This window comes from Nitrospirillum pindoramense, assembly GCF_007827955.1.
GTDB classification, from domain to species: Bacteria; Pseudomonadota; Alphaproteobacteria; order Azospirillales; family Azospirillaceae; genus Nitrospirillum; species Nitrospirillum amazonense_B.
The window spans coordinates 114,110-171,780 of the sequence record NZ_VITR01000001.1 but is presented as its reverse complement, the minus strand read 5'-3'; the positions used below and the strand labels follow the sequence as shown (position 1 = coordinate 171,780).

Genomic DNA, 57,671 nt, shown 5'->3' with positions numbered 1-57,671 from the left:
TGGTCGATCATGGCGCGCACGTCCGCCGCCACCCGTTCCGTCAGGGTCCGCAACTCGGTATCGAAGGCGACGGCCATACGGCGCCGTTTTTCGCCATAGAACAGGGCGCCTTCCATGACCGGTTGGCCGAACATCTCTTCCAAGCATAGGGCCTGGGCGCAGAGCTGCACCTCGTCCGCCCGGTGCGCCTTGGGCCGTCCCCGCTTGAATTCAACCGGGTAGGGACGGTGATCGGGCGGCTGGAACTCCACCACGTCAGCAACGCCGATCAGGTTCAGCCGGCGACAGCGCAAGGGCAACGATCGCACCGTGCGGACACGATCCCGGTGTGAGCGCCCGGGCTGATCCACCCGTTCGTGCAGAACCCGCCCCTCGGCGGTGCTGGCGTTTTCCGCCCACTGCCGTTCCACATGGATAAGGGCGCACTGGCGGGGGCAGAACAGGTGATGCTGAAGGGCCGACAGGGGAATGGGATCCTCATCCTCCATAATGCCGGCCCCTTGATGCGTCAAAGTCGTTCGATGATCTCGACCCCGGAGGGAAGCCCATCCCGATTCACGGAAACGCTGTAGTCGGCGAAACTGCGGGCAGGCGGCAGGTTGTCCAACCCGTCCCCGTCCAAGGCATACTCCTCGCCCTTGAAGCGGCGGCGGACCGTCACCCGCCCGAATAGGGCCGGCGCGGCGGCGTTGCCCAGGGCGCTGGCGTGACGGAAGACGATCAATTTCCGGCTGCCCATCTCCCCCCGCGCCGCGGAGCGGTCATGGTCGAACATCTGCTCCAGCGCCTGCCAGAGGTGCTCCAAGTCGGCCTCGCCGAAGCCGGTGCGTTCCGCCAGCTTGGCCGAGATGTAGCCGTGGGCGCGATAGAGGCCGTAGGGGATGATGTGTTTACGGCCCATCGTGCGGTTGTCGCGCCGCCCGTCCTCGCCATCATCGCCCTTCTTGGCTTCACCCTCGGCGGTGGCGGCCATGCGGGTGATGGAGATTTCCAGCGGAAGGACGGGTTCCACCGACTGAGCGAAGGCCAATTGCACCGGTCCACGGACCTGCCCGCAATTGATGCCCGTGCCCATCACGGCCCCGAAGGTGCGGACATCGTAGAAGTTCTGGCACATGAAGCTGCGGACGGCCGTTTCCTCCTCGGCGTTCTTGGGCGACAGCTTCTTGGCGGTCGCCACCGCGTCGTCATTCGGCCGCACCGCCTTGTAGGCCTCGCGGTGCTTCTCGTTCAGGATGGCCCCTTCCTGGACATAGATGCCGAAGCCCGGTTCGCCGTCCTGGACCAGGTTGATGAAATTGCGGATCTTGCGCTTCAGGCAGACGTCTGTGACCAGGCCGCGGTTGGTTTCCGGATCCAGTCGCGGCAGGTTGCCGGCATCGGGGTCCCCGTTGGGGTTGCCGTTGGTGACGTCGAACAGGAAGACGAATTCATAGCGATTGGCGAGCGCGGTCATGGGTCAAGGCTCCTGGTCGGCGGCAAGGTCGGTCGCGTCTTCGGTGGCGGGCTTGGCGCGGTCGCTGCGCTGGTGGTAGTAGCCGACGACGAACCGGCCCTGGCTCTCAAGGCCCAGATGCCGTGGCAGGTCGGGCGCCAATTCGTTGACAATCTCGCCGATCTGGCCCTCGAACCAATTCGCCAAACCCCGGGTCGCCGGCCTCTTGCGAAGAACCGAGAGGTGGTGGTTGCTGCCGCGCAGCAACAGCGGGAACACGGCGGCAGGCGTCGCCGAGGCGGCGCCGAAATAGCGGTCGCGGATACCGGCATTGATGGAGCCCAGGGCCTTGAACTGGATGCCCTCCAGCACGGCGAACAGACGGCCCAGGCGATAGGCCGGGTCTTTTTCAGCGCGGTCCAGACTCACGAGGAAATCCTCCTGACGACGGTCGGGGTGGGCAAGACGACGATGGCGGGCCAGCCAGGCCTTGCAGAGGGCGGCACGGGCGGCGAACACCCGGGGCATGTTGTTCTGGTCCCCGGCGCGGATGCGTTGCAGCACGGCGGACAGCAGCGTGCGCGGATAATCCTGGTTGGGGTTCAACACGGCGCGCATCAGCTCGCCGCCCAACAGCGGCGGGATGTTGTCGGCCTTCCCCTGCACCGCCGTCGGAAACAACAAGGCCTGCAGTTTCGGTGGGCCCTTCCAGGCGGGCGGGTCGATGCGCAGGTCGTGCCAATGGGCCGACAGCGCCTCCATGAAGGGACCGAAGGTGGTCTCATGCCAGAAGCGGACGGACAGCCGCGCGGCGTTGGGAGCCAGCCCCAGCAGATAGAAACGCGTATCGGGGTCGACATCGGCGACCAGACGTGCACGGGGGCGCCCGTGGGACACGTCCTCCAGCCGATCCCGGACCTCGACAGCCTCCTCGGCATCCGTGGGGCCGACATCGTCGTCCTCTTCGTCCTCAAAACGGGGGATCAGCAGGTCGGCGGCGGCTTCCTCGGCCCGTCGCGCGGCATCAGTCCCCACACCGGATGCATCGGCCCAGAACGCCACGGAGGTGTCGCCCACCTGGATGCGATTACGGCTGCCTTTTTCCAGGAGCGCGTTCAAGGCCGCGCCATAGCCGGCGGCGGCAGCCTCCGACACCGGGGCGTTGGCCCCCTGGTCCTTTCCGTAGGAAGTGAAGGCGTCCAGGTTGAAGGAAACCAGGGAGGCGCCGGAGCTTTGTGCGCCCCAGACGCCCTTGATGGCCGGGTGCAGGCGCGCCGGCGCCGCCATCTCGCCCGTGACAAGGCACATCTGCGGACTGCCAGCCTCCACCGCCAATTCCCGTGCCCAGAGCGCCCGGGCGGCCGGACGGTCATGCAGGAAGCGATGCTGGTCGCGATAGTCGCTGTCCAGGGCGAAGACGATGTTGGCGTTCAGGATGTCGGGGGGCAAACCGCTGTCGGCGAACCCCTCCGGCGACCAGTTCCGCAGGAAGATCAGCAGGGCCACCAGGCCGGCATCGTTGCTGTCAGCCAGAGCCCGCTCATGCCGGTCCCGGAATGCCGCCTGATGGGCCGGGAACGACAGGATAGTCTGGCCGTCCTTGTCGCGGATCAGGCCCAGCACGTACTTACTGTTGTCCCAGAGGAAGGCCGGGCTGATGCCACTGGTGCGTTTGGGGGGCTTGGGCACCGGCGTGGGCCGCTCCACCAGCTTGCGGCCTTCGGTGGCGCGCAGGTCAACGGCTCGGACCAGCGTGCCATCAGCCCCCAGAAGCAGGCAGAAGCCGATCTTCTCGGTGGTGTAGCCGAAGGGCGGCGCCAGCCCCAGGTCGGCCAGGCGGTCATAGTGCCGGTTCAGCGCCGCCAGGATGGTCACGACCGCACCTCCGCAGCGTCCAGACGCGGAACCGTCAGGACACCGTCCTTGAGCCGGGCGGGGAAGAAATGGGGCACGCAGCCGTCATCACAGACATGGCCCCCACCCCTCGTCGGCGTGTGGTGGATATCCAGCAGCATCCAGCCCAGGTCCTTGTTCGCCTGGTCGCCGGGCAAGACGTGGGCGGGGATGGGATCGGTCCACAGCTGAAAGTCGGCGGGAAATTCGCGGTTGCCAAAACAGGGCTGATGGAAGCACTGACCGTTGGCCGCACGCCGGCTGAACATCTCATGATGCTTGGCGGGCGTATCATCGGGGCCGGCCCGGTCGGTCAGGTCGAAATGGGCCTCGATGACGTAATCCACATCCACCAAAATGGTGGCGGCCCGTTGCTGGCGGGCGTCGTTGACCACCAGGCGCAGGTCATGCACCGCCCCGGCCTTCATGGCGGCGCGCACGTTGCTGACCGGGATCTTGCCCCCCACCTCGTTACGACGGATGGACTGGAAGCGGATGGGCTTCAGCACATGGATGCGATCAATGGTCCAACGGATGGCCGGCTTCCAGTGGATGGCTTCCAGGATGCCCCGCGCCGCCGACGGCGTGATGACATCGTAGGACACACGCTCCGTCTTCATTTCCGGTCGGGAAAAGCAGGCGTGGCGCCCGCTGACGCGTATCCGCACTCCGAAAGGCATGCCGGTTCCCATATTTCGGGTGGATTATCGTGATCCACAGCCTAACATCTCTTTAGTAGTATATCATTTCTTATAATCATCAGAAAATTGCTTCATCGCACAAATGCACAATCCCCCGAACATGCCGGTCAGAACAGGCCGCTATCTATCCGGCGAAAGGTGGGGTCTGCCCAGCGCAGGCCGTGCAGCGCGTCGTAAAGGTCTTCGTTCTCCAGCAGGACGAATTGGTCGCCATAAAGGTCCGGCCTAATGGGCTGGGCGGCGCGCCAGGCCACCAGCTCGGCCCGCGCGCGGTGCGGAATCTGAACCAGGAAAGGCTGCAGGGCGCGGCCGGCGGCACCGGGCGATGCCCCCCACCCCAGGCGTTCGACCTGTTCCATGACCCGGTCCCGCTCCGGACCATAGGGAATGATGACGGGTACCTGGTTATCTTCGATCAGGCGCACGGCGGCGGCGATATCAGCGAAGGGGAAGTCCAGGCTGCGGGCCCGTTCCTCCACGGCGGGCAGCACACCCCGCCGCCCGCCCACCAGCGCACCGTCCAGCCCGCCGGTCCCGTCGCGGCGCCAATATACCTCGCGGAAATAGGCTTCGATGGTGTCCAGGGACAGAGGATCGCCAGCCCCCATGAGGAAGGCGGCGGCGGCATCCACATACTCGCGCAAGGACGGCGGCGGCTTGTGGTCCGGGTGGTCGGCCGGCATGAAGACCACGACTCGTCCCCCGTCTATCCCCAGTTCCCCATGCCGGTTGCAGCGCCCGGCGGCCTGGGCCACGCTGTCCAACCCGGCGACAGCGCGCCAGACAGTGGGGAAACTGACATCCACCCCGGCCTCGATCAGGGAGGTGGCCACCAGCCGAATGGGGCGGCCCTGGGCCAGGTCATCCCGGATCTCCGCCAGCACCCGGCGCCGGTGTGCGGCGCACAGGCCGGTGGTCAAGAGACGGACGGTGGCCCCATCCCCCGTCGCCTGCCGCAAGGTTTCGAACAGGTCCAGCGCGTGGCGGCGGTTGTTGACGATGCACAACACCTGCGGTTCAGCCGCCATGTGTCCCGCCAGCGCTTCCACCTCCAGGGGGTGGGTTTCCACGCGCACGCGCACCCGTTTCAACGCCCGGTACAGGGTTGGCGGGTCGGGAGCCAGTTCCCGGACGTTTTCCAGCCCCCGGGGGAAATCGGAACGCCGGCCGACAGCCGGCTGCGTGGCGGTGCACAGCACCACTGAACAGCGATAATGGTCGGCCAGTTCCCGGATGACCTCAAGGCAGGGCAGCAGGAACTTGACCGGCAGGGTCTGGGCCTCATCCAGCACGATGACGGAGCCCGCGATGTTGTGCAGCTTGCGGCAGCGGCCGGGCCGGTTGGAGAACAGGCTTTCGAAAAACTGTACGGCGGTGGTGACGACCACGGGCCGGTCCCAATTCTCCGCCGCCAATCGAACCTTGCGCGCGCCATCCCGCGCCTCATCGTCCGTCCCCCCGCCCACCGGACCGCCATCCTTGGCGCCACGCCCAACATCCGGGTCATAGGCGCTGTGATGCTCTAGCACCGCGTCGGCGTCACCCAAGGCCTCACGGAACACGTCGGCCACCTGCTCGACGACCGAAGTGAAGGGGATGACATGGATGACCCGCCGTAGCCCATAGACCATGGCGTGGTCAAGGGCGAACGCCAGGGAGGTAAGGGTCTTGCCGCCACCGGTGGGCACCGTCAGGGAGAACAGGCCGGGCGGCAGGCTGGCGCGATCCCGGGCGGTGGCCAGAACGTCCGCGCGCAGCCGGTCAACCTCGGTCAGGCCGCCCCTCTCCCGCACCGCCGCCATCTTCGCCGCCAGATGGTTTTCCAGATTATCCCGCAAGGTTGCCGGGGACGTGGCGCATCCACGCTCCACCGGCTGCTTATGCAATCGGGCATAGAATCCTTCGGTGGCCAGACGATCGGCATCCACCAGGCAGGAAAACAGCATGCGCGCCAACAGCGCCTGGCCGAAGGCGCTGAAAGGCTTCAAGCTGCGCCGCACCAAAGCGGGATCGGGCAGGTCCACGCCATCCGGCAAGCCCGGTGGCTCCCTGAAGTTCTCCAGCCGCTGAACCAAAGGCGTCAGGACGCCCTCGGCGGCACCGTTGGCCAAGCCGGCATGATGGCCGGCAATGCCGAACGCCATCAGCTTGCCCCAGCGCTCGCCATAAGCCCGTAGGGCGGCGACGGCACCCGCCGTGGAATGGTCGGGACTGGAGCCCCGGCCCCGGATATAAAGTTGGAACCCCGCGTCGGCTTTGCCCAGGTCATGCAGGCATCCCATGGCCCGGGCAGCAGCCCCCATGCCAAAGACGTCGGCGTAACCACCGGCGCGGTCGCCGACTTCGGACAGGTGATGGATCAGTGGCTCGCCATCGGCGCCGTCGGACCGTAGCCCGGAATGGGCGAGCAGCGGACCATTGAACGGAACAGCCGGCATGTCGGTGACCTTGAGGCGATACACCGCTTAAAAGTGTTCAGACGACCGGCCGCCTGTCAACGGATGCTCCGTGACGCGGGGAAAGGTCACCGGCGAAAGAGTGGAACCAGGCCCCATAGGTGAAGGGATCACCTCACCTTCGCTCTGGCCGGCCCTTCCCTCGGTGGGGGCGGCAGGTTATCGTCGTGTCGCTCTTCTGTTCGTCGTCGTTTCAACCCATGCCCGGTACTAAGCCATCTTTCGCCGCTCCTGAGGCTTGCCTCAGTACGGGCGATTTGAGCCGTATTTGGACTTTGGCCCTTCACACGAGGCTGATTTCAGGCTTGACCCAGCAGAGGGACGGCGACATATCCTATAGGTTGCAATTTGGCCCTTTACCCTCGTTGGCGGCTTTCCTGAATTTTAGACGTGCTCCCCCCGTAACAGGGAAAGTTTGAAGAGAAAATAAAAGGAACTGGAACGGACATTTTGCAACTTATGAATGATTTTCTCTGGCTGGAGGCGGGCTCCGCTTCCAAATTTTCGAAAAATGCTGTGTCCTGCTTTTTTATCAACCCCTCTTGAGAAAATACCAACTGAGCGCCAGTTTTACCCCATGCTGACTCCCGAGCAAATTCGAAGCGCCCGCGGCATGATGGGCTGGACACAGGCTGAATTGGCGTCCCGTTGTAGGTTGTCCACCACCAGCCTGAACAACATTGAACGCGGCTTGACCACGCCCAAGGACATCACGGTCAACGCCATCCGACGAGCGTTTGAGGAGGAAGGCCTGGCGTTCATCCCCGCCAGCGGCACCTTAGGACCAGGCGTAAGATTATGCTTCGCCTCCCGACCGGCTGTCATCGGCGGCCACCCCGTGATCCGCCCCGAAGGACTGAGCAGCGATAGAGTCTGCCGCCTCTTGGGCGAGGCGGTACAGGAACCGGGCTGCCAATCGCTGAGGCTATTCCTGTTGCCGAATAGCGTACCCGGAGCCCATTACAAATATACCCTTAATGCGTTGCTCGAATTTGACGACCGGTGTTTGTTGACCGATCGCTCGACATGGTACCTTGCGCTGGACAGTTTAAGACGCATGGCGGAGGTCCTAGCGGTCTATGATGCGGCCCTTAAGGGCCGGCAGTTGACGGAGTTCGTCCGCGCCCCCTTACCTCAGGATACCGAACCCTTGGAGGCGGCCGAAGCTCTGGACCTTATTCGCAAGCAGTCGGCCGATAAGCTTGTTGATTTCGAACAGCTGGAAGCCCTAGGTCGCGCATATCCTGCCCTTGTCACCACCGATGCGGAATGTTTCTGAACAGCCATTTCTTCATTAGCGCCCCAAGCATGACCACGCTGTTGAGCTTTACCCTCACGCCAGCCGCTGAGCCAGTTCCTCCGCATCGGCGTGGTAGTACCGGCTCAGCATCGACAGCGTCTTGTGCCCGGTGACCCGCATTAGCTCCAAGGGATTGGTGTAAACCTTGGCGAGCCGGCTGGTCGCCTCGTGCCGAAGGTCGTGGAAGGTCAGGTCGGGGATCTTCTTCCCCACTGTACGGGCGAAGGTGATTTTGAGCGCGTTCTGGTCGACCGGGAAAAGCCGGCCGGCCTTGGCCCCGAACCCGGGGAGAGAACGAATGGCCTCCACCGCGGCGCTGGAAAGGGGCACCCGACGCACGTCGCCGCTCTTGGAGCCTACGCCGCTCAAGCCACGGATGGTCATGACCCGCTTCTCCAGGTCCACGTCCTTCCAGTCGAGCGAGCACAGTTCGCCCTGCCGCGCGGCGGTCTCGATGGCCAGCCGGGCTAGTGGCACCGTCAGAGCCGCGTGACGGCCCGCCGCAAGCGCCTTGAACAGGATTTCCTCCTCCGCGGGACACTCCTCCTGTCCCGCGACGACGCGGGCGGGCTGCAACCGGCGTTCCCGCTTCCGGTCAGCCCCCTTCGGGCGCGCTGTGAGCTTGGCCGACGCCATATTGTCGACCACATGGACACCCCATTCAGACCGGGCGTGGTTGATGACGGTCGCGATAAGGTTCAGCCGGCGGACGATGGTCGCCGGAGCGTAAGCGGCGGCGGCCATCCGATCACGGAAGGCGCCCACATCCTTCGACGCCAGCATGGTCATCCGCATGAGGCTGATCTGGTCGTCCAGGATCACGGCCAAGTGGCCCTTCTCCTTGTCGCCACCGAGCTTGGTGGGTGTGATGTCCGTCTGATACCGGCGTATCAAGTCGCCCAGGGTGTTGCGCTCCGCCTCGCTGCGATCGACGAAGACGCCACGGGAGATTTCCGATTCCATCTCGGCGGCCCAGCGCTTCGCGTCGGTCTTGGTCTCGAAGGTTTTGGATTGGGTGGGGAAGCCGGTACGCCGGATCTTCACCTGGTAGCCAATGACCTGGCCGTCCCGGTTTTTCCGTGGGGCGATAGTAGCCATGGGAAAGCTGTCTCCGCTGGATGTCCCGCGGATCCATTTGTCCCCAGATTGTCCCGCAAAATCCAGCCGAAACGCTGGAAGCGTGGCGTCCCCTACGGGATTCGAACCCGTGTCGCCGCCGTGAAAGGGCGGTGTCCTAGGCCTCTAGACGAAGGGGACAGGAGGCGGATGGAGGGTGGTCCATCCTATGTGCGGCCATCCGGAGGATGGCGTCCCCTACGGGATTCGAACCCGTGTCGCCGCCGTGAAAGGGCGGTGTCCTAGGCCTCTAGACGAAGGGGACGGCGGGGTGGATACATAATGATCCGGCCCCGATATGGCAAGCGGATAAAAAGACCCGCCCACCGGTTTTCGCGCATAGGGGGTCTGCCTGGTCGCGCGGCCGGATGGGCGGGAAAACGGTTGCCACCTCCCTCTAGCGGAAGCGCTCGATCGCGCGTTCCGCCTTCAGGATCAGGTCCAGCATCGGCTCGGTCTTGGGCATGGAGCGCAAGACCTTTTCCAGCGCCTGCAACTGGGCGGACACGGCCTTGTTCTTGCCGCGCGCCCGCAGGTATTCGAAGCGGAAGGTGATGGCGGTGTGGAAGGTCGCCTCCAGATCCGCCTCCTTGGCGCGGATGGAGCGGTCGAACCCCTCCTTCTCCGCGACCTTGCGGCAGGCGGTGAACAGGGTGGCGGCCGCCTGGGCCACCGACACCTCGTCATCCGTGGGGCTGTGGTCCATGTCCGGCACCAGCCGGACCTCCAGCTTCTCGCGCACCTGCCTCTGGGGCAGGACCACGCCGGCGTCGCGCACCGCCACGCTGGCGAACTGGTCGGCGGCCTGTGTCACCTTCTGGCGGGCCTCGACCATCATGGTCTCCCACCCGGCGTTGCCGAATTCCTTCACCTCGTCCGCCATGCCCTGCACCATGGCGCCGGCATCGGAGATGAGCCGGGCACAGGTCATGAGCCACACCCGCCGGGTCATGCCCCGGTCACCCGCCGCCGTGCGGCCGATCTCCGCCAGGGTGCGCGTCAGGTCACTGAACAACCGGGCCGGGATCATCTGCAGGCCGGCGCTGTCGGCACCGGCGCGCAACAGGTCGGCCGACAACAGCCGCACCAGGCGCAGCGACTGCCACGGCTGGGCCAACAGGCGCAGCAGCCCATGGAAATAATAGTCCACCACCTCGCGGTCGGCCGCGTGCAGGTGCATGTAGCCGTTCTTGGCGATGACCGTGCCCTGGGGGTTGAAGTCATGCACCCGGCCGTCCGCCGTGCGCGGGCATGCCGCGCGGATCTGGTCGAACCAGGGGGTCAGCAGCGGATCCAGGCCCAGGATGCGGGCGATCTCCGCCGCGTCCTCGAACGCGCGCTCACTGCCCAGCAACACCGCCACTTCCCGCTTACGCACCGCCGATTGCCCGGCTTCCGCCAGCAGGGTTTCGGTGGCCTCCGCCGCGATGCTGCGCCCGAACTGGATGACGGCGTCGATCTCGTCCTGCCGCTCGGACGCGACGGCGTTGCGGTACTCCGCCGTGGCCGCCGCCAGACGCGGGCGGTAAGTGGACCCCATGAGCAGGCGCCACCAGGGCGCCAGGCTGGACCGCGCCACCACCGCCCGCCGATTGGCGGCGGCGGCCAGGGGATCGGCATCCACCAGGTAAGGCTCAAGGCAAACGCACAGCGCCCGCTGGAACGTCGGCACCCGCACGGGCCGCAGGCTGCGCAGCATCGGGCGCAGGCATGTCAGGATTTGTTCGTCGGAGGCGGCACCGGTTTCGGTCGCCCGGGCCTTTTCGACCGCCGTGGCGACACGGACCAGGGAGCCCTCGTCCAAGGTACGGAAATGGGATTCAAGACGGCTGAGAGTCGATTCTGGCGCAGCGGCATCAGCCGGGGCTTCCGGTCCGGCCGCCGCCGCCCGTTTCGTTCCAGGCTGTCCCGACATCAATACCCCCTCATCCCCCCCAAGCACCCTTCGCGGCTGCCCAGGCGGAGCCTTGGAACCTTCTTGCGTTGTAATGACCAGCCCTTTGACTTTATGGCGCCACCCACTTGACCCGCCCCGAACGGATTAAGGCTCGCGGAGAGTAACGGTTAAGTGCGCCTGCCCTCTGGGTGCAAGGATCGTCCAATGCAGGGCCGCTGTCAATCTGGCCTGATCCGCAATTTGAAAATGATAATTGGATGACGGGCGCGTTACGGTCAAACACAGACCAATATAAGCCGACACGGCTATTGCCGGATGGCTCTAATAAATTCATTAATATTGCGCCAGATACCCCAATGTAGACCAGCCGCCAGCCCCTGCCACGCCGCTTGGTGAAAGACGATCCGGGTGGAACCGGCCAGGACGCGCAAAAAAGCCGCCGTTAAAGCGACGGCGGCAGATATTTGCGCTTGAAGGGTCAATGGTCCGGGCGCCGACATACATCAGCACCGATAAGGATTGGCGGGGTTCTGCCGTTACCGCGCGCCACAAGACCCATAACGGACGATTTATTACTTTCGGGTAGAACCGACGCCCCGCCGTATCAGGCGCCGCCCGGCACAGCCGCGTCATCAATGGTCAATTGCACCCCCTCCGCCCCGTTCCAGCGGTCGGCGCGCAGGGTACCGGCCAGATGCAGGGGCCGGCCGCCATGGTTCAGCAACGCGGGGCCCAGGTCCTCATCCATGGCGCGGAAGGCGATGGCCTTCAGCCGGGCGCCGTCGGGGGAAGACAGCAAACACCGCACATGGTTGCCACCCACCACGTCGGCCCGCACGATGCGGGCGTCGGCCACCGCCAGGCGCGGTTCGGAATTGCCCGTGCCGAAGGGCCCCAGGCGGGTGATATGGCCCAGCAGGTCGGTCGACGCCCCGCGTACCGAAACCACCCCGTCCAGGTGCAGCGTGGGCACCAGCGGCCCCTGCCCCGCCGTCTGCTGCGCGATTCGGTCAGCCAGGAAGGCGCGCAGATCGGCCAGCTTGGCCTCCGCAACGGTAAAGCCCGCCGCCATGGCATGGCCGCCGCCGGCCATCAGCAGGCCGGCCTGGCGCGCGGCGATGACAGCGGCCCCCAGGTCGACGCCCCGCACAGAACGGCCGGAAGCCTTGCCGATGCCGCCCTCCAGCGCCACCACGCAAGCGGGCACGCCATAGCGCTCCTTGAGGCGGGAGGCGACGATGCCGATGACGCCCGGATGCCAGCCCGCCCCCGCGATCACCAGCGCCCCGGCACCGGCAAGCGGATTGGTGGCGGCCTGCGCCTCCACCATGGCGATGGCCTCCTCCAGCACCAGGGCCTCGATGGCCCGGCGCTCGGCATTCAGGGCATGCAGTTGGGCCGCCAAGTCGCGCGCCTCCACCGGGTCTTCGGTGGACAGCAGGCGGGTGCCCAGGTCGGCCCGGCCCACCCGGCCCCCGGCGTTGACGCGGGGCCCCAGGATGTAGCCGGCATGGTAGGCGTCCATGCGTTCATTGATGCCGGCCACGTCGGCCAGCGCCGACAGGCCGGGATTGTTGCGCCGGCCCATGACCTTCAAGCCCTGGGCCACCAAGGCCCGATTCAGGCCCACCAGCGGCACCACATCGCACACCGTGCCCAGGGCCACCAGGTCCAGCCAGCCCATCAGGTCCGGCTCCGCCCGGTTGGCGTACCAGCCGGCCTGGCGCAGGACGCGATTGACCGCCACCACCAGCAGGAAGCTGACGCCCACCGCCGCCAGGGTGCCCAGGCGGTCGGTCATGGCCTCGTCCAGCCGGTTGGGGTTCACCACCGCGTGGGCCTTGGGCAGCGCCGGCTCCGCCTTGTGGTGGTCGACGACGATGACCTCCAGCCCCGCCTGGGCGGCAGCCGCCAGCGGTTCGAACGAGGTGACGCCGCAATCGACGGTGATGACCAGGTCCACCCCCGCCTCACGCAGGCGCAACAGCGCCGGGGCGTTGGGGCCATAGCCTTCGGCGATGCGGTCGGGGATGTAGGCCTGGATGTCGGCGCCCACGGCCCGGAAAAAGCGCACCAGCAGGGCGGAGGAGGTGGCGCCATCCACGTCGTAATCGCCGAAGACGGCCAGGCGCCGCCCCCGGCGCACCGCGTCGGCCAGGTGCTCCGCCGCCGCCTGCATGTCCAGCAGGGCGTGGGGATCGGGCAGGAAGCGCTTCAGGGTGGGACCCAGGAAATCCTCAGCCTCTTCCAGGCTGACACCCCGCGCGGCCAGGACCCGTCCCACCAGTTCCGGCAGGCCACCGCGCTGGGCATGGGCCAGGGCCAGCCGCTCATCATGCGGGCGGGCCAACCAGCGCCGACCAGTCGCGGAGCGCGCCACCCCCAGAAGGGGGCGAGGCTCGCCGGCTGGGATGTCCCCCGCCGGCGAGCCCACAAACGTTATATTATTCTGCATCCGGAACGAATTTGGTCTTGGTGCGGAGGTTGTGGTGCGCCTCAACATAGCGCACCGTGCCGCTCTTCGACCGCATAATCACCGAATGGGTGTACGCCCCGCCGGGGAAGCGGCGGACGCCGCGCAGCATGGTGCCGGTGGTCACGCCGGTGGCGGCGAACATGACGTTGCCGCTGGCGAGGTCCGTCAGGCCATACTTGCGGTCCAGGTCGGTGACGCCCCAGCGCTTGGCGCGGGCGCGCTCATCGTCGTTGCGGAACAGCAGGCGGCCCTGCATCTGGCCGCCAATGCAGCGCAGGGCGGCGGCGGCCAGCACGCCTTCCGGCGCGCCGCCGGAACCGACATACAGGTCGATGCCGCTGTCGGGCTGCGCGGTGGAGATGACGCCGGACACGTCGCCGTCGCCGATCAGCATGATGCGGGCGCCGGCGGCGCGCACACGGGCGATCAGCTCGCGGTGACGGGGGCGGTCCAGGATGCAGACCACCAGCTCCTCCACCGTGGCATGCTTGGCCAGGGCCAGGTTCTTCAGGTTGGTCTCGATCTTCTCGTCGATGTCGACCACGCCCTCGGGCAGGCCGGCGCCCACGGCGATCTTGTCCATGTAGACGTCGGGGGCGTTCAGGAAGCCGCCCGACTCCGCCATGGCGATGACCGCCAGGGCGTTGGGGCCGCCGGTGGCGGTGATGGTGGTGCCCTCCAGCGGGTCCAGCGCGATGTCAATCTTGGGACCATGGCCGCTGCCGACCTTCTCACCGATGTACAGCATCGGCGCCTCGTCGCGCTCGCCCTCGCCGATCACCACGGTGCCATCAATGGCCAGGCTGTTCAGGGCCTTGCGCATGGCATCCACGGCGGCCTGGTCGGCGGCCTTTTCGTCGCCGCGGCCCATCAGCAGCGAGGCGGACAAGGCCGCGGCCTCGGTCACGCGCACCGCTTCCAGGGCCAGGTTGCGGTCCATCACCAGGCTGATGTCGCCCTTCGGATCGACGGGCGCCTCGATAGCCTTGCTCATAGTCATCTTCCCCTGAGTCTGTTTGCCGTCGGACCCCTTATTATAAGGACGGGGTCCGTGACGGTGGTGTGTCAATAATCCTCGATACGGATCATGCGCGGGGTTTCCTGAACCGCGTCCAGGCCGCCTATGACTGCCAGGGCGCGCAACATCGCCACCTCTTCCGTATCGTGGGTGGTCAGCACCACCGGAACAGCCTCACCCGGCGCCCGCCCCCGCTGCAGGAACGACTCCATGGAGACGTTCTGGTCGCGCAGGGCCGCGGCGACATCGGCGATGACACCCGGACGGTCGACCACCATGAGGCGCACATAATACCGTCCGCGCCGCGCCGACAAGGGGGCAGGAGTAAGGGGTGCCAGCTGGCTGGCGGGTACGGCGAAGGTCGGGGTGCGCCGGCCGATGGCGATATCCACCAGGTCGGCGACCACGGCGGAGGCCGTCGGCCCGGCACCGGCACCGCGCCCGACCAGCGCCACCTTGTCGGCGAAATCGCTGTCGGCGACCACGGCGTTGAACACGCCATCGGTGGCGGCGATGAGGGAACCGACCGGCACCATGCAGGGGTTCACGCGCTGCTCGATGCCCGTGTCGGTGCGCCGGGCGATGCCCAGCAACTTGATGCGGTAGCCCAGCTGCCCGGCATAGTCGATGTCCAGGGCGGAGATGTGGCGGATGCCCTCCACATGCACATTGGCGAAGTCCACCCGCGTGCCGAAGGCGACGGAGGTGAGGATGGCCAGCTTGTGCGCCGCGTCCACGCCGTCGATGTCGAAGCTGGGGTCGGCCTCGGCATAGCCCTTGGCCTGGGCCTCGGCCAGCACGTCGCCGAAGTCGCGGCCCGTGGTCCGCATCTCCGTCAGGATGTAATTGCAGGTGCCGTTCAGGATGCCGTGCACCTCGCGCACCTGGTTGGCGGCGAGGCCCTCGCGCAGGCCCTTGATGACGGGGATGCCGCCGGCCACCGCCGCCTCGAACGCCAGGGTCAGGCCCTGGGCCTCGGCCTGGGTGGCCAGCGCCGTACCGTGGTGGGCCAGCAGCGCCTTGTTGGCGGTGACGACGTGCTTGCCGTGGGCCAGCGCCGCCTCGACCGTGCGGGCGGCGATGCCGTCCGACCCACCGATCAGTTCCACCACCACGTCAACCTGGTCGTCCGCCGCCAGGTCGACGGCGTTGTCGTACCAACGCACGGACGAGAGGTCGACGCCCCGGTCGCGGCCGCGGTCGCGGGCGCTGACGGCCGTGACCACCAACGGCCGGCCGCAACGCCGGGCCAGCAGGTCGGCCTGGGTGGCCAGCACCGTCAGGACCCCGGCGCCGACGGTGCCAAGACCGGCGATGCCCACGCGCAACGGTGCCGTACCCATGCTTTCCCCCTTATCGACCGCAACCATCAGACTCAGATCACTTTTTTGGAGGCGGCTTCGCCACCGTTGCCGGTCCGGTGCAGGAAGCCACGGATGTTGCGGCAGGCCTGGCGGATGCGCTGGACGTTTTCCACCAGGCCGAAACGGACGTGCTCGTCGCCATATTCGCCGAAGCCGATGCCGGGGGAGACGGCCACCTGCGCCTCCTGCAGCAGCAGCTTGGAGAATTCCAGCGAGCCCATGGCGCGGAAGGGCTCGGGAATGCGGGCCCAGACGAACATGGTGGCGTTGGGGGCCGGCACGTCCCAGCCGGCGGCGTCCAGCCCCTCGATCAGGGCGTCGCGCCGCGCCTTGTACATCTGGCGGATTTCCTCCACGCAGTCCTGCGGCCCGTTCAGCGCGGCGGTGGCCGCCACCTGGATGGGGGTGAAGGCGCCATAATCGACGTAGGACTTGAACTTGGCGAGCGCGCCGATGAGCTTCTTGGAGCCCACGCCGAAGCCCACGCGCCAGCCCGGCATGTTGTAGGTCTTGCTCAGGCTGTTGAATTCCACCGTGATGTCGCGCGCCTCAGGAATCTGCAGCACCGACGGCGGCGGGTTGCCGTCAAAGTAGATCTCGGCGTAGGCGATGTCCGACAGGATGTAGATGCCGTGCTTCAGGCACAGCTCGACGATGGGCTTGTAGAAGTCCAGGGTCACCGTCTGGGCCGTGGGGTTGGCCGGGAAGCTGACGATGACGGCGATGGGCTTGGGCACGGAATGGCGGATGGCGCGTTCCAGCGTCTCCACGAAATTGTCCACGCCGTCGACCACCGGGATATGGCGCAGCGCGGCGCCGGCCAGCATGAAGCCGAAGGGATGGATGGGGTAGGAGGGGTTGGGCACCAGGATGACGTCACCCGGGCTGGTGATGGCCTGGGCCAGGTTGGCCAATCCTTCCTTGGAGCCGATGGTGACGCAGGCCTCCGTCTCCGGATCGATGTCGACGTCGAATCGGCGCTTGTAATAGGCGGAGATCGCCTTGCGCAGGCCGGGGATGCCGCGCGACATGGAATAGCGGTGCGTCTTGGGATTGCGCACCGCCTCCACCAGCTTTTCCACGATGTGGGGCGGGGTCGGCTGGTCGGGGTTGCCCATGCCGAGGTCGATGATGTCCTCACCGGCCGCGCGAGCTCGCGCCTTCATCGCGTTCACTTCGGCGAACACATAGGGCGGCAGGCGCTTAATGCGGTGGAACTCTTCGTTCATGGGAGGATCTGTATCGATTCGGGGTGGAGGGGCGGCGAGGATCGCCGAAGGGTTTTTATCGCCCCGGCCGGGGCCGGGCGACAGCAATTTCCACAGGGCGGGCATCCCGTTTCAAGACATTTGCTTACAAGAACACCCGCGCCGGCCTAATTTTCCGCCCCGATCCGGTGTGCCGGATCAGTTCTGGGGGGTCTGGCTGGTGCCGTTGGCGGCGGGGGCACCAGCCTGGCTAGCGGCGGCCCCAGCGGCCGCCCCCTGGGGCGCGGTGACCTGTGGGGCGGCGAACGGCACGGCGGGTACAGAATCGGGCACGCGCCCGGGGACGGCTGGCGGCGCGCTGGGCACCACCGGCATCTTGCTCTGGCTGGGTGCGGCCGCGCCCGACGAGGAGCCGCCCGAGGAGGAACCGCCGAACAGGGCGTTGGACGAGGAGGTGGCGCGCTGCACCGACTGCTGGTCCGGGGAACTCTGGTACTTGGTCAAATCCGTGGCGATGGAACCCGCGGCTGTACGGTCGGCCAGCAGGGCGTCCATGTCCTTCTGCCGGGTGGCCGGGTCGGGCACGTCCTTGGGCCGTTCGGGCACGGAGGCCAGGTTGGGCCATACGTCGGGCGGCGGCCCGACACGCCGCACCGGCCGCTCACCCATCAGCAGCGCCTTGGAGCTGGCGTCGTTGGCCAAGGGCTCCGGATCCTCCGGCCCATCATGGAACAGGGCCTGGGGCACCAGCTTTCCGGCGCATCCCCCCAAGCTCAACACCACCCCCGCCAGGACCAACGCCCGCAGGCCACGCCCGACCGTGGCGCGGGGGCGACAGGCTGCCACCGGCGCGCTGGAGTCGGCGGTGGGGCGGTTGGAGCGACCATCCTGGGTGCTTGCACCCGCGGGCCGTGCGTTAGCGTCGGTGAAAATCATGGCCGGATCGTGTATGAAATCCCCACGGGCCGCAAGCGCCGTCACCAGCCGTAACCCAGCCTTCTTACGGCGACGGAACGGCCGGGCGGGATGCAGGCGCCCAGCCTGCCGAACGGGCGGTTCCCCGCGGAACAGATTGCGCGGCGCCGGCTTCCGTCCTGGAATAGGTTCTCTGGTAATCGAGGCGAAGGAACAAGAAAGCATGGCCGATACCCCGCCCAAGCGTACCCGGTCCCCGCGTGTTTCCCCCCGCGTTTCCAAGACTGCCCCTCAGACGACCGCCGCTGAAACGCCCCCTTCCCCCCCGCCCTCACCGGCCAAGGCGGCCCCCCGAAGCGCGGCGCCAAAGGCCGCTGCGGCCAAAGCGGCTCCGGCCAAGCCGGCCGCCGCCGCCAAGACAGCGCCCCCGAAGGCGGCCCCAAAGACAGCCGCCCCGAGGGGCAAGGTGGTCCGCGCCGCGCCCATCGCCCCGCCGGTGCCGGGCGCGCCGCATCTGAAGGCCCACAAGAACGACTCCCGGGAACCGCTGGCGCCGGTCCCGGTGGCCGGGGCGACGGCGGAGAAGGCCAAGGCCGTGCCCACGGCGGTGAAGAAGCCGGCCAAGGCCGCGGCCGCCCCCGCCGTGGCCGCCAAGGCACCCCGCCGGAAGGCCGCCCCGCCGCCCCCCACCGTGGTGATGCCCCCCATGGTGATGCCCAGCGCGGCGGTATCCACCGTCGCGGCACCGGAAGCGCCCAAGCCGCCGCCCTTCACCCCCGCCGCCAAGGCGGAGGCAGCCCCCAAGCCCGCGACGAAGGACGCGCCGGCCAAGGAGGGGTCCAAGGATGGCCCCAAGGATGGAGAGGTCCGCCTGCCCGATCCGGTGGAAATGACCCTGGCCATGAACCGGATCGCGGAACAGGCGCAGCGCCTGGTGGCCGATTTCGTGGCCCGCCAGGCACAGACGCCGGCGGACGGCACCGCCGCGGCCGACCCCATGTCCATCGCCGCCCCCTTTGGCGCCGCCTCCTTCAGCAGCCTGCCGGCCAACCTGTCCAGCCTGGACCCGTTCAACCTGGGCGGCGCCTTCATGGAGATGACCGCCCGGCTGATGGCCGATCCCAACCGCCTGTTCGAAGCGCAACTGGGCCTGTGGCAGGACTACATGGCGCTGTGGCAGCGCACCGCCCAGCGCCTGCTGGGGGAGGAGGCGGAGCCGGTGATCAGCCCGGCCAAGGAGGACAAGCGCTTTCGGGACAAATCCTGGGATGAAAGCGCCGTCTTCGACTTCATCAAGCAGTCCTACCTGCTGACCGCCAAGTACGTGCAGACCGCCGTGCGCGGGGTGGAAGGGCTGGAGGGCAAGACCGCCAAGAAGCTGGACTTCTTCACCCGCCAGTTCGTGGACGCCCTATCGCCCACCAACTTCCCCCTGACCAATCCCGAGGTGTTGCGCGTCACGCTGGAAACGGGCGGCGACAACCTGCTGAAGGGCCTGGAAAACCTGCTGGGCGACCTGGAACGCGGCCGGGGGCAGCTGGCCATCTCCATGACCGACTATTCCGCGTTCGAGGTGGGGCGCAATATCGCCGTCACCCCGGGCAAGGTGGTGTTCCAGAACGACCTGATGCAGCTGATCCAGTACGCGCCGCTGACTGAGACGGTGCACAAGACGCCGCTGCTGATCATCCCGCCCTGGATCAACAAGTTCTATATCCTGGACCTGAAGCCGGCCAACTCCCTGATCCGCTGGCTGACGGAGCAGGGGCACACCGTCTTCGTCATCTCCTGGGTCAATCCCAACGAGAAGCTGGCCGCCAAGGATTTCGAGGACTACATGGCCGACGGGCCGCTGGCCGCCCTGGACGCCATCAAGGACGCCACCGGTGAGGAGGGCGTGAACGCCATCGGTTACTGCATCGGCGGCACCCTGCTGGCGGGCACCCTGGCCTATATGGCGGCCAAGAAGGACACGCGCATCAAGAGCGCCATGTACCTGGTGACCCTGACCGACTTCACCGACGTGGGCGAGCTGTCGGTGTTCATTGATGAGGAACAGCTGGGCGCGCTGGAGTCCCGCATGAAAAGCCGGGGCTACCTGGACGGCCAGTCCATGGCCACCACCTTCAACATGCTGCGGTCGAACGACCTGATCTGGTCCTTCGTGGTCAACAACTACCTGCTGGGCAAGGACCCCTTCCCCTTCGACCTGCTGTATTGGAATTCCGACAGCACCCGCATGCCGCCGGCCATGCACAGCTTCTATCTGCGCAACATGTACCAGAAGAACCTGCTGGTCCGGCCGGGCGGCATCACCCTGAAGGGCGTGCCCATTGACCTGCGCACCATCAAGACGCCCACCTTCATGCTGTCCACGCGCGAGGACCACATCGCGCCGTGGAAAAGCACCTACGCCGCCACCCAGCTCTATGGCGGGCCGGTGAAGTTCGTGCTGGCGGCCTCCGGCCATATCGCCGGCGTGGTCAACCCGCCGGCGGCCAACAAGTACAGCCATTTCCTGAACGACGCGCTGCCCGCCTCACCTGACGACTGGCTGGCGGGCACCACCCAGGTGCCAGGCAGCTGGTGGCCCGTCTACGCCGACTGGCTGAAGCAATACGCCGGGCCGCAGGTACCGGCCCGCACACCGGGCGACGGCAAGCTGAAGCCTATCGAGGATGCCCCTGGCAGCTATGTGAAGGTGCGGGTGGTGGAGTAAGCGAGACCGCCGTCGAGCAGGGGATTTTCAGTCCGCTGCTCGACGGCCCTTTAAGCCCCCTCCCGCTTGCGTCGCCGGAACTCCGCCACCTTGGCCTTGGTGCCGCAGCCTTTCATGGAGCACCAGCGGCGGTCGCCGGCGCGGGACGTGTCGACGAAGAACAGGGTACAAGCGGGCGATTGGCATTGCCGGATGGGTGCCCCGCTGCCGAACAGGTGCACCGCGTCGCGCGCCACCGTGGCGATGAAGGCCGTCATGGGGCCTGAGAGGCGCACGCCGCCCGCCTGGGAGAGGGCGGGTGTCGCCGCCGGCAGGGCGGCCACCTGGTTCACCACATCCAACGCCGAATCGAGGCTGCCACCGGGCGGGCCGCTGCCGCCATGCCGATGGACGGCCAGATCGTAAATGGCCTCGCGCAGGCGCAGCACCAGCGCCAAATCCCCCTCATCCGCCGGCGGTGCCGTGTCCGTCAGGCCCGCCGCCACCATCCAGCGCCGCACATCCTCCGGCGTCGCCAGCAGTTCGCGCGGCGCGGGCTTCAGCCGCGCCTGCAAGGTGGCCGGCAGATCGATGGCCGGGCAGCCACCCCGGAAACGGAAGCCGTCGCGTTCCTCCGCCAAGGGAGGGGCCCCCGCTGAAGGAACAGAGTGATGGTCGTCGTGTCGCATGTAACCGTATTGACAGGTTTCATGGATCAGGGCAACCATCACCCCGCTGAAACCGCATAAACTGGTTACATGAGAGAGGAAGCGACCATGCGTTTCGACAAGACACTGTCCGCCCTGGCCATGCTGGCGGCCCTGGGCACGTCCACCGCCGCCCGCGCTGCCGACCTGCCCTCGCTGGAGGGCACCTGGGTGATGGACGCGGCGTATGAGATCCATGCCGACGGCAGCCGCACGACCAACTACGGCGAACACCCGATGGGCCTGCTGACCGTCGATTCGGCCGGACGCTACAACATGCAGATCTTCCGGGTGGGCCGGCCCGCCTTCGCCAGCGGCGTGAAGGCCCAGGGCACGGCGGAGGAGTACCGGCAGGCCGTCCTGGGCTCCAGCACCCACTTCGGCACCGTCCAGATCGACCGGGAGCATCACCAGCTGGTGTTCAACGTGCAGGCGGCCAGCTTCCCCAATTGGGAGGGCAGGCGCCAGGTGCGGGACTACACCTATGACGGCACCCTGCTGAGCTATGGCGTGCCGGCCAGCGCCTCGGGCGACGGCACGGTGGCCTATTCGGTGTGGCGCAAGGCGCCGTGACCGCTGGCCGCATGGCAGGACGTCAACCGCGCCCGGCCTTGTGAAGCCACCCCCGGTGGCTTACAAGAGTCGCCCATGTCCATCCTGACGCCCTTCCTTTGCCTGTTCCTGCCCTTCCTGTTGGCGCTTGGCCTGACGGGGGGTGCCACCTGGTGGCTGAAGCGCCGCCAGGTCATGGACCGGCCCAATGAACGCTCCAGCCACAGCCTGCCCACGCCACGCGGTGGCGGACTGGGTGTCGTGCCGGCGCTGCTGGGCGCCTGGGCGGTGACCGGCCTGATGGCGGGGGACATGGACACGCTGTGGCCCACCATCGCCGCCGCCCTGGCCCTGGCCGTCATTTCCTGGGCCGATGATTTGGGCGGCGTCCCGCCCGGCTGGCGCCTGCTGGCCCAGGTTCTGGCGGTGGCCGTCGGCCTGTCCGCCCTGCCGTCGGAGTCCCTGGTGTTCCAGGGCTGGTTGCCGCACTGGCTGGACCGGTTGGTGGCCGGCCTGGCCTGGGTGTGGTTCGTCAACCTGTTCAATTTCATGGACGGCATCGACGGCATCAGCGCGGTCGAAACCCTGTGCCTGGGCCTGGGTCTGGCGGCGGCCTACTTCGCCGCCGGCCTGATGGGCTTCATGAGTTCCTACGCCCTGGCCCTGGCCGGCGTGGCCCTGGGCTTCATCGCCTGGAACTGGCACCCCGCCCGCGTGTTCCTGGGCGATGTCGGCAGCGTACCCCTGGGCTTCCTGTCCGGCTGGCTGCTGCTGCGCGCGGCCGGGGACGGGTTGTGGCTGCCGGCCCTGATCCTGCCCCTCTATTACCTGAGCGATGCCACCCTGACCCTGGCCAAGCGCCTGTGGCGGCGGGAGCCGGTGTGGCAGGCCCATCGCCAGCATTTCTACCAGCAGGCGGTGCGCCGGCTGGGCCGGCACGACCTGGTGGCCCTGGCCATCCTGGCGGCCAACGCCGCCCTGGCCGCCAGCGCCATCCTGTCCTACGGCGACCCCCGCTGGGTGGCCCTGGCCCCCGTCGCCGTGATCGGCCTGCTGGCCTGGATGGCCCACACCAAAACGGGCGATATCAAGACGGAGCCGAAGGCCCCGGTGGAGAGCGGCGGCGTTCCCTGACAGGGGACCGTCTTAACAAGTTCCGAATCCAGCCCTGAGGTGAGCGGGGAGCCGACCTTCAAAAATTTAAGTTTGCTTAGGCGCGTAAATCGCCTAAATACAAATTTCGCGACGCACCCGCACGTGCCCCTGGCCCCTGGGTTCCGGTCATCGCCCGATGACCCCGTACCCTTGGATGGTTAAGCAACGACGTTAGGCGTCCTTTTTGAGCAGATCCGGCCGATGTGACTGGGCCGGGCCTTGAGAGGGAACCAACATCATGCTTTCCACCATAAAACGGGCGGTGAAGCGGTAAGCCCCTTCTGGTCCTGATGCGTCAGTTGACGCTTTGAGGTCTCAAGGTCGACAGATCGACCCGATGGCCCGGCAATCACGGCGCTAGACCAGATCATTCCCCTTCCCACCGATCGCTGCTGTTGAAACGGCCCTGGCCCTTGGCCTCGCCGTCAGCCTTCGCGGTCCCTGGATCAGCCGAATGATGCCGGCCCCCGTACGCCCGAGAGCGACGGGACGCGCCGGATAGGGGTTTAGCCATGGCCTATCGTTTCCGTTCCGCCGTTTCCCCCCTGCGCCGCGTGCGCGCCCAGTCCCTGCCCTCCGCCCTGCCGGCGGCGGCGCCCACCGTGGACAGCCTGGTCGCCAGCCTGGCCCCGGCGGAGCCCATGCATTGCCTGCGTCCGCGCCAGGTGGCGGCCAACGCCCGCGCCTTCATCGCCGCCTTCCACGGCGCCGTGGCCCAGGCCCTGGGCGACGGCGATCGCGGCACCGTCATGTACGCGGTGAAGTGCAACCCGGACCCGACCATGCTGCGCGCCCTGACCGAGGGCGGCCTGCGCCACTTCGACTGCGCCTCCCCCGCCGAGATCCGCCTGGCCCGCCAGATGTACCCGTCGGCGGCGGTGCACTACATGCATCCGGTGAAGAACCGGGCCGCCATCCGCGCCGCCTATTTCGAGCAGTCGGTGCGCGACTTCTCCCTCGATTCGGCCGATGAGCTGGCCAAGATCGTCGAGGTGGTGGCCGAGGGCGTGCCCGGCGGTGAGGGCGTGGACGCTCGCCTGGACCCGGCAGCGGCGGATTTGGGCCTGGTGATTCGCCTGGCCATGCCCAAGGGCCAGGCCGCCTATGACCTGTCGGCCAAGTTCGGCGCCGATTTCGATGACGCGGTGGCCCTGCTGCGCACGGCCCGGCCGCTGGCCATGCGGGTGGGTGTCTGCTTCCACGTCGGTTCCCAGTGCATGGACCCGCAGGCCTATACCCGCGCGCTGGCCATCGCCGACGCCGTGGTGAAGGCCGCCGGCGTCGCCATCGACGTGGTGGACGTGGGCGGCGGCTTCCCCGCCCGCTATCCGGATATGGACCCGCCCCCGCTGGCCGATTACATGGCCGCCATCCGCGACGGCCTGGTGGCCATGGACCTGGCGCCCAACGTGCAGGTGTGGTGCGAGCCGGGCCGCGCCCTGGTCGCCACCGGCGCCTCGGTCGTCGTCCAGGTGGAACGCCGCCGCGGGTCGGAGCTTTTCATCAATGACGGCGCCTATGGCAGCCTGGCCGACGCTGGCGCCCTGGGCATGCGCTTCCCCGTGCGCCTGATTCGCCAGAGCGGGGCCGAGACGCTGCAGGAGTTCAGCTTCTGGGGCCCGACCTGCGACAGCGCCGATTACATGCGCGGTCCCTTCCTGTTGCCCGCGGACATCCGCGAGGGCGACTGGATCGAGATCGGTCAGTTGGGCGCCTACGGCGCCGCCTTGCGCACGGCCTTCAACGGCTTCGACCAGGCCCGCCTGGTGGAAGTCCGCGATGCCCCGCTGGTGGCGACCGCAGGCCTGGTCTCCGCCCCGGTTCGGCGGAATTCGCGATACGGCATATTGCGTCGCCGCATCGCTTGAGGCAAACACGGCGCTCTTAATTCAACAGAGGGGCCGGCGCCCGTGAAGGAACGCCGGCGAATTCGCGACAGCAACAGACGGTCGGTCAACCGTTGGTAAAGCCCGGAGAGTTAACTATGTCCCATTCCGTGAAACATGCCGCCATCCCCGGGCGACTTTATATCATCGGTTTCGGCAGTATCGGCCAAGGCGTGCTTCCCCTGGTGCTGAAGCACCTGGACATCACCGCCGACCGCATCACCATCATCACGGCCGACGCGCGCGGCCGGGACGAGGCGGCGCACTATCAGGTGGATTTCCAGATCCGTCCGCTGACCCGCGACAACCACCGCGACATCCTGGTGCCGCTGCTGCGCAAGGGCGACTTCGTCCTGAACCTGTCGGTCGACGTCTCCTCCCTGGCGCTGGTGGAACTGTGCCAGGAGGCCGGCGCCTTCTACCTCGACACCTGCATCGAACCCTGGGTGGGCGGCTACACCGACCCCAGCCTGTCGCCGTCGCTGCGCAGCAACTACGCCTTGCGCGAAGCGGCGCTGGAGCTGAAGACCCGCTACCCGGGCGGCCCCACCGCCGTGCTGACCCACGGCGCGAACCCGGGGCTGGTGTCGCACTTCATGAAGCAGGCGCTGCTGAACATCGCCCAGGACAATGGCCTGGACGTGGCCGTGCCCACCACGCGTGACGGCTGGGCCCGCCTGGCGCAGCGCCTGAACATCAAAACCGTGCATGTGGCCGAGCGCGACACCCAGGTGGCCGACCGCCCGCGCGAGCGGGGCGAGTTCGTCAACACCTGGTCCATCGACGGCTTCGTCAGCGAGGGTTGCCAGCCGGCGGAACTGGGCTGGGGCACGCATGAGCGCCACTTCCCCGTGGACGGCCAGCACCATGACTTCGGCAGCCAGGCCGCCATCTTCCTGAACCGCCCCGGCATCAGCACCAAGGTGCGCACCTGGACGCCCATGGAAGGGCCCTTCCATGGCTTCCTGGTGACGCATAACGAGGCCATTTCCATCGCCGACTATTTCACGGCGCGGAACGAGGACGGCAGCGTCGCCTATCGCCCGACCTGCCACTACGCCTATCACCCCTGCGACGACGCCATCACCTCCATCCACGAGTTCGTGGGCAAGGGCTATGTGCAGCAGGAGCGGCAGCGCCTGCTGATGACCGAGATCGTCGACGGCATCGACGAGCTGGGCGTGCTGCTGTGCGGCCACGAGAAGGGCGCCTACTGGTACGGCTCGCAGCTGACCGTGGCCGAGGCGCGGGAGCTGGTGCCCTACAACAACGCCACCAGCCTGCAGGTCTGCGCCACCGTCCTGGGTGGCATGGTCTGGGCCCTGGAGAACCCTACCCAAGGCCCGGTTGAGGCCGACGAGGTTTCGTTCGAGCGGGTCATGGAAATCGCCACGCCCTACCTGGGCCCCGTGGTCGGCGTCTACACCGACTGGTCCCCCCTGGACGGCCGCGAAACCCTGTTCCCCGAGGACCTGGACCGCGACGACGCCTGGCAGTTCAAGAACGTGCGGGTTTGCTGAATTAATGGTCTTGAGACTCCCCGGAGCGTAGCGACCAGGACGCGACCGCGTCTGCCGCAGCATTCCGGGGAGCGTCAGCGGACTGGAATGCGAGGAAGCCAAGGGGCCGGATGGCCCCGCTGGCGCCTGAAGCAAACATCACACATGCCCCCTCCCCGGCGGGCGCGGGGCTTAAACAATTGCGTGCGCGCCGGCCAGCGATTAAAGACCCGTAACGGGCACTGTCGCCCTTTCGACGCCCGGGACCCTTCTGCATTATGACTGACAGCGCCGACGAGGCCATTGCGGCCAAGGCCCTGCTGCCGGCCGGCTTGCGCGATCTTCTGCCGCCCGCCGCCCAGCACGAGGCCCGCATCGTGGAACAGCTGATGGCGGATTTCGGCCGCCATGGGTATGACCGGGTGAAGCCGCCGCTGATCGAGTTCGAGGAGGGCCTGCTGGCCGGCCCGGGCGCCAAGCTGGCGCACCAGACCTTCCGCCTGATGGACCCGGTGTCCCAGCGCATGATGGGCCTGCGCGCCGACATGACGCTGCAGGTCGCCCGCATCGCCCAGACCCGCCTGGCCAATGCCCCGCGCCCCCTGCGCCTGTCCTATGCCGGGCAGGTGCTGCGCGTGAAGGGGTCGCAGTTGCGCCACGAGCGCCAGTTCGGCCAGGTGGGCGTGGAGCTGGTCGGCAGCCTGCGCGCCGAGGCCGATGCCGAGATCGTGCTGCTGGCCATGGAGGCCCTGACCAACCTTGGGGCCGAGGGCCTGACCGTGGACCTGACGGTGCCCACCCTGGTGCCGGCACTGTTCCGCTCCCTGAACCTGGATGACGCCACGCAGCGCGCCGCGCGCGAGGCCCTGGACCACCGCGACGCCGCCGGCCTGGCCGCCATCGGCGGGGCCGCCGCCGAGCTGCTTGGCCGCGTCATGGCCTGCTGTGGCAACGCCCCCGCCGCCGTGGAGGCCCTGGCCGCCGTCGAACTGCCGGCGGAGGCGGAGCCGGAGCGCCAGCGCCTGGCCACGGTGGTGGACCTGATCGTCAGCGCCGCCCCCCATGTGCAGATCACCATCGACCCGGTGGAACAGCGCGGGTTCGAGTACCAGACCGGGGTCAGCTTCACCGTCTTCGCCCGCGGCGTGCGCGGTGAGATCGGGCGCGGCGGCCGCTATCGCACCCTGGCGGGTGAGCCCGCCACCGGCTTCACCCTGTTCACCGACACGGTCATCGAGTCCGTGCCCGGCCCGGCGCCGGCCCGGCGCCTGCTGCTGCCCCATGGCACGCCGGCGACCCAGGCCCAGCGCCTGCGCGAGAAGGGCTGGGACACGGTGGCGGCGCTGGAGCCGCTGGCGGATGACGCGGCGGAAGCCAAGCGCCTGGGCTGCAGCCACCTGCTGCGGGACGGCTGGACCGTCGAGGTCTGAGCGTCCACCTGTTTGAAAATCCTGCGGGGTGCGTGGCACGCCCCCCGCGTCTGCTATTGAGCGCCGTTTAGAGGGAGAACCATCATGGCCAATGTCGCGGTCGTCGGCTCGCAATGGGGTGACGAAGGCAAGGGCAAGATCGTCGACTGGCTGTCCAGCCGCGCCGACGTCATCGTCCGTTTCCAGGGCGGCCACAACGCCGGCCACACGCTGGTCATCAACGGCGTCACCTACAAGCTGTCTCTGCTGCCCTCCGGCGTCGTCCGCCCGGGCAAGCTGTCGGTCATCGGCAACGGCGTGGTGGTCGACCCCTGGGCCCTGCTGCGCGAGATCGAGAACATCGCCGCCCAGGGCGTGCGGATCACCCCGGAAAGCCTGATCGTGGCCGAGAACGCCACCCTGATCCTGCCGCTGCACAGCGCGGTGGACAAGGCCCGTGAGGAGGCGCGCGGCGCCGGCAAGATCGGCACCACCGGCCGCGGCATCGGCCCGGCCTATGAAGACAAGGTGGCCCGCCGCGCCATCCGCCTGTGCGACCTGGCCGACGAGGCCGTGCTGGAGCACAAGGTCGACCAGCTGCTGTTCCACCACAACGCCCTGCTGCGCGGCCTGAACGCGCCGGAGATCGACCGCGCCGAGCTGCTGGCCCAGCTGCGGGAGATCGCCCCGCGCATCCTGCCCTACAGCGCCGTCGTCTGGCAGCGCCTGGAAGAGGCCCGCGCCCAGGGCAAGCGCATCCTGTTCGAGGGCGCCCAGGGCGCCATGCTGGACGTGGACCACGGCACCTATCCCTTCGTGACCTCGTCCAACACCGTGTCGGGCAACGCCGCCGCCGGCAGCGGCATGGGCCCCGGCGCCGTCGGGCATGTGCTGGGCATCACCAAGGCCTACACCACCCGCGTCGGCTCCGGCCCCTTCCCCACCGAGCTGTTCGACGACATCGGCGAGCTGATCGGCGCCAAGGGCAAGGAATTCGGCGTGGTCACCGGCCGCAAGCGCCGCTGCGGCTGGTTCGACGCCGTGCTGGTGCGCCAGGCGGTGAAGGTGGGCGGCATCGACGGCATCGCCCTGACCAAGCTGGACGTGCTGGACGGCATCGAGGAGCTGAAGGTCTGCACCGGCTATCGCTACAAGGGTGAGATCATCCACCACCTGCCGGCCGGCCAGTCCGCGCAGGCGGAGGTGGAGCCCATCTACGAGACCTTCGAAGGCTGGACCCAGAGCACCTATGGCGCCCGGTCCTGGGCCGACCTGCCGGCCACGGCCATCAAGTACATCCGCCGCATCGAGGAACTGATCGAGGCGCCGGTGACCCTGCTGTCCACCAGCCCCGAGCGCGACGACACCATCCTGATGCGGGATCCCTTCCAGGGGTAGTTTTCGTTCGCCTCAGGCGCCGGCGGGGCATCCGCCCCTTGGCTATCCTCGCTCCGCCCTGCGGTGCTCGCTCCGGCGCCCGCAGTCGCGGGCTACCGCTGGCGTGAAAATCACGCCAGCGGCTTTTGCGCACAACGATAACGGGGACTAGGGTGATGGGTTCGGATACGGCAGTCAGGATCATTCCACCGCAAGGGCCGCTTCGGGGCCGGGTGGCGCCGCCGGGGTCCAAGTCCATCACCAACCGCGCCCTGCTGCTGGCGGGTCTGGCGGCCGGTACCAGCCGGCTGACCGGCGCCCTGAAAAGCGACGACACCCGCTATATGGCCCAGGCCCTGCGCGACATGGGCGTCGCGGTGGATGAGCCGGACGACACCACCTTCGTCGTCCATGGCACCGGCCGCCTGAACGCGCCGGCCCAGCCGCTGTTCCTGGGCAACGCCGGCACCGCCACCCGCTTCCTGACGGCGGCGGTGGCCGCCGCCGTGGACGGCACGGTGGTGGTGGACGGCGACGCGCACATGCGCAAGCGCCCCATCGCCCCGCTGGTGGCGGCTCTGAAGACCCTGGGCGTCGACATCGACGCCCCCAGCGGCTGCCCGCCCGTCACCGTGCGCGGCCGTGCCGGCGGGTTCGCCGGTGGCCGGGTGGAGATCGACGGCGGGTTGTCCAGCCAGTACGTCTCCGCCCTGCTGATGATGGGGGCCTTGGGGAGCCGGCCCACCGACGTGGTGCTGACCGGCGCCGACATCGGCGCCAAGGGCTATGTCGACCTGACCACCGCCGCCATGGCGGCGTTCGGCGCGGCGGTCAGCCACCCCAGCGACACGGTCTGGACCGTGGCCGCCACCGGCTATCAGGCCACCGATTTCGCGGTGGAGCCCGACGCCTCGGCCGCGACCTACCTTTGGGCGGCGGAGGCCCTGACCGGCGGCGCCATCGACCTGGGCACCCCGGCCGACGCCTTCACCCAGCCCGACGCCCGCGCCTGGGACTTCATCCGCCTGTTCCCCCATCTGCCGGCCATCATCGACGGGTCGCAGATGCAGGATGCCATCCCCACCCTGGCGGTGCTGGCGGCCTTCAACACCACGCCGGTGCGCTTCACCGGCATCGCCAACCTGCGGGTGAAGGAATGCGATCGCGTGGCCGCCCTGGCCACCGAGCTGTCGCGCATCCGCCCCGGTTTGGGCGTGGAGGAGGGGGACGACCTGCTGGTGGCCAGCGATCCCGGCCTGGCCGGCCAGAGCCTGCCCACCCGTATCGAGACCTACGCCGACCACCGCATCGCCATGAGCTTCGCCCTGGCCGGCCTGAAGATCCGCGACATCACCATCCTGGACCCGGGCTGCGTGGCCAAGACCTATCCCGGTTATTGGCGGGCGCTGGCCAGCCTGGGCGTGGAGTTGAGGGACGAGGCCTGAATCAGACCAAAAGCGGCAGCGCCTCGGCGAAGGATCGTACCCAGGCGCGCTGCTCATCCGTGTCGGGCACGGGCACGCCGCGCGCCTGGGCGATGCGGGCGAACGCCGCCGTGACATCCAGGCCGGCGCAAGCCAGGACACTGGCCGCCAGCAGGGATGAACGGCCAATGCCGGCCCGGCAATGCACGGCCACGGAACGCCCCGATGCCAGGTCCTGGGAGAGACGCCGCGCCAGCATGGCCACCTGGCGGCGCGAGTCGGGCACACCCCGGTCGGGAATGGGAAATGTCGTGAAGGCCATCCCCTGGGCCTGGCACAGCCCCTCCTCAGTCATGAGCGCCAGTTCCCGGACCTCCGCTAACTCCAGCAGGCTGATCACTTCATCGACGCCCTCGGCGCGCCAGCCAGCGATCTCATCTTCCAGCCAGTCGCCCGCCCGGGGCCGCGCCATGATGGCCAGCCGCCCCGTCCAGGGCAGATTATGATCGGCGACCCAGTAAAGCGCTGATGACATTCCAGGTTCTCCACATCACGCCGGCTTGCAATTCCTTGATGATCACAGCGTCGGAACCCCTTTGGGATGGCGTCATGCGCTGCGGCCTTCCGAAGGGCGCCGTGGCTTCCCTCCCGCTGGGAATCATACCGGATGCTCGCCCGTTGACGTTGCCTGCTTATTTCTTCTACATTGAAGTATAAATAACCCAGGGGGCGCGATGCGGACCAGGCAGGGCACCGGGGGTGGGCTGTTGGCGTCCATCGACCGGGTGAAGGTGATCAGCGCCTTCATTGCCACCGTGACCGCCCTGGGGGGCGGCTTCGCTTTCCTGACGCAATTGGCCCCGCCACAGCCCTGGTGGCGGTTGGCGGGCTTCCCCCGCGACCCCGGCTTCTTCGTCGCGGATAATCCGGGCGGCTATCCCGTTTGCCTGGGGTGGACCGACGTCACAGGCGCCAGCCGGCTGGACCAGGATGGCCGCACCGCCGGTCTGCACATGACGGAGATCGCAAGCCTGGCCCCCATACGTCCCGGGCGCGAGGGCAGCCTGTCCGCCCTGATCCCCACGACGGCCAAGATCGCCCATGTCTATTGCGGCATTTCCACCCCCGGTGGGCACCCCAGCGAATGCCTGCGGTCCGGATGCGCCCCGGCCGTCGTCGCCGGCTTGGCGGACAAGCGCTACACCCAGGGCCAAGTCATCACCCTGACCCTGCGCAATATGGCCCCCGACGGGCGGACGCTGGTGAAAGGCCATGCCTGGCTCGTGTGGCGCGAGTGAGTTGTTGACGGCACCGGGCCATAAACTTACTTTGTAGAAGAAATAGCGCCGCAGGGTAGGGCACGATGGGCAGAAACACGCTGGGCACGCTGGAACAGGCGGTGATGATGGTCATCCTGGCCCTGGGCGACGGCGCCTATGGCGTGGCCATCCGCGACGAACTCAGCCGCCGCACCCGGCGCGAGCATACGCTGGGCGCCGTCTACACCACGCTGGACCGGCTGACGGCCAAGGAGTTGCTGGAGTCCTATTTGGGGGAGCCGACGCCGACGCGCGGCGGCCGGGCCAAACGCTTTTTCAAGCTGACCGGCGAGGGGCGTCAGGCGCTGGACCACGCCGTCAATACCCGTCACGAGTTGGAGTATGGCCTGGATCTGGCGGGCAAGGGGGCCTGAACCATGGCGACACCGTCCCAAGACAGCAACGCCGTCGTCGCCCCGGCCGCCCTGCCCCTGTTCCCCCGGCTCTGCCTGATGCTGGTGGCCACCCCCGATGAGGTGGAGGACCGCATGGGCGATCTGGAGGAGTCCTACGTCAGTGCCCTGGTGGTGCTGGGGCCGGACGCCGCCCTCAGCCGGTATCGCCGCGACATCGCCTCAAGCATCCTGGCCATCACCAGCCGACGGCTGGAGAACCTGGTGCTGCTGCGCTTCCTGGACCGGGGCCGGCTGTTGCTGTCGCTGGCCACGATGACCCTGGCCTTCACCGCCTGCTTTGCCCTGATGTCGGTGTTAGTGCCCGACCCTTGGTGGATGCGGGCCGGCCTGCCCAGCTATCCCGGCCAGTTCCAGCGTTTCAACCAGTCCGACTATCCCGTCTGCCAGGCCTGGACCGACTATGAAGGGCGAAGCCGCGTGGCGCGTGACCTGCACCGCCCCGGCGTCCATGTCACCAGGGTCACCACCCGGGGCGCGGTGCGCCAAGGTGCTGAACAGGATCTGGCCGTCCTGCTGCCCCAGTCGGCCAAGGTGACCGCCATCTACTGCGGCATCAGCCGGCCGGGCACCGGGAAAGCGACCATTGAAGAATGTTCCCGCGGTGGCTGCGGCACCGGTGTCTCGGCGTTTGTCGAGGACAGCGCCTATGTCAAAGGCCGCGTCCTGACCTTGGCCATGTACACCCGTACCGCCGGCCCCGAGGACGGCGTCACCGGTCATTTCTGGATCGCCTGGCGCGACGACGGCACCAGCGCCCCCTGACGCCCCCTGCCCGCTTCGCCCCACCTCACGGTGGCGCGCCTATTTCTTCTACATTGTGTATTAAACTGGAGGAGACAGAAGCCATGCACGCGAATGTGTCGCTGGAGGCCCAGATGCCGTTCCCCGTCGCGCTCATGAGCCGGCTGCTGGTCTCCCTGATTTCGGCCCTGCTCTCGGTCAGCCTGGTCTATGGCCTGATGAAGGCCTCGATACCGGAGCCGTGGTGGCGGCAGGCCGGGTTGCAGACCGACCCTGGATATTTCCGGGGCGCCAACATCGTGGACTATCCCTTCTGCCAGGCCTGGAACGATTACCAGGGCGGGGACCGCATGGCGCGGGACCTGGGCGCGCCCGGCGTGCGGGTGACGGCGGCGCAGACGCGGCCAGACGTCCGTCCGGGAGGGGAAGAGAACCTGCTGGTGGAATTGCCCGGGACAGCCCAGATCGTCGCCGTCTATTGCGGCATCTCGCAGGACAGGGCGCCCATGGGCGAATGCGCCCGCTATGTCTGCGGCGACGGGGTCGCCACCTTCATCGCCGACAGCCTGTACACGGGCAGCGAGTTCAGCGGCACCCTGCAGCACGGCAACCGCATCCTGACCCTGACCCTCATGAACAAGCGGGCCGAAACGCGCCGCCGGACCACGGTCCGCTTCTGGGTGGCGTGGAAGGATGATGCCCCGCCCCCGCAGGCCATACCGGCGTCCCCCGGGATCAAGCCCAGTGCGGATAAGCCCCTGGCAAGTCCAGCCCAGCCCCCCCGCAACCCGACCTGATGTGGAGAACGCCACCATGACGCGAATAATTGCCCGCGCCTGCCTGGCGCTGTTGCTGACGGCTGCACCGATCCTGGACGCCCGGTCCCAGAACGCGGTGACAATGAACGCGACGACGATGAATGCGACGGTGGCAGAGGTAGGCGCCTGGGCCATATGGGGCACGCGCGTCACCTTCGTGCAGGACGGTGCTGTGCCCGGCGGCACCGCCGTGACCACCGCCGCGCGGGAGGACAGGACGGGGGACCCGTGGGCCAGCGCCGCCAGCATAGCCGTCCCTTTGCCGCTGAAGGCGGGCGACCGGGTCAGTGCCACCTTCTGGGCCCGCGCCACCCGGCCAGAGACCGTACCGATCATGATCAATGGCGCCGCGCCGTCCTACGCCGTCCTGGCCAGCCGGACGGTCGGCCTGACGCCGGACTGGCGCCGCATCACCCTCAGCGGCGTGGCACCGGCCGACCTTGCCGCCGGCACGCAGTTCCTGACCCTGCATCTGGGCAGGGCGCCGGCCGACACCCAGCTGGGCCCCGTGCTGTTCCGGCCCGGCGTACCCGATGACGCCGACATCCAGGCGGCCTTCGCCGGCTTCCGTCCCGCGCAGCGGGTACAGGATGTCCCTATACCCTCCGACCCCGGCATTGTGCTTGCGGGCCGGTTGCGCCTGCCGGGCCGGCATGGCGATGGCCCGTTCCCGGTCGTGGTCCTGCTGAGCGGCAGCGGCCCCGGCAAACGCGGCGTCTTCCCCTTGATCGAGGACAGGCTGCTGGCCGAGGGCATCGCCACCCTGGATTACGACAAGCGCGGGGTCGGCGAGTCGACCGGGACGTTCGTCGACACCTTGGGGCTGATGGAGCGGGACGCGGCAGCGGCGGTGGCCTACTTGCGCACCAGGCCGGATATAGACGGCGGTCGGGTGGCCTTTCTGGGGCTCAGCCAGGGCGCCTATGTCGGGCCCGCCGTCGCCGCCCGCGACCCGGCCATCGCCGCCGTGGTCATGCTGGCCGGGCCGGCGGGCGAGAGGGGCACGCTGTTCACCGACGACATGCGGGAGAAACTGGGCAAGGCCGGCATCGCCGGCGACGCCAACGACCGGGTCGTCGCCGCCCTTGAGGCCCTGTACGGCGCCCATATCGCCGGAGCGACGCCATCGGTGGTGGGCGGAGCCCGCCAGGAGCTGATCGACGCCTTTGTCGCGGGCGGCTGGAGCCCGGCGCAGGCGGACGCCGTGGTGGCGGAACTGGACACCCCGGCGGTCCTGTCCCTGTACCAGGCCGCCCCCAACGAGGCGCTGGCCCGGATCCGCGCCCCCGTCTTGGCCCTCTACGCCGAACGGGACACCGTGGTTCCGACCCACCGGGCGATGCCGGAGGCGCAGAGGGCCCTGCACGCCAATCCGGATGCGACCGTGCTGGAGATACCGGGCGTGAACCACGGCTTTCAGCATATCGACACCCACACGCCCGGCCCACTGGAACCGGCGGTGTCCGCGCCCGAGGTGCTGGACCTGGTGCAACGCTGGCTAGGCGACCGCCTGCGCGCGGGCCCGAAAATGAACTGACCTTAGTCCTCCAGTAGCCAGACTTGGCCGGCGCGGGCCAGGCCGGCGACCGCGGCGGCCACGGCGGCGCCCTCCATGTCGGCCAGGTCCTGCTTCAGCGCCGCCAGGCGGGCGCCATCCGTGGCCAGCAACTGGGCCAGCACCCGCCGCTGGTCCGCCGGCAGCTTGGACGGAGCCGGCCCCGGCGCGCGCGCGGCGGGGTGGATTTCCGTGGCGTCGGACAGCACCCGGTCCAGGCCCAGGTTCATGGGCTGGAACGCCTCGCGCTCCCCATCCAGCTGGGTGAACAGCGCCGGAAGGTCGGGCTGGTCCAGCGCGCCGCGCAGCAGGTCCGCCTGCGCCGCCACCTGCCGGCGCGTCGCCGCCCCATCGGCGAAGGCCATGACCTCTTCCCGCAGGGCATCGTTGCTGCCTTCCAGCCGCCCGGCCAAGGTCCGCAGCAGGTCCTTGGCGCGCAGGCCGCCCAGGTTGATGGTCAGGTGGGCGGAATGGCCACCCTCCGCCACCGTGGCCCAGTGGATGTCGCCACGCGGGATGTACAGCACGTCACCGGGGCGCAGCGTGTCCTCCCACTCCACCGGCCCAGCCTCCGCCAGGGTGGCATAGCTGCGGCTGACCAAGGGGTGGGTGGCGCGGAAACCGTGGCAGCGCCAGTGCTTCTCGCCCGAGATCTGCAGGATGATGACGTCGTGGTTATCCCAATGCGGCCCCAGCGCGCCCTCCCGCTGGAAGCTGACATAGGCGTTGGCGCCGCCGCGCACGCGATAGCGCCGTTCCACCGCCGCGATCAGCGCCGCTATGCGCGGGGAAACATGGTGCAGGTGGTTCAACGCCAGGCTGAGGCCCTGGTTGATCTGGTCCTGCAAGGCGGCGGGCTTGAGGAACAGCTGCCCCGCCTTGTTGCGGCCCACCACCGTCTCATAGGGCAGATCCTTGCCGGAGCGGACCAGGCGCAGGCGACCATTGTGCAGGCCCGTCAGGGTGACCTGGGCGTTGATCAGCGACCAGGGCAGCAGCCGGGCGAAGGTGTCCGCCTGGCCGGTGCGCAGGTGCAGGCGCCGCTTTTCCAGGAAGGCCCGGTCCAGTTCCGCCGGATCATGAGGGCGGACCAAAGCCGCCACGCCACCAAGCATATGCCCCCCACTTCCGGGCCATCCCGCCCACTCTCAGGGCGCGGAGGATAGCATCCGGCGCGGCGGACCTGCCACTTTTACGCGCCTTACGGGCGGAGGAAGTGATCCAGCAGCCGAATATGGAGATCCGGGCGTCCCCCGTCCCCTTGGTCGGCACTGCGCAATTGAAGCAGCCGTTCCATCTGGTTCACCGACGCCGCGATCAGCGTGGCCGCCGCCAGGCGGCCCTTGCGGAACAAATCCACCACCACCGGGTCCGGCAGTTCGGCCAGGGCGGACGGCGACAGCGTGTAAAGCCCCCCTACCTCGTGCTCGGCCCCGTTGGGCAAGCGCAGCACTACCTCCAGCGCCCTGACCAGATCCAATTGGACGAAGCCATCGACCATGTCATGGGCGGCGTTAAGGTCGGCCACCAGCCGCTGCAGCCGGACGCGCATCGCTTCGACCGCCGCCGTTGGCGTCCCGTCCGCCCCGAACAGGGGCTGCCCGGGGGCGGCGAAGCGATCGGCGGCCTCGTCGATCAGCAGACCCAGGGCGCTGCTGGCATCCAGGCGGAATCCTTCCGCCATGACCGCTTCGGGCAGATAGGTGCACCGCCACCCGCCCTCCCGCCAATAGAGGTTCCGTGGCTGGTCCAGGCTGAGCAGCGCCACCAGGGTGAACCGGCCGGTCTCGCCATCCTTGGCGAAGCACAACGGGAAGTCCGCGGCCGCGAGGGGAATTTCGGACAAGCCGACCCAGGCGTACCGCAGGGCGCGCGCATCCGCCGTGGGGCGCATTTGGAGGGCCCGATGCCGGGTGGGGTCGAGAGGGCGATACCGCGTCATAGGCGCTGCAGTCCATGTTGGCGTATGGCCCGGATAAGGCTTCTGTGCGGCGGCAGACGGGTCATCGCGTCCGAGCGCTGGGCCGCCGCCCGCGCGAACAGCCGGGCCGCCGCCTTGCGCTCCGGCCCCAGCGTCGGATGCCCGGCATACCGGGTGGGGAAACCCATGCCATGCAGCACATATTGGTAACTGGGCCAGGAAAACACCTCACGATGGCGCGGGAAATCCGCCGCGCACGGTGGATGATGGCGCCACAACTCCAGGCGTTCAGCCAATTCGCCGGGCACCGTGGCGGGATCGAGGTTGTCCCGCCAGAAGGGTTCCTGCCGGCGGGTCAGGATGTAGTGCAGCTTCAGGAACTCGATGACCCGCGCCCAATGGTGATGGAAATCGGCGTTGAACTGCCGGGCGATGTGGTCCATGGCCCGCCGTGTGGCCGGCAGCCGGTCCGCGATCGTGTCCATCGACAGTTCGATCAGCATCAGCGCCGATGCCTCCAGCGGCTCGATGAATCCGGCGGAGAGCCCCACGGCGACACAGTTCCTGATCCAGAAGGTCTCACGGTGGCCGGCATTGATGTCGATGCTGCGCACGGAAAGCGCGTCCGCGCCGGCGCCGGCGTAGGCGCGCAAGGTCGCCTCCGCCTGGTCGGCCGAGGTGTGGGCGCTGGAATAGACATAGCCGACGCCGCGCCGGCTCCACAGACCGATGTCCCAAATCCAGCCGGCGGTCTGGGCCGTCGCCACGGTGTGGCAGGCGATGGGGGCATCCTCGGCGGAATAGGGGATTTGCAGGGCCAGCGCCTTGTCGGCGAACAGGTATTGCCGGCAGCTTTTCAGCGGAACACCGTAGACACGGTCGATCAGCACCCCTTTGAAGCCGGTGCAATCCACGAACAGGTCGCCCTCGATCACCGTTCCATCCGCCAGGCGCAGCGCCTGGATGTCCCCCTCCGCTGTCTGGTCGGCGGCCACGACGTCACCCACGACATGCCGCACGCCCAGCCGGCTCACGGCGTGATCGCGCAGCAGCGTCGCGAACTTGCCCGCGTCCAGGTGATAGGCGTAATTGGCCAGCCCGGCGTATTCGGGATGGGTGATGGCCTTGGGCGCCAAGCCCGCATCGCACAGCGCGCCTTGGAAATCGACGCTGTGGGCGAAGTCCTCACCCGCCGGCCCCGCCGCGGCCCGTTCCTGCCAATGGGGCGACAGGTTCACCTCGCCCGCCCCCACCGGGGGATTCAGGGGATGGTAATAGGCGTCGTCGCCCCCCCACGTCCAACCGACGAACCGGGCGCCCTGCTTGAACACGGCGTCGGCGCTGCGGATGAAATCCGTCTCCGACAGCCGGATCTTCGCCAGGGTGTTGCGCATGGTGGGCCAGGTGCCCTCACCGACGCCGATCGACGGCTCCGTCGGCGACTCCACCAGCACCACCGCGACCCTGTCGAGCTCAGGCCCCCCTTCGGGATCGGCATTGCGGGCGGCGATACGGGCGGCGGCGATCCACCCGGCACTGCCGCCCCCGACGACGACGACGCGACGGATCGCATGGTTCTCGCTTTTCCCGGATGGGGCTTCGGCCATGGCCTCCCTCATTCTTGGCCATCCTCTTTTGGGTCGGGCGGTGGCGGGCGCGTACAGGCCCGCCACCATTCCCGGGTCACCGCCGGCTGGACGGCGCCCCCATGCTGGATTTGTAGCTTCCGTAATTGACCAGGGAAACCTCGCCCAGTCCGCCCGGCCCCTCTTCCGTCTTCCAGACGGCGATGTCGATGGTGTTGTCGCCCTGGGGCAGCAGCACGCCGTTGGGGATGGGGAAGCTGTGCTGCGGTCCGATATCGGAAACGTACTGGCCCATCTGCCACCCGTTCACGAACAACAGCGCCCGGTAGTGCCGGCCCGGCGGATCGCGGAACTCCACGCCCAGCGAGGTGTCCTGGTCCTTGGGCAGGGACAGCGCCACATGGGTGCGATACCAGGTGACGCCCGGCGGCGCCTGCTCGCCGACCGGCAGGGTGACGGGCTTGCCCTGCGGCAGAGCGCCGGGCTTCAGATGCCAGCCCTCACGCTCGCCGAACAGGCCGCCCTCGTTATAGGGGCCGCGTACCGGGTCCATCGCCGCCTCACCCCCGGCATGGCCCTGGATGCGCCAGGAAATGGCATGGTCGGGGGCGCCCAAGGCCGAGGCGTAGGCGATGCCCCGGCCGGTCCGGTTCTCGTTGCGGCTCTGATAGTCCTCCTCATGCCCCATGTTGACGGTCAAGACGGAGACGACGTTGTCGCCCTTTTCAATCCAGCCTTGGGGGAAGGGGAAGGTACCGTCGTCCCCGCGCTGCACGCTGCCCAGGAAGTGCCCGTTCAGCCAGGCGGAGAAGGCGCCGCCGGTGGCCCCGCTCAACACCCGCAGGCGCACACCGCGCGGCACGTCGGCACCCGCGCCGGAGAAATGGCCCCGGTACCAGGTGTTGCCGGTGTGGAAGCCGTAATCATCGGCCAACAGCACGGGGTGGGACAGCGGGTTGGTGATGCTGTTGGACGTCGTCAGGTCCGCGACACGCCAGGCATGGTCATCAAAGCCGGGCGCGATTTCCGGCGCGCCGTCGCGCGCCTGCCAGTCCTTGAGCGCCGGCAGGGTCACGGGCGCCGGCGTCGGCAAGGTCACCGCCAAGGCGCCATCCTCCGCACCGGACGGCGTGACCGGGACCGACGCCCCGTTCCAGGTGACGGCGGTGACCCCGGGGCCGAAGACGACGGCATCCTTGTCCGTGTCGGAATCACCGGCCAGCGCCAGGGTCTTGCCGGTGACCGTGGCCGAGCGCAGCAGGTGCGCCCCGGCCATCAGCACGGGGCCAGCGGCGGTTTCGGTCCGCCAAATCCGTTCCGTGGCCTGACGATCCGCCAGCAGGACGACCAGCGGCCGCTCCCCGCCGGTGACCACCACCTCCGCCAAGCCGTCATGGGTGTAGTCCAAGGACAGGTGGCCGTCCTTGAGGTCGCTGTGGACCGCGCCGCGCACGACCCGCACCTGGGCGTTGGCGGGGACGCGGAAGCTGGTCTCGCCTGCGGTTCCCCGGTCCCCGTACAGGACCACGAAGTCGCGCCCGCCGATGGTGGCGGCGGTCATGACCTCCGACGTGGAATAGCGCAGGTGCTGGGCGCCGAAGGGATATCCCACGACGATCATCTTCGCCTGGCGCCCATTGATGGCCAGGGCGGTACCCGCCTTCTGCGGAAGGGTGATGGCTTGCCCATCCACGGTCACGGAGAAGCGCGCCGACGACTGGGCGGTGGAGGTCGAGTCCGCATGCCGGATCAGATGGAATTGCGTCCCCGTCTCGGGATTGACGCGGGCGATGTCGATCAGGCCGCGGTCATCCAGCCAGGCCGACGGCATGGGGTCCGTCCGCATCAGGGGTGCCGTCGTCGTCACGAAATAGCCGATGCGCTTATCCTCGTAATACTTCCCTTCGAACTGGCGGGCTTCGGTGATGGCGGCGCCATAGTCGTAGGACGTGTAGTTCTGGGGAATGGCCTGCCATCCCCAGGAGGTGCCACCGTACAGCATGTAGAAGTTCTGGCCGGTGGCGCCGGCCGCGATATTGGACTTGTAGAAGACGTTGGCGAAGCTGTCGTTGATCAGTTCCGCGCACTTGCCGTAGCCGGGCCCGCCCCAGGGATCGAACGCCCCGCCCTGGAACTCGGCGGTGAACAGGGGCTCCCCCTCCTTGCGGCTGCGCGCCATGTCGGGCGCGGGCTTCCAGACTGAGGGGTTGGAGCAGTCGAAGCCCTGGGGATAGAAATCCCAGCCGCTGACCTCCATGGCGCCCTTGCCCTCAACATAGGCGCCGTCATGGTTGCCCAGCAGGGGTACCTGGATGCCATCGGCCCGGGCCTTCTGCTTCAGATGCTCCATATAGGTGCGGCTGTCGTCGCCATTCAGGTAATATTCGTTTTCAACCTGATAGCCGATGACCGTGCCGCCGCCGTCGACCAATTGATGGCGGGCGATGATGCGGTCGACCTGGGTCAGCCATTCGTCGGCATAGCGCAGGTACTCCGGATCGGCGCTGCGGTTGTTCAGCTTCTTCGTCGTCAGCCACAGGGGCAGGCCGCCGCTGTCGACCTCGGCATTGATGTAGGGGCTGGGGCGGGCGATGACGTACATGCCGGCATCGCGGGCGGCGTCGAGCATGCGGTCGATGTCGCGGATGCCGGTGAAGTCGTAAACGCCCTCACGCGGGGAGTGATAGCCCCAGGAGAAGTAGATCGACACCGTGTTGAAGCCGGCCGCCTTCATCTTTTGCAGGACATCGGACCACAGGGCCGGGCTGGGCAGGCGGAACGGATGGAATTCGCCGGACCAGAGATAGACGCGCTTTCCATCGATGAGGAAGCTGTGGGAATCGAACGTCACCTCATGCGACGGCGCGGGCGCCGCCGTCGCCTGCGGCCCGGCGGCCCACGCCCCCACCAGAGCCAGGGCGGCGACCCGATTGAACCATCCCCGTCGTTCGGCCTTCAAACGGCGTTTCACAGCAAGTTCCTCCGATCATTATGACTGGTTGGCGATCCCGACGACCACGGAAGCGCCGAAGGGTGGCGGCGGGATGACCGCCACCACCCAGGCAAGGCTTGAAAAATCCTCAGAATTTGTAGCGGACGCCGATATCGTAGCGCGCGCCATAGTCGTACCAACCGCGCAACTGGTTGGAGTAGCGGGCGGTCGTCACGTATTTCTCATCGGTGATGTTCGTCCCTTCGAACAGGATCTGCACACCATCCATGATCTCGTACGAGATGCTGGTGTCCACCTGGCCGTAAGGCATCACGAACAGCGGCTCGCCGCCATATCCTTGGGAAATCGATGACAGGAAGCCGCCGCGGTGGTTGTAGGCGATGCGGGCGGACAGTCCATATTTCTCATAGAACAGCGTGGCGTTCTGCGAATTGCTGAGGCCGACGATGGCGAACCGCACATTGGGCGACATGTTGCCGAACGTGCGGTCGGTGGTCACGAAGGTGGCGTTGAGCTGAACGCCAAAGCCGTCGAAGGGATGGGGCATCCAGTCGAAGGTGTGAACCAGGTTCACCTCCGCCCCCTGCACGTTCACATTGCCCAGGTTGTGCGGCCGCGCGGCGGCGAAGCTGGCCGTATGGGGCCCGGTGATGAAGCCGCCCACCGGCAGGTTGCCGGAATTGGCGATGGTGACGGTCTCGGTCTCGATGGTCGTGACGATGTAGTCCTTGATGTCCTTGTTGAACAAGGCGCCGGACAGCATGGTCGTCTGGGTCGGATACCATTCCACCGAGATATCGAAGTTGGTGGACTTGTAGGGCTTCAGGTCCGGATTGCCGCCGCTCAGCTCCATATCCGCGGGGCGGAGCACGTCATAGGACGTGACCGGGCGCAGATCCCCCAGGTTGGGGCGGGTCAGGGTCTGCGAACCCGCCAGGCGCACCACCGTGTCCGACGTGGGCTTGATCGTCAGGTTGAAGTCCGGAAGGAAGGAATAATAGCGATGGCTGGCCGAGACGGGTACGTACTGGCCGTTGTTCTGGTAGACGGCGTTGTAGATGGTGGGATCGTTGGTGACCGGCAGGAGATCGACCAGAGCCCGTGACTGGGAACCGGCGCTCATGTCCGTGACCACATAGCGGGCGCCCAGGTTCAGCAGCCAGTCGACACCATAGAGCTTGCCCTTGAAATCGGTCTCGGCATAGGCCGCGTAGACCTTTTCCTGGACGAAGTCGGCGGGATTGGCCACGGAATTGAACCCGTTGCCCTGCGACTGCGATTGCAGGTTGGCGGCGGAGGTTCCGGGGGCCAGGTTCTGGGCGGCATCCAGCGCCGAAAGTGCCGCCGGGCTGCTGAGGTAGGCCAAATAGGCGTTGGGATCGTATGCCAGGAACGACGTCGGCAGGTTGCCGCCGAGGCCCTTGACGGTGAAGGTGGACAACAGCGACGACGGCGTCAGGGTGGGATAGCCGCAGTAGAGGCAATTGACGTTCAACGTGCCGGCACTGAACGTGGTGCGCTTGCGGTCGGTGTAGCCGAAGCCCCCGCGCAGGGCGTGGAACAGGCCGTAGTCCGGGGTCCAGTCGAGGTCGAGCTTGGTTTCGGTGACCCGGTCGACCACGTCACTGCCGGAACGCTGCGCCAGGTGGGTGTAGGCGCCATTGGTGTTGGTGGTGGCGCCCGGCGTGAAGCCGAAAACCGAGGGTAATTCGCCCACCGGCCCCTCGGTGAAGCTGTAGGTCGTGGGCACGCCGGTCACGGTGAAGAAGCTCTTACCCGCGCCATCGTTGTGCGCCCGCGACGCCGTCGCATCCAGAACCACATGCAGCGTGTCGGTGGCCTGCCAATCGGCGTTGAGGCCGCCTTCATAGGTGGAGGTGTCGCGCAGACTCGACTGGTTGATCATGTCGGCATGACCAGAGGTGGTCAGCGACGTGACGGTGCGATTGGAATTGATGGTGGCGGCGGTGTACTGGGACGGTTCGAACCACAAGCCCAGCGACTTGTTGTCGGCGTCATCCTTGAAATGGTCATACAGGCCGTCGACCGTGATGGTCAGGTCGCTGTTGGGCTTGAACTGGCCGACCAGGGTGGCGCCCAGCCGCTCACGATGGTCCAGGGAATTGTTGACGTTGATGTTTCGCGGCGCATAGACGTCCTGATACAGCGGGGCGGACGAAGGTCCGACGGCGACGTTGGGCAGATAGCCGTCGCTGGTCACGCTGTTGATGGACGGGCTGCGCTTTTGATAGGACACCGAGGCCAGCACGCCCAGCTTGTCCTGGGCGAAGGTGTCGCTGAGCAGGGCGAACGCCTGCGGTTGCTTGTCATCCCCCGCCGTCTCGAAATTCTCTTTGAGCGCGACGACGCCGTGGGGCCCCGGCAGGTCGAAGGGCCGGGCCGTATGCAAGTTGATGGTGGCGCCAATGGCGCCCTCCTGGACACGGGCGACGGAGGTTTTGTAGGTGTCGGCCCCGCTGATCAATTCAGCCGGCAGCAGGTCGAAGGAGAAATCCCGCCCATAACTGTCATTGGCCAAGGTGCGGCCATTGAACAGCACGGTATTGAACTGCGGACCCAGTCCACGCACCGTGACTTTCTGGCCTTCGCCGCTGCTGCGGTCGATGGAAATGCCGGGCACGCGCTGCAGGGACTCAGCCACGTTGGCGTCGGGGAACTTGCCCAAATCCTCCTGGGCGATGGAATCCATGATCAGGTCGGCATCCCGCTTGCGCTCCGCGGCACTGGCGATGCTCTTGCGAATGCCGGAAACCACGATCTCCTGCATGTCGCTGCCATCATCGGCGCTGGCGCCCGGACCAACTTCCGCGGCGCGGCCCCCGGCGCCCGTCGCCATGAACGCGACACCGATGGCGACAGCGCAAACTGACTTATAAAGCCCTTCCTTACGGCTCCGGCGCTGAATTTTATTCATAGCCACTTCTTACCCTCCCTATTATTTTAAAATTCTTGAATAGAAGGCAGCACAAATTCATGTCGTTTATGGAATTTCCACAAACGATACCGTTATCGTAGGTGTCAGAGACCTCTACGAAGCAGTCCTTACCAGCGTCATGAAAAGCCCATTCGGCCTTTCATTCCCGAAGATCGAAAACCTGACTGAGGGAAATACCTGGCCAGAAGGCCATCAGCCCGGCCGAAAGCGGCTGACCATCCGAAATGGGTCCGACATCACACTGAAAGCCACCAGGCCTTTTAATGCCATTTGTCGACATGGCATTTCCCTCCCCGCTCGTCGCCGAATTTGAGTCATGCGGCTTGTTCGTAATCTTACTTATATGATTAATGGCCCGACGGCGCAATACCCTTTGGGGGCATTATCGCGATCATAAACACTAATGCGTTGAAACTTCGCGACTATCGCGCGATTCGGCCCTGCTGGCGAAGCGTTCCGATGGCAAACCATTGAGGGATGCGGCAGGGCTGCCGAACGGAGCCCAAGGGCTCCGGCCGTCTGGCAATGGGCCCCAGACGGGCCGTCAAACGGGAGCCGGAGCCGTCACTTCGGCCCTTCGCCACCGGGGGAAGCCCCACCGCCGGCCTTGCCCGGTCCCTTCCGGGGCGTGGGCTTGGCCTCCGGCTTGCCGTCCTCATCCGTGGGGGAGAGGAAGAACAGGTTGCGCAGGAAGCCAGGCGCCAGCACGGCCAGCGGATTCACCGACACATCCAGGTCATCCAGCGGGCCCTTCACCCGATAGGTCGCCGACAGCAGCCCCTGCCCTTCCCCACCCGTCAGCAGGTCGCCCACGATGGGGATGGCCCCCAGCAGCTTGTTCAGGGTGCTGAAGGGCACGATGGTGCCCTGGAGGTCGGCCATGCTCTTGCTGAGGTTGATCTCACCTTCCATGGTCAGGCCGATGGCGGCGCCCGAGGTGCGCACGTCGTGGAAGGTGACGCCGGTCTCAGTCCAATGGAAGCCGCCCTCCAGCTTGCTGAAGGTGATGGGGGCGCCGCTCATGAAGTCGGAAAAGCCCTGGAAACTGGCGGCGGAAAGCAGGCGCGCCATCACCGGCGCCTCCACCACCTGGTAATCGGTGACGTCCAGGGTGCCGTCCACCACCTCGTGCGGGTCGCCGGGCAGGCTATGGCCCTTGACCACCAGCTTGCCCCCCCGCAGGTGGTCCAGCACGTCCAGCTGTTGCAGGGCGGCACCGGCGTCGTCGGAGGTGATGGTGAGGGCCATGGCATTGCCATCGGGCACATAGCGCAGGGACAGATGGCCGGCGTTGTCCTTGCCGACGCGGCTGTCCAGCACGACGGAGCGCCAGGCGCGACCCCGGCGGGCGAACTGGCCCTTGCTGGCGCCGATCTCACGCCCGCCGTTGGCCGTCACCACCTTGTCGAAGTTGAAGTCGATATCCAGCGGCGGGCGGGCATCCAGCGCCTTCAGCTCCGCATCGGTCGGCGCCCGGGGCGAACCGCCGGCATTGCCCCCGCCGCCATTGCCCCCGCCACTGGCGGAGCGGCGGAATGGCCGGGCGTCCAGCGAGGGGCCGGCCGCCTTGATCCTCATGCCGCCGGCATCATCCATGTCCACCGTCATGGCGGCGTCGGTGCGCCCCTGGCGATAGCGGTCGACCGCGATGTGGCGGATGGAAAAGTCGTGCTTCAAGTCCAGGCTGCCCGACGCCTCCATCCCGTCCGACTTCAGCTGGATGCGGGTGACATGCAGGGGGCGCCCTTGGTCGAACCCCACCTCGACGTGCGCCGACGCCGGCGTGCCCGGCACCTTGCGCCAATCCATCAGCGAGACGGCGAGCGCGGACTGGGTCAGGTCCAGGTCCGCCAAGATGGATTCGGCGTGCTGGGCGTCACGGGTGTAGACCATGCTGACCCCCATGGGCCCCCGCACCCAATCGGGAAAGTCCAGATGGAACAACTGGCGGTCGCGGTCGGTGGCCGTGGCCTGCAGGGCGACACGGGTGCCGATGGGCGCCTCTTCCGGGAAGTTCTCACGCCACAGGATGCGGGCCGGCATGCCGTTCAGCCGGGCGGTGCCGTTGGTGTCCATGCCCTTGTTGTCCAGCACCAGGGTCAGGTCGCCCTCGGACGCCTTGATGTCGGCCACGATATTGTCGGCCGCCACGTTCTTCAGGTGCGCCTGAACGCCCAGTTTCACCTGGTCCATCTTGAGGGTGGCGACCAAGGGGAAATCGAAGCGCAGGGTCATGTCGGCGGTGCCGGCCACGGCGGACGGCACAAGGCCCACCTTCTTGGCATAGCCCAGCGGCGGGGTGTCGATCACCGTGAGAGCGGAGGAGATGGGGCCGCTGACGGGCAGCGTCATTTCCATCTTCTGCGCCGTCTTGTCCAGGCCGGTGATGTCCAGGCGCGACGTGCCTAGGGCAAGGTCCAGCAGCCGGCCCTGAGTCAGCTCGATGCCCAGGTGGCCGCCGTCGAAGGTGGCGGTGCCGCCCACATCCTTCACCTTGGGCAAACCGTCCATATAGTTCACGGTCGCGCCGGAAAAGGCGAAGGTCGCGGCCATGCGGGTGGGAACCAGGTCCGACAGGCCGGCCGGCGCGCTGCCTTCCAGCGTGAAGGCGACCTTGTCGAAGGCGCCATCCGACAGGTTCTGCAGAATCCAGGCGCGCGGCTTGGGCAGGGCATCCAGGGGCCACAGGGCGTCCAGCGCGTTCAGCGGCACGGCCTTGACCTCGGCGTTCAGCCCCACCCGGTAACTGCCGTCATCGCGCTTCGCGGCCTTGCCCGTCAACGCGACGGTGGAACCTGGTGATGCGCCGTTGGGCGCCGCGCCGCTGGTGGCCCCCCCGTTGGTCGCCGGCAAGGTCAGGTTCAGATGGTTGAGGGTCAGCCCCTCCGGCTCCAGCCGGGCCTGGAGGTCCAGGTTCGCCACGGCCAGCGGCGCCTTCAGCCGGCCAGGCAGGGTGACGGTGCCCGCCGTGCCGCTGAGCGCCACGTCGAAGATGCGGGGAGAGAAGTCGGCGGCGAGTTCCAGGGTGATCGTGCCGGCCAAGGGCATGTCGATGCCGCCTACGGCCGCCAGCACGCCGTCCGACGCGCGGGTGATATGGGCCAGGTCGGCCGGGCTGACACCGGTGAAGCGGCCCACGGCGCTGATGGTGCCGTCGGCCAGGCGATAGCCCAGGTCGGCCGCCAGCTGGGTCATGTGCCCACCCAAATCCACCGTGAGCTGGGCGTTGCCGGTGATGCCCTGGCGATCGCGTGTGAGCATGATGTCGGCGCGCGGGGCCGACCACACCAGGCCCAGCTGCCGGTTGTCCACCGACAGCCGCGCCTCCGACACCACCAGCTTGGTCAAGGCGCCGAGGGGTTCCAAGGGGTCGGGCGGCCGCTTCAGGGCCGCGATCAGGTCGGCCATGACGTCGTTGCCGTCGTCGGTGTCGTCATCCGACAACAGCGCCAGACGGAAACGGCCATCAACCTCGCGGATGGCGTTCAGGCGGGGGCGGACCAGCACGATGCGGGTGGGCGCCAGGCGGCCGTGCAGCAGGGCCGGCACCGACAGCGCGATGCGGAATTCGGGCAATGTCGCCACCGTGGCGCCGCCCGTGCCGGTCAGCACCACGTCATCGGCCATGATTTCCACCGTGGCGCCCTTGGCCGCCTTGGCCAAGGCCACCTTGTGGACCGAGATATGGACGGTGCCACCCTCGTTCACCGCCTGCTCAAGATAGGGCGCGAACCACGAGATGGGCATGGGCCCGCGGCTGAGGCGCCAGGATAACAGGCCGGCGGTCAGCAGCACCACCAGCAGCAGGCCGGCCGCCAGTTCCAGGATCACCAGGGCCGTGTGTCCCACGACGCCGCGCCGCTTGCGCGGAGGCCGGGGTGCCTTGCATGCCGGATCGGGCACCTCCGGCGGGCGCCGGCCGGGCACCCGCAGCCCCACAGGCTCCGTCCCGACTGGCATCCCAGTCGGGGCGCCGGCGGGCGCCTCGGCGGGGGGAAGGGGCGGCGTGGGACGAGGCAAAGGTTCAGACTTCCAGCATGGCTTGACCCGGTCGGCGGCCCGCGGGCACTCTGCCCCCCGTGACCCTTCCAACCGCGAACGGCGAACAGCGAACGGGCCCCGCCCGCCACCACCGTCCCGCCCAGCAACATAGGGCGCGATGGACGGGTTACACGGGGGCAAGGTCCGATTCCTGGCATAGCCCGGCCAGACATCCATGTTCAATGCGAAATCCCTACCCCAGGCGGCAGATATCGAACTTCTAGCCCGCGGGCTGGAGTCCTGGCACCGCCGGGCGGAGGAATCCGGCGATCCGGAGCTGACGGAATTCGCCAGCACCTACGCGGCGGACGAGGCGGGCGGGGCCCTGTTGCGGGCCATCCTGGGCAACAGCCCCTTCCTGGGCCAGGCCCTGCTGAAGGAACAGGCGTTCTTCCGGCAGGTGGCCACGCACGGCTTCGACGCCGCCTTCATGGAGATGCTGGAGGGGCTTTGGGGGGATGCGGGGGGCGCCACCACCACGGACCGCCTGATGAAGGCGTTGCGCGTGGCCAAGCGCCGCGCCGCCCTGCTGATCGCCGCCGCCGACATCGCGGAGGCGTGGACGCTGGAGCAGGTGACCGGCGCGCTCAGCCAACTGGCGGAAACGGCGTTGCGGCTGACGGCGCGCCACCTGCTGCGCCAACTGGCGGCCAAGGGCGAAATCCGCCTGCCCGACGCGGAGAACGACCCCGAGGCCGGCAGCGGCCTGATCGTGCTGGCCATGGGCAAGTTCGGGGCGCTGGAACTGAACTATTCCAGCGATATCGACCTGATCGTCCTCTATGACGACGGCGTGGTCCAGGCCCGCGACCCGGATGAGATGACCCGCACCTTCGTGCGGCTGGCGCGCGAGCTGGTGCGCATCATGGAGGAGCGGACGGTGGACGGGTATGTCTTCCGCACCGACCTGCGCCTGCGCCCCGACCCCGGCGCCACCCCGCTGGCCGTCTCCGTCTCCGCCGCCGAGGCCTATTACGGCAGCCTGGGCCAGAACTGGGAGCGCGCGGCCATGATCAAGGCGCGCCCCGTGGCCGGCGACCGCAAGGCCGGCCAGGACTTCATGGGCCTGATCCGCCACTTCGTCTGGCGCCGCAGCCTGGACTTCGCCGCCATCCAGGACATCCATTCCATCAAGCGCCAGATCGGCGCCCACAAGGGCCATCGCGACAAGGCGGTGAACGGCCACGACATCAAGCTGGGCCGCGGCGGCATCCGCGAGATCGAGTTTTTCGCCCAGACCCAGCAGCTGATCTATGGCGGGCGCGACGCCCATCTGCGCATCCCCGCCACCATGATGGCGCTGGACGCCCTGGTGGCGGCCGGGCGGGTCAGCGACGCCGCGGCGGAGGATTTGAAGGCGGCTTATCGCTTCCTGCGCCGGGTGGAGCATCGGGTGCAGATGGTGGACGACCAGCAAACCCACAAGCTGCCGGTGGACGACGCCGGCGTGGCCGCCATCGCCACCTTCCTGGGCTATGCCGATGCCGACCGCTTCCGCACCGAGCTGCTGGCCACCCTGGGCCGGGTGGAGGACCGCTACGCCGCCCTGTTCGAGGAGGCGCCGCCCCTGTCCGGCCCCGGCAACCTGGTCTTCACCGGAACGGAGGACGACCCCGAGACCATCACCACCCTGCGGTCCCTGGGCTTTCAGAACCCGTCGGCCGTGGCAGGGCAAATCCGCGCCTGGCACCACGGCCGCTATCGCGCCACGCGAAGCACCCGGGCGCGGGAGCTGCTGACGGAGCTGGTGCCCAGCCTGCTGGCGGCCTTGGGCGGCACGGCCCAGCCGGACCAGGCCTTCCTGAAGTTCGATGAATTCCTGAACCGCCTGCCCGCCGGGGTGCAGCTGTTCAGCCTGTTCTACGCCAACCCCAAGCTGCTGGAGCTGGTGGCCCTGATCATGGGCACAGCGCCCCGCCTGGCCGACAGCCTGTCCCGCCGCCCATCGCAATTGGATGCCGTGCTGACGCCCGGCTTCTTCGACCATCTGCCGGACGCCCAGGAATTGCGCGAGGGGATGTCCCGCCTGCTGGCCGATGCACGCCACTTCGAAGAGGTGCTGGATCTGACGCGGCGCTGGACCAGCGACCAGCGCCTGCGCGCCGGCATCCAGATCCTGCGCCACCTGACCGATGGCGACCAGTGCGGCCCCTTCCTGACCGAGGTGGCGGAAACCGCCCTGGCCGTCCTGCATGAACGGGTGGAGGCGGAATACAGGCCCCGGCACGGCTGTTTCGCATCCGGAATAGATGGGGGAGCGGGCATGGCCATCCTGGGCATGGGCCGCCTGGGCGCCGGCTCACTGTCCCTGGGGTCGGACCTGGACCTGATCACGGTCTATCAGGTGCCGGAGGGGGCGGACCAGTCGGACGGGCCCAAGCCGCTGTCGCCCAGCGAGTATTACATCCGCCTGACCCAGCGCCTGATCAACGCCATCACCGCCCCCACGGCGGAGGGCGCGCTGTACGAGGTGGATATGCGGCTGCGCCCCTCGGGCAACAAGGGGCCCCTGGCCGTCAGCCTGGACGCCTTCATCCGGTACCAGCAGGAAAGCGCCTGGACCTGGGAACATATGGCGCTGACCCGCGCCCGGGTGCTGACCGGCCCGGCGGCCCTGCGGACACAACTGACCGAAGCCATCCGCGCCGTGCTGGTGCAACGGCGCGATCCGGACAAGCTGCTGGCCGATGTGGCCGACATGCGCGCCCGCATGGACCGGGAGCATCACACCAAGGACCCCTGGTCGGTGAAGCATGTGCGCGGCGGCATGGTCGACATCCAGTTCCTGGTGCAGTACCTGACCCTGCGCCACGCCGCTGACCATCCGGACATCCTGGACCCCAACACCACCGGCGCCCTGGCCCGCCTGCGCGACGCCGGGCTGCTGGACGCGGCGGACGCCGACGCCCTGATCGACATCCACCGCCTGTGGCGCCGGGTGCAGGCCTTCCTGCGCCTGACGGTGGCGGGCGAGGTCAAGGTGGCGGAGGCGGCCCCCGCCCTGCGCCTGGCCCTGGCGGAAGCCGTGAGCGACGGCCTTGACTTCGACACGGCGGAGGCAAAGATCCGGGCCGCGGCGGCCCAGGCCCATGCCCTGTTCCAGAAGGTGGTGGAGGAACCCGCCGCCCGCCTGTCGGCACCGGCCCCTTGATCCAACCGACAGGCTGGAGCGTATCTGCTCCCGTCGCAAACCTTGGCCCGAACCCAGGCCCGAACCCAGGAAGGAAAAGCACCATGGCCGTTGAGGTCGGAACCCCCGCCCCGGATTTCACCATGCCCACCGATGGTGGCGGCAGCGTCACCCTGTCGTCCCTGAAAGGCCGTCCGGTGGTGCTGTACTTCTACCCCAAGGACGACACCAGCGGCTGCACGGCCGAAGCCTGCGGCTTCGGCGAATCCCTGCCCCATTTCGAGAAGGTGGACGCCACCATCATCGGCGTGTCCAAGGACAGCGTGGCCAGCCACGACAAGTTCAAGAAGAAGTACAACCTGCCCTTCACCCTGGCGTCCGACGCCGACAGCGACGTGTGTGAGCGCTATGGCGTTTGGGTGGAAAAGAACATGTACGGCCGCACCTATTTCGGCATCGAGCGCGCCACCTTCCTGATCGACAAGGACGGCCAGGTGGCCAAGGTATGGCGCAAGGTCAAGGTGCCCGGCCATGTCGACGCCGTGCTGGCGGCGGTGCAGGCGCTGTAAGCCGGGTAAGGCGGCGGGCCGGACACGCCCGCCGCTGGTCATTGGTGCCCCGTCCTCAAAGCGGCGCCCAGGGATCGTAGGTGCCGAAGCTCCAACTGTTCCCTTCCGGATCGCGGGCGTGGTAGCCGCGGCCGGGATAGCCTTCATTGTCGTGCGGCGGGGTCACGATCTCCGCCCCGGCGGCGCGGGCGCGGTCGTGGTGGGCGTCCAGGTGGTCGACGACGATGTAGACGCAGGCTGTGACGCCCCCGGCCTCCGCCGCCGTTTTCCAGCGATAGGCATCGGTGGTTGGCCCAGGCCGGGCGGATCCCAGCATGACCATGCCATCGCCCAACGTCAGCTGGGCGTGGTGGATGAGGTTGGGGTCCTGGTCGTCGGCGTAAACGGCGTGGCGCCGGAAGCCGAAGGCGGCGCACAGGAAGTCGATGGCGGCCGGCGCATTCTGATAACGCAGGCAGGGGATCAGGGGGTGAGTGGGCATGGGGCTCGGTCTCCTGTCAGGCGGCGACGATGCCGCTGCCCCGACCCTAGGGCCGGACGGGGCGGCCTGGATTGGATCTAAATAACCTCCCCCATTCAGGCCTCCACCAGGCCGCCGCCGTCCGGAAGGGACTGGGCGAGGTACTGCCCCGGCGTCAGCCTGGCGAACTCCCGAAATTCCCGGATCATGTGCGACTGGTCGCAATAGCCGGCGTCGATGGCGATGCCGGCCCAGCCGCCGCTGCCCTCATCCAGCGGCCCGGCCCCCAGCCGCTTGGTCAGCGCCTCGAACCGCAGCAGGCGGCGGTAGGTGCGCGGGCCCACGCCCAGCGCGTCCTTCACACGGGCGGCGAGGTGCTTGGCGCTCCACCCGATCTCGCGCGCGACGTCGGCGATGTCCAGGTCGGGCCGGTCGCGCAGCAGGGCCAGCGCGTGCATCTGCGCCCGCGGCAGGCCCGGCAGGGCGGCGAAGCGGCGGGTCAGCGCCTCATCCAGGATGGCCATGCGTCCGGCCCCGTCCGGCGCCTCCGCCAACGCCTGGCCCAGCCGCCCCCCCGCCGGGCCCAGCACGGCATCCAGGGGCACCACGCGGTCCACCACCTCCGTCAAGGGGCATCCCAGCAGGCGCCGCAGGCTGGAGAGCGGCAGGAACACATGCATCCCCGCCTGGGTGCCGCCCGACCGGGACAGCGCCGGCGCCAGATGGGCGCCGGCCACGAAGCCCTCCCCGGCGCGCACGGTGATCGGTCGCCCGTCGCCGCCGACGATGCCGATCGGTTCCGCCAGATTGACGATCAGGACGGCCTGGGCGTGGGGCAGTTCCCGGCGGGTGGTGAAGCTGGTGCGTTCGCGGTAATCGGCATAACCGCCCAGCAGGCCGGACAGGGCCGGCGGCGGCGCCAGATTGGCCACATGCCAAGCGTCCCGCGGGCCGTCATGGCGGCGAACAGACACGAGGCGGGAGGATGGGACGGTCATGGGCGGCCCCTGACGGCGCGGCTGACCGTGAGATTGACACAGATCGGACCGGCTGGGGAGGCCCGTGGGCGCCTACTTCAACGGATAGTCGAACACGGCATAGTGCCCGCCATGGTCGAACCGCCGGTTGGGCATGTCGGGGCGGTGGTTCACGCCGGTGTAATGGCCGATCAGCGACCGCCGTTCCACCCCCGGGCGGTTCGGGGCCGAGCCCCGGTGCATCAACCGGCCGTGCCAGATCAGCACGTCGCCCTTTTCCCCCAGGAAGCGGCGCGTCTCCACCCCCTGGGCCGCGATCTCCGCCTCAATGGCGGGCGTGACGTAGCGTTGCGTCAAGTGCGGCCAGGAGGCGCTGCCAGTGGTGCCAGTGACGCGGTCGCGTTCCGCCGCGGTCATGAACTGCCGCACCCTTTCCCCCTGCAGCAAGGGCCAGCGGTGGGAGCCCGGAACGTATTCGAACGGCCCGGAATCGGGATCGATGCGGTCCAGGGCGATCCACACGGCGGCGTACCAGCCGTTGACGAAGGGCGGGCTGAGATATTCGTCCTGGTGCCAGTTGCGCTCGGTCGAGGCCCAGCCGGTGAGGTTCAGATGCAGCATCATCTCCTCCCCGATCAGGCTGTTCATGATGGCCATCAGCGGCGGGTGCAGGCAGATGCGCCGCAACTCCTCCACCTGCATGTAGGGGGTGGGGGTGATCCAGCCCAGCGCCCGGTCCACCTGCTCGCGCCGCTTGATGTAGGGATCCAGCAAGTCGTCGCCCAGGAAGCCCTTGAGCAGGACGACACCCTCGCGCCGCCACTGCCGCTGTTCAGGGGTCAGCGTGGCCTCATCCACCACCGGCTGGTCCAGGGGCGGCAGGCCCTGAGGATCGGGATGGTCACTCAGCATGGAAAAGCTGATGCCGCCGCTGGCGTCCGGCGGCGTGCCGTAGCACAGGGCGCCCAGGGGCGGCCGGTCACCCAGCGTGCGGGCCAAGGCCAGCAGCGCGGGCGCCAACGCCTGGGCGTCCGGCACCTCCTCCGCCTCGGCCACGAACAGCCAGTAGACAGGGCCGCAGCCGTTGGGGAAGGGTGGGACGGTGACGCGGTCACAGCGCAGATCGCCGTCGAACAGGCCATCCGGGGTGCGCGACACCAGCGGCCCCTGGCGCGCCTGGCCCGTCGCCTCGTCGACCAGCAGGGCGTGCAGCTTCCGCTCCGGCCGGCCGGCTCGGATATCGCCCGGCACCTCCACGACCTCCAGGTTGGCCACCCGCGTCACCACCCGCTCCACGATCAGCAGCGGCGGAAGCGACGGCGCCGGTGGCGGAGCGACGGGTGGGGCAGCCGGCCGGCGGCCGAGGAGGCGGGACAGGAAGGTCATGGGAAAAGCCGGCTCATCAGAGGAAGAGGGTCACAGCAGGGGCGTGTGGAACACGGCGTAGTGTCCGCCGCCCTCGAACCGGCGCTCCGGCATGTCGGGACGATGGTTCACGCCGGTATAGTGCGCGATCAGGGACCGCCGCTCTAGACCCTGCTGCCGCGCGGGGGAGCCGCGATGCATCAGGCGGCCGTGCCAGATCAGCACGTCGCCCTTTTCCGCCAGGAAGGCCCGCTTTTCGACGCCGCGCCTGGCGATCTCCGCCTCCACGATGGGGGCGACATAGGATTGGGTGATGCTGGGCCAGGCGTCATAGCCGCTGTCGGTGACCGCGCTGAGGCGCCGTTCGTCGCCGGTCATGAACTGGCGCACCTTGTCGCCGCGCAGCAAGGGCCAGCGGTGCGAACCGGGGATGTATTCGAAGGGACCGGCATCAGGGTGGATGCGGTCCAACGCGATCCAAACGGCGGCGTACCAGCTGTTGACGAAAGGTGGGCTGAGATACTCGTCCTGATGCCAATCGCGCTCGGTCGAGATCCAGCCGGTGAGGTTGAGGTGCAGCAGCATCTCCTCCCCCACCAGGCTGTTCAGCACATTCATCAGGGGCGGATGCAGGCAGATGCGGCGCAATTCCTCCACCTGCATGTAGGGGGTGGGGGACCGCCAGCCGCCCGCCCGGCCCATCTGTTCACGGCGGGCGATATAGGGGTCCAGCAGCTCATCGGACAGGAAGCCCTTGAGGATGGCCACCCCCTCCTCCCGCCACTGCCGCTGTTCGGGGGTCAGCGCGCCCTCATCCACCACCGGCTGGTCCAGGGGCGGCAGGGTGGCCGGCGGCGGCTCGTCACTGATCATGGCGAAGCTCAGCCTGGCCCGGTCCAGGGCGGGGCCTTCACAGCCCACCGCCAGCGGCGGCCGCGCCCCTAGGCCCGCCGCCAGCGCCCGCAAGGCCGGAAGCAGCGGCACGGGATCGGCACCGTCCAGCGGCGCCACCACGAACAGCCAGAAGGCGGGGCCCGTCCCTTCGGGGAAGGCGGCGAAGGCGACGCGGTCGATGCCGGGGGTGGCCTGGACCACGTCGCCCACACGCACCTGGGTACCCGCCGCATCCATCACCAGGGCCTGCAGCGGCGCCCCATCCCGGGTGGCCCGCAGGTCACCGGGAATGGTGATGGCATTCAGCCCGTGGACAAAAGCGTTGAACGGCTCGGCGATCACCACGTCGGGCAGAATCGGCGACGCCGCCGTCCCGGTCACCGGCGCACGGCGCGAAAACAGGCGCGACAGAATTTGCATTGGTTCCCAACCCCACCCCAGCGCCGCCACGCCCCCCGAGACGGCGACATCGGGTATACACCGCCCCGCGCGCCGGCCGCAATGCAGGCACCCGAAGGGCAGGCGCGCGAAAGGGGGGCGTCAGGCGCTGGCGCTGCGGGTGCCGGCCGTCAGGGTGCCGCCCAGGCGGGCCAGGATCTCCCCGGCCAGGGCCGCGATCTCTTCCGATCCCTTGGCCCGGCGGTCGGTTTCCTGCAGCGACAGGCCGTCCATCATGGCGCCGGCGAAGCCCACGCGGTTGCCGATCACCGCCTCCGCCATGGGCACGCCCAGGCCCGCCACCGCCTCCGTCAACCGGTCGGCCAGCTTGGCGCGGGGCGGCACGCGGTTCAGCGTCACCAGCACCGGCCGCTTTTCCGTCTTCGCCATGTCCAGCGTCGGGCGGGTGGCCCACAGGTCCATGGGGCTGGGCTGCACCGGCACCACCACCAGGTCGGCCACGCGCACGGCGATGCGCGCCTCCGTCTCGGCGTGCGGGGGGCTGTCGACCACCACCACGTCATGTTCCCGCGCCAGGCGCTCCACCTCTTTCTGGGTGCGCCAGCCGTTGATCTGCATATGGGTCAGGCCGGGATCGTCCAGCGCCTGCGCCCGCAGGCCGAACCAGGCGGTCAGGCTGCCCTGGGGGTCGATATCCACCACCGCCACCCGCAGCCCGGCCAGGGACCAGGCCACCGCCAGCTGGATGGCCAGCGTGGTCTTGCCCGCCCCACCCTTCTGCTGCGCGATGGTGACGACGTGACCCGCCATGATGGTTCCCCCCTTCAAGGAATGACCGTGGCCGGCAGTGTGGACCCCGCCGCGATGGCGGGCAAGGGTGCAGCGCACAATCGGCGATGCCTCAAAAGGGTGGGGCGGCCCTGCGACCGGCGGCCTTGGACCGGGCGGGCCGGTGGGCTAGATAGGGGGAACATCCTTCACCAGGTGCCGGCCCGTGACCCAACACCCTGCCCCCGACATGTCCCCGCCCACCACCGAGGCGCTGGCCCGCGCGTCGCAGGCGCTGGCCCAGGGCAAGCTGGTGG

42 protein-coding genes and 2 tRNA genes (2 of these 44 running past the window's edge) are annotated in these 57,671 nt (G+C 68.0%); 17 read left to right on the top strand and 27 right to left on the bottom strand.

The genetic code is table 11. The features are described from left to right. From cas4 to FBZ90_RS28575, 5 genes are all read right to left on the bottom strand, one after another. Positions 1 to 488: the 5' portion of a CRISPR-associated protein Cas4 gene (gene cas4 / locus FBZ90_RS00705; protein ID WP_145729026.1), read on the bottom strand. It extends 133 nt beyond the left edge of the window; 488 of the gene's 621 nt are visible here — the first part of the coding sequence; it begins with the start codon at positions 486 to 488; its stop codon lies off the left edge, out of view. Between the two features lie 20 nt (positions 489 to 508). After that, on the bottom strand, positions 509 to 1,456 hold the full coding sequence (gene cas7c, locus FBZ90_RS00700; protein ID WP_145729023.1) for a type I-C CRISPR-associated protein Cas7/Csd2: 948 nt from the start codon (positions 1,454 to 1,456) through the stop codon (positions 509 to 511). 3 nt (positions 1,457 to 1,459) lie between these two features. Next, entirely contained in the window at positions 1,460 to 3,310 is a 1,851-nt protein-coding gene (gene cas8c, locus FBZ90_RS00695; RefSeq protein WP_145729021.1) for a type I-C CRISPR-associated protein Cas8c/Csd1, read from the bottom strand. Then, on the bottom strand, positions 3,307 to 4,008 hold the full coding sequence (gene cas5c / locus FBZ90_RS00690) for a type I-C CRISPR-associated protein Cas5c (RefSeq protein WP_145729019.1): 702 nt from the start codon (positions 4,006 to 4,008) through the stop codon (positions 3,307 to 3,309). The genes cas8c and cas5c overlap by 4 nt, the downstream gene beginning before the upstream one ends. A gap of 128 nt (positions 4,009 to 4,136) precedes the next feature. After that, positions 4,137 to 6,467, bottom strand: a complete 2,331-nt coding sequence (locus FBZ90_RS28575; protein ID WP_145729017.1) for a CRISPR-associated endonuclease Cas3'' — start codon at positions 6,465 to 6,467, stop codon at positions 4,137 to 4,139. A gap of 481 nt (positions 6,468 to 6,948) precedes the next feature. Between FBZ90_RS28575 and FBZ90_RS00680 the strand changes: the two genes are divergently transcribed. Beyond that, positions 6,949 to 7,764, top strand: coding sequence for a helix-turn-helix domain-containing protein (locus FBZ90_RS00680; protein WP_246130081.1), 816 nt, complete (start codon positions 6,949 to 6,951; stop codon positions 7,762 to 7,764). Between the two features lie 54 nt (positions 7,765 to 7,818). On the opposite strand, the gene FBZ90_RS00675 is transcribed toward FBZ90_RS00680, so the two are convergent. From FBZ90_RS00675 to FBZ90_RS00635, 9 genes are all read right to left on the bottom strand, one after another. After that, entirely contained in the window at positions 7,819 to 8,883 is a 1,065-nt protein-coding gene (locus tag FBZ90_RS00675; RefSeq protein ID WP_145729015.1) for a site-specific integrase, read from the bottom strand. An 83-nt stretch (positions 8,884 to 8,966) separates the two neighbouring features. Further along, positions 8,967 to 9,042: transfer RNA gene (locus FBZ90_RS00670), tRNA-Glu, on the bottom strand. 48 nt (positions 9,043 to 9,090) lie between these two features. Further along, positions 9,091 to 9,166, bottom strand: a tRNA-Glu gene (locus FBZ90_RS00665). Between the two features lie 132 nt (positions 9,167 to 9,298). Next, positions 9,299 to 10,816 carry a hypothetical protein gene (locus tag FBZ90_RS00660; RefSeq protein ID WP_145729013.1) on the bottom strand — a complete coding sequence of 506 codons (1,518 nt, stop codon included), beginning with the start codon at positions 10,814 to 10,816 and terminating at the stop codon, positions 9,299 to 9,301. Positions 10,817 to 11,402: 586 nt separating this feature from the next. Further along, positions 11,403 to 13,253: a single-stranded-DNA-specific exonuclease RecJ gene (gene recJ / locus FBZ90_RS00655; protein ID WP_145729012.1), complete on the bottom strand. Its 1,851-nt coding sequence runs from the start codon at positions 13,251 to 13,253 to the stop codon at positions 11,403 to 11,405. Further along, positions 13,243 to 14,214 carry a class II fructose-bisphosphatase gene (gene glpX / locus FBZ90_RS00650; protein WP_145729459.1) on the bottom strand — a complete coding sequence of 324 codons (972 nt, stop codon included), beginning with the start codon at positions 14,212 to 14,214 and terminating at the stop codon, positions 13,243 to 13,245. The genes recJ and glpX overlap by 11 nt, the downstream gene beginning before the upstream one ends. A gap of 125 nt (positions 14,215 to 14,339) precedes the next feature. Next, complete coding sequence (locus FBZ90_RS00645; RefSeq protein ID WP_145729010.1) at positions 14,340 to 15,635, bottom strand: homoserine dehydrogenase; 1,296 nt, start codon at positions 15,633 to 15,635, stop codon at positions 14,340 to 14,342. Positions 15,636 to 15,667: 32 nt separating this feature from the next. After that, positions 15,668 to 16,885 carry an LL-diaminopimelate aminotransferase gene (locus FBZ90_RS00640; protein WP_145729008.1) on the bottom strand — a complete coding sequence of 406 codons (1,218 nt, stop codon included), beginning with the start codon at positions 16,883 to 16,885 and terminating at the stop codon, positions 15,668 to 15,670. A gap of 177 nt (positions 16,886 to 17,062) precedes the next feature. Beyond that, on the bottom strand, positions 17,063 to 17,800 hold the full coding sequence (locus FBZ90_RS00635; protein ID WP_145729006.1) for a hypothetical protein: 738 nt from the start codon (positions 17,798 to 17,800) through the stop codon (positions 17,063 to 17,065). A gap of 880 nt (positions 17,801 to 18,680) precedes the next feature. Here FBZ90_RS00635 and FBZ90_RS00630 point away from each other — a divergent pair. Next, a complete protein-coding gene (locus FBZ90_RS00630; RefSeq protein WP_420872579.1) occupies positions 18,681 to 20,498 on the top strand; it encodes a PHA/PHB synthase family protein in 1,818 nt (605 codons plus the stop codon). Between the two features lie 50 nt (positions 20,499 to 20,548). Here FBZ90_RS00630 and FBZ90_RS00625 read toward each other — a convergent pair whose 3' ends face one another. Then, positions 20,549 to 21,118: a CGNR zinc finger domain-containing protein gene (locus FBZ90_RS00625; protein WP_211101862.1), complete on the bottom strand. Its 570-nt coding sequence runs from the start codon at positions 21,116 to 21,118 to the stop codon at positions 20,549 to 20,551. Positions 21,119 to 21,253: 135 nt separating this feature from the next. Here FBZ90_RS00625 and FBZ90_RS00620 point away from each other — a divergent pair, with 135 nt between their 5' ends. The 7 genes from FBZ90_RS00620 to FBZ90_RS00590 all read left to right on the top strand — a co-directional run bounded on the left by FBZ90_RS00620 (position 21,254) and on the right by FBZ90_RS00590 (position 30,507). Beyond that, on the top strand, positions 21,254 to 21,757 hold the full coding sequence (locus FBZ90_RS00620; protein WP_145729003.1) for a lipocalin-like domain-containing protein: 504 nt from the start codon (positions 21,254 to 21,256) through the stop codon (positions 21,755 to 21,757). Between the two features lie 75 nt (positions 21,758 to 21,832). Further along, complete coding sequence (locus tag FBZ90_RS00615) at positions 21,833 to 22,870, top strand: MraY family glycosyltransferase (protein ID WP_145729001.1); 1,038 nt, start codon at positions 21,833 to 21,835, stop codon at positions 22,868 to 22,870. A gap of 533 nt (positions 22,871 to 23,403) precedes the next feature. After that, entirely contained in the window at positions 23,404 to 24,759 is a 1,356-nt protein-coding gene (locus FBZ90_RS00610) for a type III PLP-dependent enzyme (RefSeq protein WP_145728999.1), read from the top strand. A gap of 116 nt (positions 24,760 to 24,875) precedes the next feature. Further along, positions 24,876 to 26,297 carry a homospermidine synthase gene (locus FBZ90_RS00605; RefSeq protein WP_145728997.1) on the top strand — a complete coding sequence of 474 codons (1,422 nt, stop codon included), beginning with the start codon at positions 24,876 to 24,878 and terminating at the stop codon, positions 26,295 to 26,297. Positions 26,298 to 26,554: 257 nt separating this feature from the next. Next, positions 26,555 to 27,706 (top strand): ATP phosphoribosyltransferase regulatory subunit, encoded by a 1,152-nt coding sequence (locus FBZ90_RS00600; protein WP_145728995.1) that lies wholly within the window; start codon positions 26,555 to 26,557, stop codon positions 27,704 to 27,706. Positions 27,707 to 27,790: 84 nt separating this feature from the next. Further along, positions 27,791 to 29,083: an adenylosuccinate synthase gene (locus FBZ90_RS00595; RefSeq protein WP_145728993.1), complete on the top strand. Its 1,293-nt coding sequence runs from the start codon at positions 27,791 to 27,793 to the stop codon at positions 29,081 to 29,083. 155 nt (positions 29,084 to 29,238) lie between these two features. Then, positions 29,239 to 30,507, top strand: coding sequence for a 3-phosphoshikimate 1-carboxyvinyltransferase (locus FBZ90_RS00590; RefSeq protein WP_145728991.1), 1,269 nt, complete (start codon positions 29,239 to 29,241; stop codon positions 30,505 to 30,507). Position 30,508: 1 nt separating this feature from the next. Here the strand turns inward: FBZ90_RS00590 and FBZ90_RS00585 are convergent, their stop codons facing one another. Next, on the bottom strand, positions 30,509 to 31,021 hold the full coding sequence (locus tag FBZ90_RS00585; RefSeq protein ID WP_145728989.1) for a phosphatase domain-containing putative toxin: 513 nt from the start codon (positions 31,019 to 31,021) through the stop codon (positions 30,509 to 30,511). A gap of 199 nt (positions 31,022 to 31,220) precedes the next feature. Here FBZ90_RS00585 and FBZ90_RS00580 point away from each other — a divergent pair, with 199 nt between their 5' ends. The 5 genes from FBZ90_RS00580 (at position 31,221) to FBZ90_RS00560 (ending at position 35,317) form a co-directional block, all read left to right on the top strand. Continuing rightward, positions 31,221 to 31,784 carry a hypothetical protein gene (locus FBZ90_RS00580; protein ID WP_145728987.1) on the top strand — a complete coding sequence of 188 codons (564 nt, stop codon included), beginning with the start codon at positions 31,221 to 31,223 and terminating at the stop codon, positions 31,782 to 31,784. Positions 31,785 to 31,849: 65 nt separating this feature from the next. Then, entirely contained in the window at positions 31,850 to 32,179 is a 330-nt protein-coding gene (locus FBZ90_RS00575; RefSeq protein WP_145728985.1) for a PadR family transcriptional regulator, read from the top strand. A 3-nt stretch (positions 32,180 to 32,182) separates the two neighbouring features. Continuing rightward, the gene (locus FBZ90_RS00570; RefSeq protein ID WP_145728983.1) at positions 32,183 to 32,983 is read left to right on the top strand and encodes a hypothetical protein; all 801 of its coding nucleotides are present in this window, start codon (positions 32,183 to 32,185) and stop codon (positions 32,981 to 32,983) included. Between the two features lie 83 nt (positions 32,984 to 33,066). After that, positions 33,067 to 33,759 carry a hypothetical protein gene (locus tag FBZ90_RS00565; RefSeq protein ID WP_145728981.1) on the top strand — a complete coding sequence of 231 codons (693 nt, stop codon included), beginning with the start codon at positions 33,067 to 33,069 and terminating at the stop codon, positions 33,757 to 33,759. A 16-nt stretch (positions 33,760 to 33,775) separates the two neighbouring features. Further along, complete coding sequence (locus tag FBZ90_RS00560) at positions 33,776 to 35,317, top strand: alpha/beta hydrolase family protein (protein ID WP_145728979.1); 1,542 nt, start codon at positions 33,776 to 33,778, stop codon at positions 35,315 to 35,317. A gap of 2 nt (positions 35,318 to 35,319) precedes the next feature. Here FBZ90_RS00560 and FBZ90_RS00555 read toward each other — a convergent pair whose 3' ends face one another. From FBZ90_RS00555 to FBZ90_RS00530, 6 genes are all read right to left on the bottom strand, one after another. Then, the gene (locus tag FBZ90_RS00555) at positions 35,320 to 36,429 is read right to left on the bottom strand and encodes a JmjC domain-containing protein (RefSeq protein WP_186455525.1); all 1,110 of its coding nucleotides are present in this window, start codon (positions 36,427 to 36,429) and stop codon (positions 35,320 to 35,322) included. A gap of 107 nt (positions 36,430 to 36,536) precedes the next feature. Further along, positions 36,537 to 37,277 carry a SapC family protein gene (locus FBZ90_RS00550; protein WP_145728975.1) on the bottom strand — a complete coding sequence of 247 codons (741 nt, stop codon included), beginning with the start codon at positions 37,275 to 37,277 and terminating at the stop codon, positions 36,537 to 36,539. Then, positions 37,274 to 38,863, bottom strand: coding sequence for a tryptophan halogenase family protein (locus FBZ90_RS00545; RefSeq protein WP_145728973.1), 1,590 nt, complete (start codon positions 38,861 to 38,863; stop codon positions 37,274 to 37,276). Before FBZ90_RS00545 ends, FBZ90_RS00550 begins: the two co-directional genes overlap by 4 nt. Before the next feature lie 76 nt (positions 38,864 to 38,939). Continuing rightward, positions 38,940 to 41,813: a beta-galactosidase gene (locus FBZ90_RS00540; protein ID WP_145728971.1), complete on the bottom strand. Its 2,874-nt coding sequence runs from the start codon at positions 41,811 to 41,813 to the stop codon at positions 38,940 to 38,942. 109 nt (positions 41,814 to 41,922) lie between these two features. After that, entirely contained in the window at positions 41,923 to 44,652 is a 2,730-nt protein-coding gene (locus FBZ90_RS00535) for a TonB-dependent receptor (protein ID WP_186455523.1), read from the bottom strand. Positions 44,653 to 45,315: 663 nt separating this feature from the next. Continuing rightward, positions 45,316 to 48,600 (bottom strand): DUF3971 domain-containing protein, encoded by a 3,285-nt coding sequence (locus FBZ90_RS00530; RefSeq protein ID WP_145728967.1) that lies wholly within the window; start codon positions 48,598 to 48,600, stop codon positions 45,316 to 45,318. A 367-nt stretch (positions 48,601 to 48,967) separates the two neighbouring features. On the opposite strand from FBZ90_RS00530, the gene FBZ90_RS00525 reads away from it, so the two are divergent. Next, positions 48,968 to 51,943 (top strand): bifunctional [glutamine synthetase] adenylyltransferase/[glutamine synthetase]-adenylyl-L-tyrosine phosphorylase, encoded by a 2,976-nt coding sequence (locus FBZ90_RS00525; RefSeq protein WP_145728966.1) that lies wholly within the window; start codon positions 48,968 to 48,970, stop codon positions 51,941 to 51,943. Between the two features lie 83 nt (positions 51,944 to 52,026). Next, positions 52,027 to 52,491, top strand: coding sequence for a thioredoxin-dependent thiol peroxidase (bcp, locus tag FBZ90_RS00520; protein ID WP_145728964.1), 465 nt, complete (start codon positions 52,027 to 52,029; stop codon positions 52,489 to 52,491). 55 nt (positions 52,492 to 52,546) lie between these two features. On the opposite strand, the gene FBZ90_RS00515 is transcribed toward bcp, so the two are convergent. From FBZ90_RS00515 to parA, 5 genes are all read right to left on the bottom strand, one after another. Continuing rightward, entirely contained in the window at positions 52,547 to 52,972 is a 426-nt protein-coding gene (locus FBZ90_RS00515; protein ID WP_145728962.1) for a VOC family protein, read from the bottom strand. A 95-nt stretch (positions 52,973 to 53,067) separates the two neighbouring features. Beyond that, positions 53,068 to 53,949 (bottom strand): helix-turn-helix domain-containing protein, encoded by an 882-nt coding sequence (locus FBZ90_RS00510; protein ID WP_145728960.1) that lies wholly within the window; start codon positions 53,947 to 53,949, stop codon positions 53,068 to 53,070. A 72-nt stretch (positions 53,950 to 54,021) separates the two neighbouring features. Continuing rightward, positions 54,022 to 55,314 (bottom strand): phytanoyl-CoA dioxygenase family protein, encoded by a 1,293-nt coding sequence (locus FBZ90_RS00505; RefSeq protein WP_246130080.1) that lies wholly within the window; start codon positions 55,312 to 55,314, stop codon positions 54,022 to 54,024. Between the two features lie 30 nt (positions 55,315 to 55,344). Then, positions 55,345 to 56,607, bottom strand: a complete 1,263-nt coding sequence (locus tag FBZ90_RS00500) for a phytanoyl-CoA dioxygenase family protein (RefSeq protein ID WP_246130079.1) — start codon at positions 56,605 to 56,607, stop codon at positions 55,345 to 55,347. A 120-nt stretch (positions 56,608 to 56,727) separates the two neighbouring features. Beyond that, positions 56,728 to 57,396 carry a ParA family partition ATPase gene (gene parA, locus FBZ90_RS00495; RefSeq protein WP_145728959.1) on the bottom strand — a complete coding sequence of 223 codons (669 nt, stop codon included), beginning with the start codon at positions 57,394 to 57,396 and terminating at the stop codon, positions 56,728 to 56,730. A gap of 208 nt (positions 57,397 to 57,604) precedes the next feature. On the opposite strand from parA, the gene FBZ90_RS00490 reads away from it, so the two are divergent. Next, positions 57,605 to 57,671, top strand: the 5' end (the start) of a protein-coding gene (locus FBZ90_RS00490) for an L-threonylcarbamoyladenylate synthase (RefSeq protein ID WP_145729455.1). The gene runs 896 nt beyond the window's last position; the window shows 67 of its 963 coding nt (coding positions 1-67); it begins with the start codon at positions 57,605 to 57,607; its stop codon lies off the right edge, out of view.

Bases quoted from the DNA above. Each gene is read 5' to 3' on its own strand.
- cas7c (WP_145729023.1), bottom strand. From the start codon at position 1,456: ATGACCGCGCTCGCCAATCGCTATGAATTCGTCTTCCTGTTCGACGTC.
- cas5c (WP_145729019.1), bottom strand. From the start codon at position 4,008: ATGCCTTTCGGAGTGCGGATACGCGTCAGCGGGCGCCACGCCTGCTTT.
- FBZ90_RS28575 (WP_145729017.1), bottom strand. From the start codon at position 6,467: ATGCCGGCTGTTCCGTTCAATGGTCCGCTGCTCGCCCATTCCGGGCTA.
- FBZ90_RS00680 (WP_246130081.1), top strand. From the start codon at position 6,949: ATGATTTTCTCTGGCTGGAGGCGGGCTCCGCTTCCAAATTTTCGAAAA.
- FBZ90_RS00675 (WP_145729015.1), bottom strand. From the start codon at position 8,883: ATGGCTACTATCGCCCCACGGAAAAACCGGGACGGCCAGGTCATTGGC.
- FBZ90_RS00660 (WP_145729013.1), bottom strand. From the start codon at position 10,816: ATGTCGGGACAGCCTGGAACGAAACGGGCGGCGGCGGCCGGACCGGAA.
- recJ (WP_145729012.1), bottom strand. From the start codon at position 13,253: ATGCAGAATAATATAACGTTTGTGGGCTCGCCGGCGGGGGACATCCCA.
- glpX (WP_145729459.1), bottom strand. From the start codon at position 14,214: ATGGACCGCAACCTGGCCCTGGAAGCGGTGCGCGTGACCGAGGCCGCG.
- FBZ90_RS00645 (WP_145729010.1), bottom strand. From the start codon at position 15,635: ATGGGTACGGCACCGTTGCGCGTGGGCATCGCCGGTCTTGGCACCGTC.
- FBZ90_RS00640 (WP_145729008.1), bottom strand. From the start codon at position 16,885: ATGAACGAAGAGTTCCACCGCATTAAGCGCCTGCCGCCCTATGTGTTC.
- FBZ90_RS00635 (WP_145729006.1), bottom strand. From the start codon at position 17,800: ATGATTTTCACCGACGCTAACGCACGGCCCGCGGGTGCAAGCACCCAG.
- FBZ90_RS00630 (WP_420872579.1), top strand. From the start codon at position 18,681: ATGAACCGGATCGCGGAACAGGCGCAGCGCCTGGTGGCCGATTTCGTG.
- FBZ90_RS00620 (WP_145729003.1), top strand. From the start codon at position 21,254: ATGCGTTTCGACAAGACACTGTCCGCCCTGGCCATGCTGGCGGCCCTG.
- FBZ90_RS00615 (WP_145729001.1), top strand. From the start codon at position 21,833: ATGTCCATCCTGACGCCCTTCCTTTGCCTGTTCCTGCCCTTCCTGTTG.
- FBZ90_RS00610 (WP_145728999.1), top strand. From the start codon at position 23,404: ATGGCCTATCGTTTCCGTTCCGCCGTTTCCCCCCTGCGCCGCGTGCGC.
- FBZ90_RS00605 (WP_145728997.1), top strand. From the start codon at position 24,876: ATGTCCCATTCCGTGAAACATGCCGCCATCCCCGGGCGACTTTATATC.
- FBZ90_RS00600 (WP_145728995.1), top strand. From the start codon at position 26,555: ATGACTGACAGCGCCGACGAGGCCATTGCGGCCAAGGCCCTGCTGCCG.
- FBZ90_RS00595 (WP_145728993.1), top strand. From the start codon at position 27,791: ATGGCCAATGTCGCGGTCGTCGGCTCGCAATGGGGTGACGAAGGCAAG.
- FBZ90_RS00590 (WP_145728991.1), top strand. From the start codon at position 29,239: ATGGGTTCGGATACGGCAGTCAGGATCATTCCACCGCAAGGGCCGCTT.
- FBZ90_RS00585 (WP_145728989.1), bottom strand. From the start codon at position 31,021: ATGTCATCAGCGCTTTACTGGGTCGCCGATCATAATCTGCCCTGGACG.
- FBZ90_RS00580 (WP_145728987.1), top strand. From the start codon at position 31,221: ATGCGGACCAGGCAGGGCACCGGGGGTGGGCTGTTGGCGTCCATCGAC.
- FBZ90_RS00575 (WP_145728985.1), top strand. From the start codon at position 31,850: ATGGGCAGAAACACGCTGGGCACGCTGGAACAGGCGGTGATGATGGTC.
- FBZ90_RS00570 (WP_145728983.1), top strand. From the start codon at position 32,183: ATGGCGACACCGTCCCAAGACAGCAACGCCGTCGTCGCCCCGGCCGCC.
- FBZ90_RS00565 (WP_145728981.1), top strand. From the start codon at position 33,067: ATGCACGCGAATGTGTCGCTGGAGGCCCAGATGCCGTTCCCCGTCGCG.
- FBZ90_RS00560 (WP_145728979.1), top strand. From the start codon at position 33,776: ATGACGCGAATAATTGCCCGCGCCTGCCTGGCGCTGTTGCTGACGGCT.
- FBZ90_RS00550 (WP_145728975.1), bottom strand. From the start codon at position 37,277: ATGACGCGGTATCGCCCTCTCGACCCCACCCGGCATCGGGCCCTCCAA.
- FBZ90_RS00545 (WP_145728973.1), bottom strand. From the start codon at position 38,863: ATGGCCGAAGCCCCATCCGGGAAAAGCGAGAACCATGCGATCCGTCGC.
- FBZ90_RS00535 (WP_186455523.1), bottom strand. From the start codon at position 44,652: ATGGCGACGGGCGCCGGGGGCCGCGCCGCGGAAGTTGGTCCGGGCGCC.
- FBZ90_RS00525 (WP_145728966.1), top strand. From the start codon at position 48,968: ATGTTCAATGCGAAATCCCTACCCCAGGCGGCAGATATCGAACTTCTA.
- bcp (WP_145728964.1), top strand. From the start codon at position 52,027: ATGGCCGTTGAGGTCGGAACCCCCGCCCCGGATTTCACCATGCCCACC.
- FBZ90_RS00515 (WP_145728962.1), bottom strand. From the start codon at position 52,972: ATGCCCACTCACCCCCTGATCCCCTGCCTGCGTTATCAGAATGCGCCG.
- FBZ90_RS00510 (WP_145728960.1), bottom strand. From the start codon at position 53,949: ATGACCGTCCCATCCTCCCGCCTCGTGTCTGTTCGCCGCCATGACGGC.
- FBZ90_RS00505 (WP_246130080.1), bottom strand. From the start codon at position 55,314: ATGACCTTCCTGTCCCGCCTCCTCGGCCGCCGGCCGGCTGCCCCACCC.
- FBZ90_RS00500 (WP_246130079.1), bottom strand. From the start codon at position 56,607: ATGCAAATTCTGTCGCGCCTGTTTTCGCGCCGTGCGCCGGTGACCGGG.
- parA (WP_145728959.1), bottom strand. From the start codon at position 57,396: ATGGCGGGTCACGTCGTCACCATCGCGCAGCAGAAGGGTGGGGCGGGC.